This window comes from Planctomycetota bacterium (genome assembly GCA_035384565.1).
In the GTDB taxonomy this organism is placed as follows: Bacteria; Planctomycetota; PUPC01; order DSUN01; family DSUN01; genus DAOOIT01.
Map to the genome: position 1 here is coordinate 57,672 of DAOOIT010000004.1, position 57,671 is coordinate 115,342.

45 protein-coding genes and 1 tRNA gene (2 of these 46 cut by a window edge) are annotated in these 57,671 nt (G+C 69.7%); 13 read left to right on the top strand and 33 right to left on the bottom strand.

Features of this window, described 5'->3' with window-relative positions:
• The 6 genes from PLE19_02625 to PLE19_02650 all read right to left on the bottom strand — a co-directional run.
• A protein-coding gene (locus PLE19_02625; GenBank protein HPD13812.1) for an SMP-30/gluconolactonase/LRE family protein crosses the window boundary here: on the bottom strand, positions 1–547 show its 5' portion. It extends 524 nt beyond the left edge of the window; the window shows 547 of its 1,071 coding nt (coding positions 1–547); its start codon is at positions 545–547; its stop codon lies off the left edge, out of view.
• Positions 548–914: 367 nt separating this feature from the next.
• Entirely contained in the window at positions 915–2,258 is a 1,344-nt protein-coding gene (clpX, locus tag PLE19_02630) for an ATP-dependent Clp protease ATP-binding subunit ClpX (GenBank protein ID HPD13813.1), read from the bottom strand.
• 9 nt (positions 2,259–2,267) lie between these two features.
• Positions 2,268–2,870, bottom strand: a complete 603-nt coding sequence (locus PLE19_02635) for an ATP-dependent Clp protease proteolytic subunit (GenBank protein HPD13814.1) — start codon at positions 2,868–2,870, stop codon at positions 2,268–2,270.
• A gap of 63 nt (positions 2,871–2,933) precedes the next feature.
• Complete coding sequence (gene tig, locus PLE19_02640; GenBank protein HPD13815.1) at positions 2,934–4,394, bottom strand: trigger factor; 1,461 nt, start codon at positions 4,392–4,394, stop codon at positions 2,934–2,936.
• A gap of 56 nt (positions 4,395–4,450) precedes the next feature.
• Positions 4,451–4,525 (bottom strand) — tRNA-Gly (locus PLE19_02645).
• Between the two features lie 244 nt (positions 4,526–4,769).
• A complete protein-coding gene (locus PLE19_02650; protein ID HPD13816.1) occupies positions 4,770–6,443 on the bottom strand; it encodes an ATP-binding protein in 1,674 nt (557 codons plus the stop codon).
• 248 nt (positions 6,444–6,691) lie between these two features.
• On the opposite strand from PLE19_02650, the gene PLE19_02655 reads away from it, so the two are divergent.
• A complete protein-coding gene (locus PLE19_02655; protein ID HPD13817.1) occupies positions 6,692–7,489 on the top strand; it encodes an ion transporter in 798 nt (265 codons plus the stop codon).
• A gap of 1,544 nt (positions 7,490–9,033) precedes the next feature.
• Here PLE19_02655 and PLE19_02660 read toward each other — a convergent pair.
• The 19 genes from PLE19_02660 to PLE19_02750 all read right to left on the bottom strand — a co-directional run bounded on the left by PLE19_02660 (position 9,034) and on the right by PLE19_02750 (position 32,124).
• Positions 9,034–10,179, bottom strand: coding sequence for a hypothetical protein (locus tag PLE19_02660; protein HPD13818.1), 1,146 nt, complete (start codon positions 10,177–10,179; stop codon positions 9,034–9,036).
• 1 nt (position 10,180) lies between these two features.
• The gene (locus PLE19_02665; protein ID HPD13819.1) at positions 10,181–10,753 is read right to left on the bottom strand and encodes a sigma-70 family RNA polymerase sigma factor; all 573 of its coding nucleotides are present in this window, start codon (positions 10,751–10,753) and stop codon (positions 10,181–10,183) included.
• A 291-nt stretch (positions 10,754–11,044) separates the two neighbouring features.
• Positions 11,045–11,773, bottom strand: coding sequence for a creatininase family protein (locus PLE19_02670; protein HPD13820.1), 729 nt, complete (start codon positions 11,771–11,773; stop codon positions 11,045–11,047).
• Positions 11,774–11,822: 49 nt separating this feature from the next.
• On the bottom strand, positions 11,823–11,960 hold the full coding sequence (locus PLE19_02675) for a hypothetical protein (protein ID HPD13821.1): 138 nt from the start codon (positions 11,958–11,960) through the stop codon (positions 11,823–11,825).
• 42 nt (positions 11,961–12,002) lie between these two features.
• Positions 12,003–12,623 (bottom strand): hypothetical protein, encoded by a 621-nt coding sequence (locus PLE19_02680; GenBank protein ID HPD13822.1) that lies wholly within the window; start codon positions 12,621–12,623, stop codon positions 12,003–12,005.
• A 185-nt stretch (positions 12,624–12,808) separates the two neighbouring features.
• The gene (locus tag PLE19_02685) at positions 12,809–13,147 is read right to left on the bottom strand and encodes a hypothetical protein (GenBank protein HPD13823.1); all 339 of its coding nucleotides are present in this window, start codon (positions 13,145–13,147) and stop codon (positions 12,809–12,811) included.
• A 32-nt stretch (positions 13,148–13,179) separates the two neighbouring features.
• Positions 13,180–13,740 (bottom strand): hypothetical protein, encoded by a 561-nt coding sequence (locus tag PLE19_02690; protein HPD13824.1) that lies wholly within the window; start codon positions 13,738–13,740, stop codon positions 13,180–13,182.
• Positions 13,741–14,163: 423 nt separating this feature from the next.
• Complete coding sequence (locus PLE19_02695; GenBank protein ID HPD13825.1) at positions 14,164–15,870, bottom strand: acyl-CoA dehydrogenase family protein; 1,707 nt, start codon at positions 15,868–15,870, stop codon at positions 14,164–14,166.
• An 89-nt stretch (positions 15,871–15,959) separates the two neighbouring features.
• A complete protein-coding gene (locus tag PLE19_02700) occupies positions 15,960–16,979 on the bottom strand; it encodes an electron transfer flavoprotein subunit alpha/FixB family protein (protein ID HPD13826.1) in 1,020 nt (339 codons plus the stop codon).
• A gap of 38 nt (positions 16,980–17,017) precedes the next feature.
• The gene (locus tag PLE19_02705; protein HPD13827.1) at positions 17,018–17,944 is read right to left on the bottom strand and encodes an electron transfer flavoprotein subunit beta/FixA family protein; all 927 of its coding nucleotides are present in this window, start codon (positions 17,942–17,944) and stop codon (positions 17,018–17,020) included.
• 96 nt (positions 17,945–18,040) lie between these two features.
• Positions 18,041–19,282: a beta-ketoacyl-ACP synthase II gene (gene fabF, locus PLE19_02710; protein ID HPD13828.1), complete on the bottom strand. Its 1,242-nt coding sequence runs from the start codon at positions 19,280–19,282 to the stop codon at positions 18,041–18,043.
• Between the two features lie 79 nt (positions 19,283–19,361).
• Positions 19,362–19,607, bottom strand: a complete 246-nt coding sequence (gene acpP, locus PLE19_02715; GenBank protein HPD13829.1) for an acyl carrier protein — start codon at positions 19,605–19,607, stop codon at positions 19,362–19,364.
• 229 nt (positions 19,608–19,836) lie between these two features.
• On the bottom strand, positions 19,837–20,592 hold the full coding sequence (gene fabG / locus PLE19_02720; protein HPD13830.1) for a 3-oxoacyl-[acyl-carrier-protein] reductase: 756 nt from the start codon (positions 20,590–20,592) through the stop codon (positions 19,837–19,839).
• A 37-nt stretch (positions 20,593–20,629) separates the two neighbouring features.
• Positions 20,630–21,580, bottom strand: a complete 951-nt coding sequence (gene fabD / locus PLE19_02725) for an ACP S-malonyltransferase (protein ID HPD13831.1) — start codon at positions 21,578–21,580, stop codon at positions 20,630–20,632.
• Positions 21,581–21,598: 18 nt separating this feature from the next.
• Positions 21,599–22,594 carry a beta-ketoacyl-ACP synthase III gene (locus tag PLE19_02730; GenBank protein HPD13832.1) on the bottom strand — a complete coding sequence of 332 codons (996 nt, stop codon included), beginning with the start codon at positions 22,592–22,594 and terminating at the stop codon, positions 21,599–21,601.
• A gap of 21 nt (positions 22,595–22,615) precedes the next feature.
• A complete protein-coding gene (gene plsX / locus PLE19_02735; protein HPD13833.1) occupies positions 22,616–23,620 on the bottom strand; it encodes a phosphate acyltransferase PlsX in 1,005 nt (334 codons plus the stop codon).
• A gap of 3 nt (positions 23,621–23,623) precedes the next feature.
• Entirely contained in the window at positions 23,624–23,806 is a 183-nt protein-coding gene (gene rpmF, locus PLE19_02740) for a 50S ribosomal protein L32 (protein ID HPD13834.1), read from the bottom strand.
• A gap of 166 nt (positions 23,807–23,972) precedes the next feature.
• Positions 23,973–29,444, bottom strand: a complete 5,472-nt coding sequence (locus tag PLE19_02745; GenBank protein HPD13835.1) for an NPCBM/NEW2 domain-containing protein — start codon at positions 29,442–29,444, stop codon at positions 23,973–23,975.
• A gap of 49 nt (positions 29,445–29,493) precedes the next feature.
• Positions 29,494–32,124, bottom strand: coding sequence for a hypothetical protein (locus PLE19_02750; GenBank protein ID HPD13836.1), 2,631 nt, complete (start codon positions 32,122–32,124; stop codon positions 29,494–29,496).
• 361 nt (positions 32,125–32,485) lie between these two features.
• On the opposite strand from PLE19_02750, the gene PLE19_02755 reads away from it, so the two are divergent.
• From PLE19_02755 to PLE19_02775, 5 genes are all read left to right on the top strand, one after another.
• On the top strand, positions 32,486–32,752 hold the full coding sequence (locus PLE19_02755; GenBank protein HPD13837.1) for a hypothetical protein: 267 nt from the start codon (positions 32,486–32,488) through the stop codon (positions 32,750–32,752).
• A gap of 130 nt (positions 32,753–32,882) precedes the next feature.
• Positions 32,883–33,263 (top strand): hypothetical protein, encoded by a 381-nt coding sequence (locus tag PLE19_02760; GenBank protein ID HPD13838.1) that lies wholly within the window; start codon positions 32,883–32,885, stop codon positions 33,261–33,263.
• A 258-nt stretch (positions 33,264–33,521) separates the two neighbouring features.
• On the top strand, positions 33,522–35,405 hold the full coding sequence (locus PLE19_02765; GenBank protein HPD13839.1) for a Gfo/Idh/MocA family oxidoreductase: 1,884 nt from the start codon (positions 33,522–33,524) through the stop codon (positions 35,403–35,405).
• A gap of 222 nt (positions 35,406–35,627) precedes the next feature.
• Complete coding sequence (locus tag PLE19_02770; protein ID HPD13840.1) at positions 35,628–36,317, top strand: creatininase family protein; 690 nt, start codon at positions 35,628–35,630, stop codon at positions 36,315–36,317.
• An 87-nt stretch (positions 36,318–36,404) separates the two neighbouring features.
• Complete coding sequence (locus PLE19_02775) at positions 36,405–37,982, top strand: sulfatase (protein ID HPD13841.1); 1,578 nt, start codon at positions 36,405–36,407, stop codon at positions 37,980–37,982.
• Between the two features lie 367 nt (positions 37,983–38,349).
• Here the strand turns inward: PLE19_02775 and PLE19_02780 are convergent, their stop codons facing one another.
• From PLE19_02780 to PLE19_02790, 3 genes are all read right to left on the bottom strand, one after another.
• A complete protein-coding gene (locus tag PLE19_02780; protein HPD13842.1) occupies positions 38,350–38,832 on the bottom strand; it encodes an FHA domain-containing protein in 483 nt (160 codons plus the stop codon).
• Between the two features lie 19 nt (positions 38,833–38,851).
• On the bottom strand, positions 38,852–41,287 hold the full coding sequence (locus PLE19_02785) for a tetratricopeptide repeat protein (protein HPD13843.1): 2,436 nt from the start codon (positions 41,285–41,287) through the stop codon (positions 38,852–38,854).
• A gap of 405 nt (positions 41,288–41,692) precedes the next feature.
• Positions 41,693–44,242, bottom strand: coding sequence for a discoidin domain-containing protein (locus PLE19_02790; GenBank protein HPD13844.1), 2,550 nt, complete (start codon positions 44,240–44,242; stop codon positions 41,693–41,695).
• Positions 44,243–44,394: 152 nt separating this feature from the next.
• Here PLE19_02790 and lysS point away from each other — a divergent pair, with 152 nt between their 5' ends.
• The 7 genes from lysS to PLE19_02825 all read left to right on the top strand — a co-directional run bounded on the left by lysS (position 44,395) and on the right by PLE19_02825 (position 51,137).
• The gene (lysS, locus tag PLE19_02795; protein ID HPD13845.1) at positions 44,395–45,867 is read left to right on the top strand and encodes a lysine--tRNA ligase; all 1,473 of its coding nucleotides are present in this window, start codon (positions 44,395–44,397) and stop codon (positions 45,865–45,867) included.
• A 91-nt stretch (positions 45,868–45,958) separates the two neighbouring features.
• Positions 45,959–47,575 carry an L-aspartate oxidase gene (nadB, locus tag PLE19_02800; GenBank protein ID HPD13846.1) on the top strand — a complete coding sequence of 539 codons (1,617 nt, stop codon included), beginning with the start codon at positions 45,959–45,961 and terminating at the stop codon, positions 47,573–47,575.
• 31 nt (positions 47,576–47,606) lie between these two features.
• Positions 47,607–48,245 carry a cyclodeaminase/cyclohydrolase family protein gene (locus PLE19_02805; protein ID HPD13847.1) on the top strand — a complete coding sequence of 213 codons (639 nt, stop codon included), beginning with the start codon at positions 47,607–47,609 and terminating at the stop codon, positions 48,243–48,245.
• 34 nt (positions 48,246–48,279) lie between these two features.
• The gene (locus PLE19_02810; protein HPD13848.1) at positions 48,280–48,768 is read left to right on the top strand and encodes a hypothetical protein; all 489 of its coding nucleotides are present in this window, start codon (positions 48,280–48,282) and stop codon (positions 48,766–48,768) included.
• Between the two features lie 79 nt (positions 48,769–48,847).
• Positions 48,848–49,018, top strand: a complete 171-nt coding sequence (locus tag PLE19_02815) for a hypothetical protein (protein HPD13849.1) — start codon at positions 48,848–48,850, stop codon at positions 49,016–49,018.
• 18 nt (positions 49,019–49,036) lie between these two features.
• Positions 49,037–50,122 (top strand): aldose 1-epimerase family protein, encoded by a 1,086-nt coding sequence (locus PLE19_02820; GenBank protein HPD13850.1) that lies wholly within the window; start codon positions 49,037–49,039, stop codon positions 50,120–50,122.
• Positions 50,123–50,345: 223 nt separating this feature from the next.
• Complete coding sequence (locus tag PLE19_02825) at positions 50,346–51,137, top strand: DUF4058 family protein (GenBank protein ID HPD13851.1); 792 nt, start codon at positions 50,346–50,348, stop codon at positions 51,135–51,137.
• Positions 51,138–51,356: 219 nt separating this feature from the next.
• Here PLE19_02825 and PLE19_02830 read toward each other — a convergent pair whose 3' ends face one another.
• The 5 genes from PLE19_02830 to PLE19_02850 all read right to left on the bottom strand — a co-directional run.
• Positions 51,357–52,235 (bottom strand): sugar phosphate isomerase/epimerase family protein, encoded by an 879-nt coding sequence (locus PLE19_02830; protein ID HPD13852.1) that lies wholly within the window; start codon positions 52,233–52,235, stop codon positions 51,357–51,359.
• 166 nt (positions 52,236–52,401) lie between these two features.
• Positions 52,402–53,715 (bottom strand): PEP-CTERM sorting domain-containing protein, encoded by a 1,314-nt coding sequence (locus PLE19_02835; protein ID HPD13853.1) that lies wholly within the window; start codon positions 53,713–53,715, stop codon positions 52,402–52,404.
• A gap of 171 nt (positions 53,716–53,886) precedes the next feature.
• On the bottom strand, positions 53,887–55,281 hold the full coding sequence (locus PLE19_02840) for a hypothetical protein (protein ID HPD13854.1): 1,395 nt from the start codon (positions 55,279–55,281) through the stop codon (positions 53,887–53,889).
• 305 nt (positions 55,282–55,586) lie between these two features.
• Positions 55,587–56,579 (bottom strand): SDR family oxidoreductase, encoded by a 993-nt coding sequence (locus PLE19_02845; GenBank protein HPD13855.1) that lies wholly within the window; start codon positions 56,577–56,579, stop codon positions 55,587–55,589.
• Positions 56,580–56,595: 16 nt separating this feature from the next.
• A protein-coding gene (locus PLE19_02850; GenBank protein ID HPD13856.1) for a PQQ-binding-like beta-propeller repeat protein crosses the window boundary here: on the bottom strand, positions 56,596–57,671 show its 3' portion. 994 nt of this gene lie beyond the right edge of the window; 1,076 of the gene's 2,070 nt are visible here — the last part of the coding sequence; its start codon lies beyond the right edge, outside the window; the stop codon is at positions 56,596–56,598.

Below are 57,671 nucleotides of genomic sequence, written 5' to 3' on the forward strand. Positions count from 1 at the left end.
GGGTGAAGCGGAACACGCCGCTCTTGTGCGAGCCGTCGGGCATGTCGAAGAAGGTCTCGCTCACGTAGCAGTCGTTGCCCTTCCACACTACGGCATTGGAGAGGAGGAAGCCCTCGACCACCACGTCCACGCTCGTCGGCTGGCCGTCCTTCACGTTCACGCGCAGCAGGCGGCTGGCGTGCTTCTTGTCGAAGAAGTACTGGAGGTCGGCCACGTAGAGGTTGCCGTCGGGGCCGAAGGCGATGCCCATGGGGCCGCAGCGCTGGCTCGTGGGGGCCACGGGCAGCTTGTCGCACCAGACCGAGAGCTTGTTCTGCTTGTCAATCTTCACCAGGATGGCGGGGTACTTCTGGTCGTTGTAGTTCGGGCAGGCGAGGATGATGTTGCCCTCGCTGTCCAGCGCCATGCCGTCGGGCAAGTGCGCTTCCTCGGGCAGGGCGAGGAAGAGTGTGGGCCGGTGCTTCGACGCCCGCCCCGGCATGCAGCCCGTTGCGAGAAGCACGCCCGCGGCCATGGCCGCCCACGCCGCCCATCCACGCATTCTCATGGTCCTCTCCTCACTGAGTGTCGGATGCCGGCCCCCTGTGCCGGCCAACGGCCCCCTAGCATACCCGAGGCTGCCGCTCTTTGCAACCGCCGTGGCCGCCGAGAGACGGGGAGGGCGCTCTTCCTGGGAAAGAAGGGTGCCCTCCCCGCGCCCCACCCTCCCAAGAACCTTCAGACGGGTCCGCCGCGTTGGAGCCTTGCTCGCAGGCGGCGTGGGCGATCAACGAAAGGTGCTTCGACAAGCTCCGCATGACAGAATGGGAGCATTCCCCGCCTCCAGCGGCGCAGGCTGGTGAGAACTGCGGGTTGACCGCATGCGCTGCAATGGCTTGCGGCGTAGGGCCGGCCCGTGGCAGAAGGTGCGAGGCTCAGGCGCTCTCGCGCTCGGCGGGCTTGGGGCGGGGGGCCTGCTTCTCGGCGGCGTCGCGCGGGGCGCCGGGGGCGTCGGGGCGCGTGGCGCGGCTGCGGCTGAGGTGGTCGAGCTTCTCGCGAACCAGGTCGGCGGTGATGGTGAGCGTCTTGACCTCAGGCCGAGAGGGGAGCTCGAACATGAGGTCGAGCATGACGTCCTCGAAGACGGTGCGGAGGCCGCGGGCGCCGGTGCCGAGTTCGATGGCGCGGGTGGCAATCTCGGCGAGGGCGTCGGGCTCGAAGGTGAGCTGGCGGCCCTCGAGGTCGAAGAGCTTCTCGTACTGGCGGGCGATGGCGTTGCGGGGCTCGGTCATGACGCGCATGAGGTCGGCCTGGCTGAGGGGCATGAGGGTGGTGAGGACGGGGAGGCGGCCGACGAATTCGGGGATGAGGCCGTAGTGGACGATGTCCTTGGGCTCGACCTGGGCGAGGATTTCGCCCTTGGCCAGTTCGTCTTGCTCGGCGGTGCGGGCGACGGTGCGGGAGAAGCCGATGGTGCCGGCGCCGATGCGCTTGGAGATGTAGTCTTCGAGGTGGGTGAAGGTGCCGCCGCAGATGAAGAGGATATTGGTGGTGTCGATCGGGATGTAGTGCTGTTCGGGGTGCTTGCGGCCGCCGCCGGGGGGGACGTTGGCGATGGTGCCCTCGAGCATCTTGAGGAGGGCCTGCTGGACGCCTTCGCCGCTGACGTCGCGGGTGATGGAGACGTTGTCGGAGGTGCGGCGGATCTTGTCAATCTCGTCAATGTAGATGATGCCCTGCTGGGCGCGCTCGACGTTGAAGTCGGCGACCTGGAGGAGTCGGAGGAGGAGGTTCTCCACGTCCTCGCCCACGTAGCCGGCTTCGGTGAGGGTGGTGGCGTCGCCGATGGCGAGGGGCACGTCGAGGATGCGGGCGAGGGTGCGGGCGAGGAGGGTCTTGCCGGAGCCCGTGGGGCCGATGAGGAGGATGTTGGACTTCTCGATCTCGACGTCGTCGGGGTCGGCGGGCTTGCCCTGGGCGAGGCGCTTGTAGTGGTTGTAGACGGCGATGGAGAGGACCTTCTTGGCGTGCTCCTGGCCGATGACGTACTCGTCGAGCTGGCGCTTGATTTCGGCGGGGGGCAGGAGGTTGGGGAGGCGGCGCTCCTCGCCGCGGCGGCGCTGGCGCTCGAAGCGCACGAGGGCGCTGCAAATCTCCACGCAGTCCTCGCAGATGAAGATGCCGTGGGGGCCGGGCACCATGACGTCCACGAGGTCGGACGATTTCTCGCACAGGGAGCAGACCTGGGGGGGCTTGGAGCCGTTGCGTCTCTTGGCCATGGGCGGTCCTTAGCTCTTGGCCGCGTCGGTGGTGCGGGCGAGCACCTCGTCCACGAGCCCGTACTTGAGGGCCTCGTCGGAGGACATGAAGAAGTCGCGGTCGGTGTCGCGCTCGACGCGTTCGATGGGCTGGCCGGTGCGTGCGGCGAGGATCCTGTTGATGGTGGCCTTCATCTTGAGGATTTCCTCGGCGTGGATGCGGATGTCGGAGGCGGTGCCCTCCATGCCGCCCGAGGGCTGGTGGAGCATCACGCGGGCGTTGGGCAGGATGAAGCGCTTGCCCTTGGTGCCGCAGGCGAGCAGCACGGCGGCCATGGAAGCGGCCATGCCGATGCAGCAGGTCTCCACCTCGCAGGGCACGAAGTCCATCGTATCCAGAATGGCGAGGCCCGAGTGCACGTAGCCGCCGGGGGAGTTGATGTAGAGCCGGATGTCCTGGTTCTTCTTCTCGTTGGCGAGGAAGAGCATCTGCGCGATCACCAGGCTGGCCACGTAGTCGTCAATCGCGGTGCCGATGAAGATGATGCGGTCCTTCAGCAGGCGCGAGAAGATGTCGTAGGCCCGCTCGATGTGGCCTTCTTTCTCGACAACGATGGGCACGAGGGACGGCATTCGGGGGCTCCTGACGCGGACGGTGAGGCGGTGAGGCGCCGCGGCCCAGCCGGGAGAGCGGGCTCAGGCCTCGCCTTCGGCCTTCTTCGCCGCCTCGGGCGGCGTCGCGGCCGCGGCGGCCGGCGGGGCGGCCTGGTTGATGACGGCGTGCTGGACGAGGAAGTCGCGCACCTTTTCTTCGCGCATCTCGAGGCGCAGCGAGCTGAGACGGCCCTCGCGCTCGAGGTCGCTCGCCACGTCTTCGGGGCGGCGCCGGTAGTTCAGCGCAATCGCCTGGATGCGCTGCTGCACCTCCTCCTCGGTGACGAAGATCTTCTCGTTCTCGGCGATGCGCTGGTAGATGAAGTAGAGCTTGCACTGGCGCACGCTCGAGTCGCGCGTCTGCTTGTCCACCTCCGCCAGTTGCGCCTCCATCTCGTCCTCGGGCACGCCGCGGTACTGGAGGGCCAGCCGCTGGCGCTCCTTGGCGCTGGCCACCAGGCGTTCCACGAGGCCCTCCGGCACATCGAAGTCGGTCAGCTCCAGCAGCCGTTCGGCGAGGCGCGCCTGCACGGCGTCGTCGGCCTCCTGGTCGCGGTGGCGCCGGAGCTCGTCGCGCAACTCATCCCGCAGATCGTCCAGATCGTCGAACCGCAGCGACCGGGCCCACTCATCCGTCGCCTCGGGCAGCACCAGGCGCCGCAACTCGTCAATCGTGATCTCGAGGTCCACTTCCTTCCCGCGAAGCTCTTCCGCCTTGAACGTCTCGGGCAGGGTGACCTTGAGCGACCTGGTGTCGCCCACCTTGGCGCCCAGGAGGGCGGCGCGCAGGCCGGGGGCGGGCATGCCCGCGATCACCTCGCGGTCCAGGAACGCCGGGAGCTCGGTGTCGCGCCAGACCTCGGCGCCGCCTTGCAGCGCGACGGCGTGGCACATGGGCACGTCGCCCTCCAGCACCTCGCCCTGCTCGAGCTTGTCGAACCTGCCGTGGCGTGCACGGAAGCGCTCGAACGCGCGCTCCACGTCGGCGTCCGTCACCTCCACCAGCGGCCGGTCCACCGTGAGGCCCTTGTAGTTGTCCAGCGTGAAGTCGGGCACGACCTCCACCTTGACCTCGAAGGTCAGGGGCTTCGTCGCATCCACCGTGATGGCGGGGAGGTCCACGTTCGCGGGGAGAGCCAGGCGCAGCGAGTGGTCCTCGGTCGCCTGCTCCAGCGCCTCTTCCACCAGCGTCTGCTTCACCGAGTCGAGCACCTGGTCGCCGAAGCGGCGCTCGAGCACGTGGCGGGGGATATGGCCGGGGCGGAAGCCCTTGAGGAACACCGTCTTGCGCAGGTCGGCGAAGCTCTTCTCCACCTCCTCGTGCACGCGGGCCTGGGGCACCTCCACCCTCAGCAGGCGGGCGCACGGCCCGGCGTCTTCCACGGTCGCCGTCGCGCGGGGCGGCTTGGGCGCCTCCTGCGGCGTCTCAGCGGCGGTAGCCTTCTCTTGGGCGTCCGCGCCCGGCGTCTCCTGCGCCACCTTCCCAGCGTCCTCGTCTGCCATGCCAGCCGTTCGCCTCCGTAGGGGGGTCGGTCAGAGTTTCCTCGGGTAAATGAAAATGGAGCGGGCGATGGGACTTGAACCCACGACATCAACGTTGGCAACGTTGCGCTCTACCACTGAGCTACGCCCGCTCGCTCAGGGGGGCTTGGCGGCCCCCGTCGAATTGTCCTTACATTGTACTCCCGCCGCCCGCCGAGTCAAGTGCAAATGGGCCGCTTCGGGGTGGCTGAGGATTCCCGTCTCGCATCAAACTCCCAGGAACATCACAGAACACCCCTGGGCAGATGCTGTCGAGGGAACTACGCCAAGCCTTCGGAGCGCTAATGTACCGAGCTCCCGTGGCGTGGGTCGCCCCAAGTGCTGCCACTCGAATGCTCAAGCAAGAGGGCTCCCGCAGAGGAATGAGGCGGCTTCCTCCACATGCGTCACCTCGACAGGGTCTGAGCCGTCCAAGTCAGCAATTGTCCTTGCAACCTTGGCCATGCGGTCGGTCGCTCGAGTCGAGTAGATCCCTTGGCCGACCAACTCCTTGTACTTCTCCCGCGCTACATCGCAGAACGTGCACCATCTGAGAATCTCGCCGCCCGGAATGGCAGCATTACACGCGATGGGGGTGCCGGCGAAACGTGCCTGCTGTCGGTCGCGCGCCGCCTGGACGCGCTCTCTTAGGACGTGTGAGGCATCACTCCTCGACTCGGAGAACTTCTCGTCCATAGATAGGGGCCTGACCTCAACGTGTAGGTCGATTCTATCGAGCAAGGGGCCGCTGATACTCTTCCGATAGCTCTTGACCTTAGCAGGCTTGCACTCGCACCGCGAACGGATATTGCACTTGCCGCATCTCGGGCAGGCGGGTCCCTGTTCGGACGAGATTGCCAAGCAGTCCACGCATACGTACTGGCCGTAGAACCCACAGGGGCAAGGGTTCATCGCAGCGATCAAAGTGAAGCGAGAAGGAAACGTGAAGCTGGCATCTACTCGCGAAACCATCATCGCGCCTGTCTCGATTGGTTGTCGCAGGCTCTCAATCGTGCCTCGTGAGAACTCAGGCAGTTCATCCAGGAACAGAACCCCGTGATGCGCAAGCGTGATCTCACCCGGCACCGGCACTCCGGAGCCACCCCCAACCAGTGCCTCCCGCGAGGCCGTGTGATGAATGGCTCTGAAAGGCCGCCTTGCCACGACCATGCCGTCCTCAGCCAGCAGCCCCTTCGCGCTGTACAACCTGGTGAGTTCGATCTTCTGCTCCGTCGTCAGCGCGGGCAGGATTCCTGGAAGCGCAGCCGCCAGCAGCGACTTGCCTTCACCGGGGGGCCCCACCATGAGGACATTGTGCCCGCCCGCGGCAGCAATGACCAAAGCCCGCTTTGCCTGCTCTTGCCCCCTGATGTCGGCGAAGTCGGGCGGCTTGGCGATGATGTTCTCAAACACGGGAGGCACACTCATCGCGTTCGGTAGCTTGCCCCGTCCTCTCATGAACTCCAGAACTTGCCAGAGGTTCTCTGCCACCGCGATGCGGGTGCCATGATGCTCCGGAAGCCCCCTGACCGCGCAACACTCCTTCTCGTTGCCCTTGGGAACCACGATCGTGCTGCCCGCGGGGGCGCTGATGGCAATCGGCAGCGCACCCGGTATGCGGCAGATGTCGCCGTGGAGACTCAGTTCGCCAACGAAGAGATACGACTTCTCCACCTCAGGGGGAAGATCCTGCGCGTACCCGGCCGCCTGCAAGGCGATCATGGCAATCGGCAGATCGAGGCTTGTCCCCTGCTTTGGCAGATCAGCAGGGGCCAGATTGATCATGATCCTTCCGACAGGGGGACGCAGTTCATACTTGGCAAAGGCTCCGGCCAGGCGGCCCTGCACCTCGCGGATCGCCCCTTGCGCCATCCCAGTGATCCGGATATCCCACTCCCCCTGCGCATCGAAACCATCCTCGCCGAAGTACCGGGCCTGTAGCTCGATCCTTCGGCCTTCCACACCATACAGGATGGCACCGTACAGGTTGTGCTCACGCCGTTCCAGCGTACGAAGGGGAGGCGGTCGCATTCCGTTCTCCTCACTGCTACCCTATTTCACTCTGACAACCTGCCGGGTCGCCAGTGCATGAATGCATTCTAGTTGGAGGGATCACGACTGTCAATCCGCTCTGGCAGAGGCACACCGGCACTTGTCCCCGCGCCCTTAACGACGCGCTGCCCATGGCTGCCCTCGGACACTTGACATTCCCTTGCAGCCAGGATATCAAAGGCAGCTGACCAAGCATCAGCCGGTCCGTCAAGCATGGAGACTCAACCGTGAGGAAGAGAACGTGGGAAATCCTAGATGTCGCAAAGCCGGGCGACAAGGCCAGCCGCGCGTTCGATATCTTTATCCTGTGGCTCATTGCGGCCAACGTGGTGGCGTTAGTGCTGGAAACCGTGCGCCCGATCCATGCCGCTGCGCCCCTTCTCTTCGACGGATTCGAGGTCCTCTCGGTCGTGGCGTTCACGATTGAGTACGTGCTGCGCCTCTGGTCGTGCACCGTCTCAGAGCGGTTTGCGCGCCCGCTTAGGGGCCGGCTGCGCTTCGCGGTCACCCCGATGGCCCTAGTGGATCTCCTCGCGATCCTGCCGTTCTACCTTCCCTTCTTCGGGGTGGACCTGCGTTTCGTGCGTGCCGTGCGTCTCACGCGTCTCTTCCGCGTGATGAAGGTCGCCCGCTACTCCGAGGCGCTGCGGACGTTCAGCCGCGTGTTCAGAGCCAAGAAGGAGGAACTGCTCGTCGCCGCCTTCGTGATGGTGCTGTTGCTGCTCTTTGCGTCGTCGCTGATGTACTTCGCTGAGAACGAGGATCAGCCCGAACGTTTCTCCAGCATCCCCGCGGCCATGTGGTGGGGTGTGGCCACGCTCACGACGGTAGGCTACGGCGACGTATGCCCGGTCACCACAGCGGGCAAGCTGATCGCCGCAATCGTGTCCGTGGTCGGCATCGCCATGTTCGCCCTGCCCACGGGCATTCTCGGGGCAGGCTTCGTGGAAGAGGTCGCGAGGAAACGATGGCCGCGCGTCTGCCCGCACTGCGGGAAGGAGCTGTCGGGGCGCGAGCATGAGTGACGGCCAGTGGCGAAGGCGCCCCCGTCGAGTTGCCCTTTCCTTGCAACAACCTTGCCCGCCGAGTCAAGTGCACATGGGCGATCGAGGTGCAGGGCGCCGGGTCGCGGCGTCTTCCGCGGCCTGAGACCACGCTTGCGCGCACCTCGCAAACGTGATTGACAGCGCGCAGTGTTCGTGGTAGCATCGGGCGCAATCAATGCGTGATGCCGCGTGGCCCAGGGCCGGCACCGGTGCTGGATGAAAGGTCTGTGTCTCGCTGGCGCGCTCGTGCTGCTGGCCGCACAACTGGGCTCTGCTACCAAGGACGCCTCGTGCGACCCGCTGTGCTGCCCTCCCGAGGCTCTGTGGGCCAACCGGGCCGAGGATTGCCATGCTCATGCAGGCTCCGAGCAGCCTGATGCCCGCCTGTCGGTCGAGTGCCCGGGGCAATCCGCGCAGGGCAAGCCGCTCTGCTGCATTGGATGCGTGGAGCGACCGACCTCGGCGGGGAAGGTGACGCGCCGGAACGCTCCCACCCGGCAAGTCTGCCTCCATCATGGTGCGGTTCCGCCTGGCGGCGCCTCGGTGCTCTCGGCCCGGGCATCGCACCCGTCCGCCTGGAAGGGGCTCCCACCTGCGCACCCCTCGCTGGGTGCCCTGCGCACCGTCGTGCTTCTGCTCTGATTCGCTCTCCTTCACGCGATGATCGGTCCGTGACGCAATGCCGCCGCGCAGGATGTCGTTCCGCGCGCCGGCCGCGTCACAAACCATGCGGGAGGGACGCGAATGGAGACGATGTGATGCGAGTTCTATTCCAACCCTTCGTCGCCGTGGCGGAATGGGTCGTCGGGCTGCTGGTGCTTGCCTATGTGGCATGGGGCCTGTACGTTGACCGCGCGCGGGCCCCCGCCAGCGGCCATCCACTGACCCCGCGAGCCAGGGCACCTGAGGCGGCGCGGCACTCCAGCGGAATGGAGAGATGAGGCTCATCAGGGTCTGGCGAGCCTGTCGTGGGAGCGGCTGGGAACGCGGGACTGGTGCCGCGGCGCCGGCGATGCCACCACGTAACTCCATATGCCACAATGCCTTACGCTCTCCGGCCATCCCGCCCACATACTTGCTCATCGCGCCGGTGAGCAAGTATGGCCGGAACCGCGAGAATCGCCCATCCTCGCCCATCTACCCATACTTGCTCACTTCCCCCCTCACAGGGTTGAGCAAGTATGGACAGGCTGCGCCCGCCGGCCGCTCGGCAGAGCCCTCCCCGGAGCCGCCAGGTCCGCAAGGAGAGGGCGTGCCCCCCCTGCACCGGCCCATCGAGGCAAGATCGCCAGACCCTGAAGGGCCAGATGAGATGACGTGTGCACGGCGCGACCGCTCTCGGCCGCGCTGTGGGCGGGATACCCACATCCCGCGAATCCGTGCAGGTCGCGCGGGGCGGGGACGTCCCGCCCACAACGAGGCAGCCGCGCGGAGGGGGCGTCCCGCGCACAGGTGTGCGGCACGCGGGGCGTGGTCAGCGGCTTTCGCCGCGTGGGGGACAGGGCGGGTGGGAGTGGCGGGGCCTACGGCCTCGGGGCGGCAGGCTGGACTATGAGGCGCAGGTTGCTGCGTCCCTCGGCCTGCCAGCGGTCAAGCAGTTGCATCCGGCGCTCGAGCTCGGCGTGCATCGCGCCCGTCTGGCCGAGGGCATCCTGCACGTCGCCGGCATAGCGCACGAGTTGTCCCGGCTCGGCCATGGTGCCGCCGCGCAGGCCGGCGGCGATGGCCTGCCAGTGCAACTGGAGGTCGGCGTGGCGGGCCATGAGGCCCCGCCGCTCGCTCTCGAGGCTCTGCCGCACGCGCTCGATGGGCACGGGGACCGAGAAGCTGCGGCGCGGGTCGGAGCTGAGGGTGAGCACCTGGCCGCGGTCGAGCGGCACGGGGCCCGCGGTGCGGCCGGGCACGACCACGCGCGCGGCGCCGTCGTGCGCGGCGAGGGTGACCACGCCCTCGAAGGGGGCGGCGCCCGGGGCGGCGCTCTTCGCCGTGGCCTGGGGGGTGACGGCCAGGCTGATGAGGCCGGGCCCGGCGGCCACGTTGGCCAACGGCGAGGCGACCATGGGCGTGTTCTCGCCGTCGGAGCCTCGGCACGACATCTCGCCCCGCAGGAGCTGAAGCGCGGTGCCCGTCCGCGGGTCGGTCACCCGCGCCACCGAACCGGGCGCAAGGGCCACGCGGAGGCGGCCGCCGGCCAGGGCCAACGTGGCGGCGCTGTTGGCGGGCGTGGCCAGCAAGTCGCCCACGGCGAGCGAGGAGTTCGGCCGAAGGGTGCGGGCGTCGGGGCCGAGCACGGCCACGGTGCCGCCCTCGACCCACGCGGTGCGCGAGCGCTGGATGAAGCCGTAGCCTGCGGCCACGAAGAGCGCGGCGGCCGCGGCCAGGGCCGCGTAGCGGAAGAGCCGGCTCCGCAGGGGTTCAGGCCCCGTCTCCGCGGCCTCACGCGGCGCGGCGGCTCGCACGCGGCTCATCGCCCGCGCGGTGAAGCTCTCGGCGGCGCGATGGGGCGCGAGGGCCGCCTCGAGGGCGGCGATGCCTGCCCGGGCCGCCGCGGCCCGCGCGCGACAAGTCGGGCAGGCGGCCGCGTGGGCATTCGCCTCGGCCGTCGCCGCGGCGTCCAGTTCGCCTGCGGCGAGAAGCTCTGCCAGGTCGTCGAACTGCGTGCAATCCATCTCAAGGCTTCCGCGAGGTGTCGGCGAGCCGCTCCAGGCGGTCTCGCAGCAGCTTATAAGCCCTTGTCAGACGGCTGGTTACGGTGCCGATAGCCAGCCCGAGGCGATCCGCTATCTCCTGACAGCTCAGGCCGTCCATGTGCTTCAGCACCAGGGTCACGCGGTAGGCCTCGGGCAAGCGGTCGAGGCTTTCGAGCAACAGGCGGGTGGCCTCCTGGTGCTCAGCCGCGGCGTCGGGCGACGGCGGCGGCGCACGGTTCAGCACCGCCGAGGCCTCGGGCTCGAGGGCACTGTCGTCGTCCAGCGAGCCGAGGTGGCGCCGCGACCGGTGCCAGTCTACGCACACGTGACTTGCGATGCCAAGGAGCCAGGACGAAAAAGCCGCCGGTTCCCGCAGGGTGGCCAGCATGCGAAACGCCCGCAGGAACGTATCTTGAGCCAGGTCATCCACTTCCGCGTGAGCCACCCGTGCCGCGATGAAGCTGTTGACCAGATTCTTGTAGCGGTCCACCAGCACGCCGAACCGCTCGGTATCGCCGTCGAGCACCTCGGCCACAAGTTCGGCGTCGGTCACCCGGCTTGGCTCGCCACGATCCACGGCGTCGTTTACCTAGTCGGTGCAGGGGGGCCGATTGCTGCATGGCCTGCCGGCCCGGGGCGCCCGGCACGCCGATGCCCTGAATGATACTGTGTGAATCACCCCAATGCAAGCCCCTATCCGTGTGTGCGGAATGAGGGCTGCCGCGGCACGGGGCCGCCGACACATGGTTCCGAGTGTCAATCACTTGGGGTCAGGCATGCCGCGGGAAGTGCTCGAGCGGAGCCCTTCGACGTTTGGCGAGCCCAATCACTTCGGCACGGGCCGTCAGATCATCCACCAGTGTCCGGGGGCGATTGCGGGGAGGCCGAAGGCGCGGTGGTCGTCGGCCAGCGAGGCCAGCAGCTCCTGCGCCTTCTTGCCGATGGCCTCCGCGGCCAGCTCGATGTTCCGCTCGCCGACCTGGGGGGTGGCGTGCTTGCGGGGGTCGAGCCCGCCGATCCCAGAGGGGGGCTTCATGTCCAGATTCAGCGGGCCGTCGCCCAGCTCCTTCATGTCCACCAGGTGGGGATAGAAGAACATCATGTTGGAGGTCTCCCACTTGGCGGCGTGGTCGGTGTCGGATTGGGCGCAGCGGCTGAGCGTCATCTCCCACAGGCCGATGCCGGCCACCGTGCCGTCGGCCACGACCGGCTTGAGGGCCTCGTTGATCATGTCGATCTGCTCGCGGATGTTGTGGCCGCTGACGCCGATAATGACGCGGAAGCCGGTGCGCTTGAGGCGCTCGAAGAGGTCGGTGAGGACGGGCACGAGGTGCCGGCGGTCGAAGCCCGCGTGGAAGTAGACGGGGGGATACACCACGCCGCCGAACTTCTCGGCGCACTTGACCAGGATACCGTGGGCCTTCATCGCGTCGTTGCCCAGGGGCAGGTGGCGTCCGTGCCACTCGATGAGGCCGAAGGGCACGTAGACGACGGGGAACCTCCTCGCGGCCTCCTCGAGCTGGCCGGGGCGCATGAACTGCATCTGCACGGCGGGCGAGAGCTGGGCATTCATGTCGTCTCCTTCACAACGCGCCTGGGCGCCCACGCCGCCCGCCCGCCGCTCACGCCTGGGCGAGGAGCGTCTGGTAGGCGTCGAGCACGAGGCGGTTGCCGCTGGTGGCTGCGTCGTGGGCGGCACGCACGCGCCGGCCCACGGCCGGGACGAAGAGGTCGGCCAGCAAGGCCTTGCTTTCGCTCACCTCGCCGAACTGCATCAGGCGGAAGGCACTGTGAACGTCTTCCTACCGTGCCTGGCACTGATCCGCGAGTTCCTTGATCTTCGCGATGGTCCGTTCCTGCCAGTCACTGATGCTATGCAGAAGTCCCTCGGCGCGGCGAACGAGTCTGTGCAGACTGGCTGTTGCGGATGCGAGCTTGTCCTCGGGTTCCACGAGCCTACTTGAGGCCCGCAACATGCCAAGAACCTCGGGCTCGAAGCTCTCGCCAAGCTGCTGGGCGTTCCTCAGGATCAGGGCTAGCCCCTGGAACCTTGCGATGGAGGCCCCGATGGAGGACTTCAGATGTGTCAATGTCCCCAGACGCGTGCCGACCTTCTGGTCGGCCAGTCTCAGTGCCTCATTGGCTGTCATGCCGAGCCTGCGGAACTCGTCAAGCAAGTGCTCTAGTATGCTCTTCAGGGTTTCCACCACTTCCCAGAGATGACGACACGCGTCCACGCCGATCAGCAGACCCGCGATCTCCGTAGTCTCCGAGCAGTTGCAGATGCCCTTCAAGCATATAGTGTGCTCGAACCCCAGGAGGTCCCTAAGCGCCCGCACATGCTCCACATCAGGGGGCCTCGCCCGAGGGTATGTGCAACGGGCACACGGCGACGGTGGTCCGGCGTCTCTCTCCTCTGGCACTTCAGACGCTCCTCGTGTTCGTTACACGGAAGTGATCCACCGCGCGGTTCAACAGTTGCATACCGCGGAGCTTGCCATCCTGCGTTTCCAAGCCGGCAATCCTCTTCGCGCGCCTCGCCACCGCGCTAACCCACTGCCCCTTGACGATGGCAGCCATCACACGCAACGACTGCGCCTCGGCTAGCTCACCCTGCCTTCCTTTTCTCTAAAATCCTCACTCTCGCCAGGATTCTCTTCAGGCACCTCTGCCGGCTCCCGTCGTACCGCTGGCGCACATTCCTATAGTAGAGATCGCTCGCGCTACCCTTCTCCAGAGCAGCAATCGCGTCCGTGAAGACACGCTCGACCTCATCGACCAGGCCGAAGAGGCTCTGCGCGCACTCCACATACAGGTTCATCGCCTCCAGCCAAAGGAAACGAGAAGCGATGCAAAGCGCAGCCCTCAGACGTGTGTTCTTGGGATCCTTGTAGACACGCGCAACGGCGGCGCGCATCTTGCGCAGGTCACCTCGAATGGCCGACATGATGCTGTTCCTCCTTCTTCTGCGGGGTCCTGCTAGCTCAACTTCTGCGAGACAATTTGCTGTGCATCATTGTGCCACAGCTTGATCTGACGCACAAGCAAGGTCGCATTCCGACGCAAGATGTAGGCCCCAGTCATGGCTGCCTGAAGCCTTGACTTTGGGCTTCCCTTCCGGTTACGCAGGGGAACGATGATGAGGGGACAGAAACCATGCGCAATGCGCCTGGCCTGCTGGAGCGCCAGCCGTAGGTGCCGGAACCTCTCGCCCATCTTCCCGATGGAAGGCAAGGCAAAGCTCGACACTTGGACGTGAGCCTTGGTGCGGCGCGCCAACTCCTCGAAGATTCGTGGGATGTTGGACCTATCAGGCTCCTCTTCCCTTCTGCATTCATCGAGGAAGTGCGTGAGCATCTTCGTAATCTTCCCCGCAGTTTCCCTGAGGTGCATTGCTGTGTCGAGCATGAGACACAGCCCTGCCGCCTCAACCGTACGCCGCCTGTGGCGAGGCGCCAACACACCGGTAAGATGTCTCACCGCTGCGTGGCAGTCCTCTCTCAGGAGAGCATTCCTCGACTTGCTGGTGCTACTGCGCAACTACCTCTCCTAAGGGCGCTTGGTCAAGCATGCATCCCCGAGATGCTCTCGCGCGGCACCGTCGGCTTCGCTCACACGAGTCCCAACAAGCGCAACGCAAGATGCACCGGCCATGGGGTCTACTTCTCCTTGGTCGACTTTGCAGGAGCATTGCTGTGACCCGCAGTCCAGTAGCTTCCCGAACCCGTCGTTGGACGGCCTCATTGGCAGAGATAGCCAAATGAAAGGAACGGTGACAAGTCGACGAGGAGCCGAAGGCGGGGAAGAGACACGGGGAATCACGTTCAACCTTCGAGGGATAGAACCACCGACCATCATCTGAGCCCTGCCCACAGTGGTTTCCCTCGGCTGCGACCCATGCGCCCTAATTGTAAGGCTCGCGAGGCATGAGTCAAGTGAATTCTTACCCACAATTGGTTCCGCTCAGTGCACTTCTGCGGCAAGCAGAACTCTGTACTCGTCGAGCACGAGGCGGTTGCCGCTGGTGGCGGCGTCGTGGGCGGCGCGCACGCGGCGGCCCATGGCCGGGACGAAGAGGTCGGCCAGCAGCGCCTTGCTCTCGCTCACCTCGCCGAACTGCATGAGGCGGAAGGCGTTGTAGACGTCAATCGCCATGTCGGCCAGGTGGCGGGCCACGAGGTCGGTGTAGTCGCGCTCGGCGCGCTGCTTGACATAGTCCATCGCCTTGTTGAAGAGGCCGAGGGCCTCGGTGACGGCGGGCAGGTGCTTGGCCGTGGCGCCCGTGTAGGGCCGCGCGGCGAAGTCGGCAAAGAGCGAATCGAGGTCCCCGCCCAGCAGGCCGGCCAGAATGGCCACGACCTGAAGCTGGCTGGTGCCCTCGTAGATGTTGGTGATGCGGGCGTCGCGCAGGTAGCGCTCGATGGGGTAGTCGCGCATGAAGCCGCTGCCGCCCAGGACGGCGAGGGCGGAGTTCGACAGCTCGACGGCGGCCTCGGAGGCGTAGTACTTGGCCATGGGGGTGAGCGACGAGGCGTAGCCGTGCCACTTCTTGTAGAGCGCCTTGTCGGCGGGGCGGTTCTCGTACTCCTTCTCGAAGTCCACGGCCACGCCGCAGTCAATGGTCAGCGTGCGGGCGAGTTCGAGCTTGAGCCTCATTCCCACCAGGAGATCGGCGAGGGCGGGGAAGTGGACGATGGCCTTTCCGAACTGCTCGCGCGAGTGGGCGTAGGCGAGGGCCTCGCGGTAGGCGGCCTCGCAGATGCCCACGCTTTGGGCGGCGATGGCCAGGCGGGCGCCGTTCATGAGGTCCATCGTGTACTTGATGAGGCCGAAGCGGCGGCGGCCGACGAGGTACGCGGGGCAGTGGGTGAACTGGAGCTCGCAGGTGGGCGAGCCGTGGATGCCGAGCTTGTCCTCGATGCGGCGGACGCGGAGGCCGGGGCCCTTCTCGGCGAGGAAGAGCGAGAGGCCGCGGCCGTCGCGCGTGCCCTCCTCGGAGCGGGCGAGGACGAGCAGGATGTCGCCGCAGCCGTTGGTGATGAAGCGCTTGACGCCGTTGAGGCGCCAGAGGTTGGGGTCGGCAGGGTCGGGGCTGGCCTTGAGGCGGACGGCCTGGAGGTCGGACCCCGCGTCGGGCTCGGTGAGGACCATGGCCCCGGTGGCCTCGCCGGTGGCGAAGCGGGGCAGGTACTTGTCTTTCAGCTCCTCCGAGGCGAAGCGGAGGATGGTCTCGGCGATGTCGCCCAGGCCGAAGAGGGTCATGAGCGCGGCGTCGCCGCGCGAGACCATTTCGATGGCGGCGGCGTAGGTGGTGTGGGGCAGGTAGAGGCCGCCGTACTTGCGGGGCAGGGTGAAGCCCATCAGGTCGGCGCCGGAGAGGCGGTCGAGGGCCTCGCGCGTGCCCTGGGCGTAGGTGACCACGCCGTCGTGCCACTTCGCGCCCTCGCGGTCCACCTCCTCGGCGCGGGGCGCGATGAAGTCGCCGGCGATGTCGCCCACGATGCGCAGCGTCTCGTGGTAGTTCTCGACCGCGTCGGCGGCGTCGCGCGGGGCGTAGGGGTACTGGCCCGCCTCGGCGAAGTCGTGCTCGCGCAGCCGGGCGATCTCGGCCAGGGGCGCCTGGTCGAGGTTGAAGCGGAGGTCAGGGTTATCGTCGTAGAAGTTGGGCATGGTTCCTGCTCTCTGGGCTAAGGCGGATAGGACAGATGGGACGGATCGGACAGATGGGACGGACGGAACCTCGGCGGGTCCCATCGGTCCTATTTCGACTTGTAGGCCTCGATCATCTTGGGAATCACGTCGAACAGGTCTCCGACGATGCCGTAGTGGGCGAAGGCGAAGATGGGCGCGTCGGGGTCGGTGTTGATGGCGATGATCTGGCCGGACTCGGCCATGCCGGCGCGGTGCTGGACGGAGCCGGAGATTCCGGCGGCGATGTAGAGCTTGGGCCGCACGGTGGTGCCGGTCTGGCCCACCTGGTGGTCGCGGGCGATGAAGCCGGCGTCCACCGCGGCGCGGCTCGCGCCCACCTCGCCGCCGAGGGTGTGGGCCAGCTCGCGCACGAGCTCGAAGCCCTCGGGCGAGCCGACGCCGGCCCCCCCTGCGACGATGACCTTGGCGCCCTTGAGGTTCACCTTGCGCTCGGCCTTGACGCGCTCGATGATGCGGACGGCATCGGCCTCGCCGTCGAGCTTCACAGGCACCGGCACGATGGCGCCGTGGCGGGCGGGGTCGGGCCTGGGCAGGCGCATGACGCCCTCGCGCACGGTGGCCATCTGGGGCCGGTGCTCGGGGGTGACGATGGTGGCGATGATGTTGCCGCCGAAGGCCGGGCGGATCTGATAGAGGAGCTTCTTGTACTCGGTCTTGCGCACGGGGTCCGTGTGGTCGCCGATCTGGAGGTTGGTGCAGTCGGCGGTGAGGCCGGTGCGCAGGCGCGCGGCCACGCGGGGCGCGAGGTCGCGGCCCGTGGGGCTGGCGCCGAAGATGACCACCTCGGGCTTCGCCGCGGCGATGACGTCGCTGACGATGCGCGCGTAGGGCAGCGTGGTGTAGACGGCCAGGCGCGGGTCGTCGGCCACGTGCACCACGTCGCACCCGCAGGCGATGAGGTGCCGCGGCTGGTCGGTCAGTCGGGAGCCGAGCAGAATGGCGCCGAGGTGCTGGTCCAGGGCGTCGGCCAGCTCGCGGCCCTTGCTCAGCAGCTCGAGGCTCACCTCGGCGAGCTTCCCGCCGTCCTGCTCCGCGAAAACCAGAACGCCACCGGTACGATCAGGCATGACGAACAACCCTCAGGTTGGTGGAGAATGGCCCTCGGTCAATCGAAGATGTGCTCTTCGGCCAGCTCGTGGATGAGCGCGGCGATGGCCTCCTTGGTGGGCTCGACGCGCTTGTGGTCGGTGGCCACGAGCACGATGCTCTCGATGTTCTTGACCTTGGTGGGGGAGCCGGCGGCGCCGCAGCGGGCCACGTCGGCCGCCACGTCGGCCGGCGCCCACACGGGGATGAGGAGGCCCTGGCGCTCGAGGTCGGCGATGACGGGGTTGGCGCGCTCGGCCAACCGCGCGGGGTCGGGCTTGCCCTTCTCGGGGTCGAGCTGGCGGGCGATGGCCTCGCGCACCTCGAGGGGGGAGCGGGCGCGCTTGAACTGGGCGACGCGCTTGGCGCGGCGCGGCCGCGGCTCGTTGGCCTCGCCCACCACGGTGAGAAGGGCGGGCAGGCGGCACTCGACCACCTCGTAGCCGCCCTCGATGAGGCGGCGCACGCGGATGCTCTCGGGCGTGAGGGCGAGGATTTCGCTGGCATAGGTCACCTGCGGCACGTCGAGGGCGCCGGCGAGCTGCGGCCCCACCTGGGCCGTGTCGCCGTCAATGGCCTGCCGGCCGCAGAACAGCAGGTCGAAGTGCCCGATGCGGCGAATGGCGCAGCCGAGGGCGTAGGCGGTGGCCAGGGTGTCGGCCACGGCGAAGGCGCGGTCGGAGAGCAGCGCCACCTCGTCGGCCCCGCGCATCAGGGCCTCGCGGAGGGCCGCGGCGGCGCTGGGCGGGCCCATCGTGACCACGGTGACGCGCCCGCCGTGCGCGTCGCGCACCGCCAGGGCCATCTCGAGGGCGTTGAGGTCCTCGGGATTGAAGATCGCCGGCAGGGCCGAGCGGTTCACCGTGCCGTCGTCGTTCATCGCCTTGGCGGTGATATTCTTGGTGTCGGGGACCTGCTTGATCAGGACAACCATCTTGAAGGGCATCGGGCGTCCTCAGTGATAGGAGAAGGATGGGTGGATGAGTGGATGGGTGGATGGGGTCGGGCGTTCATCCAATCATCCAGTCGTCCATTCATCCAACTAGCGAAGCTTGCCGATGAGAATGGAGGCGTTGTGGCCGCCGAAGCCGAAGCTGTTGCACATGGCCACCCGCACCGGCAGCTCGCGGGCCGTGTTCGGCACGTAGTCCAGGTCGCACTCGGGGTCGGGGTTCTCGTAGTTGATGGTGGGCGGCACCACGTCGTGAGCCACGCTGAGGGCGGTCTGGACGAGTTCGACTCCGCCCGAGGCGCCCAGGAGGTGGCCGATCATGGACTTGGTGGAGTTGATGGCGAGCTTGTAGGCGTGGTCGCCGAAGGTGCGCTTGATGGCGCGGGTCTCCATGGCGTCGTTGAGGGGGGTGGAGGTGCCGTGGGCGTTGATGTAGGAGACGTCGGTTGGCCGGAGCCCGGCATCGCGGAGCGCGGTGCTCATGGAGCGGGCGGCGCCATCGCCTTCGGGCTCGGGGGCGGTGATGTGGTGGGCGTCGCAGGTGGCGCCGAAGCCGAGTACCTCGGCGTAGATGCGGGCGCCGCGGGCCCGGGCGTGCTCGAGCTCCTCGAAGACCAGGATGCCGCCGCCTTCGCCCATCACGAAGCCGTCGCGCTCGCGGTCGAAGGGGCGGCTGGCGCGGGCCGGCTCGTCGTTGCGCTTCGAGAGGGCCTTGCAGGCGATGAAGCCGGCCAGGCCCAGGGGGGTGATCGTGGCCTCGGCGCCGCCGGTGAGGACGACGTCGGCCATGCCATAGGCGATGTGGAAGTAGGCGTCGCCGATGGCGTGCGAGGAGGAGGCGCAGGCGGTGAGCACGGTGCAGTTGGGCCCGCGCAGGCCGAACTGGATGCCGATGAGGCCGCCGGCCGAGTTGGCCATCATCTTGGGGATGAGGAAGGGCGAGACGCGGTCGGGGCCGCGCTGGAGCAGGATGGCCTTCTGCTCCTCCATCTCCTGGAGGCCGCCGATGCCGCTGCCGATGATGCAGCCCAGGCGGTCGCGGTCCTCGCGCGCGAGCTCGAGGCCCGAGTCGCGCACCGCCTCGTCGGCCGCGACGAGGGCGAACTGCGCGTAGCGGTCAATGCGTCGGGCGTCGCGCGGCGTGATGACCGGCTGGGGGTCGAAGTCCGGCAGCCAGCCGGCGATGCGCACCTCGAAGCCCGTGGTGTCGAACCGCGTGACGAGCGAGACTCCGCTGCGCCCCTCGCACGCGGCCTTCCAGAAGGCCTCGCGCCCGCGGCCGATGGGGGTCACGCAGCCGAGGCCGGTGATGACGACTCGGCGTTTGGCCATCGGTGTTCGTCCTGCTCCTCGGGTGGCGGCGGCGGGGCCGGCCCGCCGGCCGGGCCGGCCCCACGGAATCTCCGGCACGTCAGGCCGCCGTGCCTTGGTGGTCCACGATGTATTGGACAGCGTCGCCCACGGTCTGAATCTTCTCGGCCTCCTCGTCGGGAATCTGCATGCCGAACTTGTCCTCGAACTCCATGACCAGCTCGACCGTGTCGAGCGAGTCGGCGCCCAGGTCGTTGACGAACGAGGTGGCCGGGTTGACCTGCTCGGGCTTGACGCTGAGTTTCTCACAGATGATCTGGCGGACTTGTTCTTCGACTGCCTTCACGTCGGCCACAGGGCTTCTCCTAAGGTTGGGCGGCCTCCCGCCCGAGGGGCGCCGGACGATCCGGCGCCGGGCTATCCTTCCAGGGGCCATCCGTGCGAATGGCCTTGCTCGCACACGGGAGCGGTTCTCTCGCACGCGACCACCGGCCGGCAACCGACGGTGCCAGGGGCTCTCCTTTCTCCACGGGCCTCGGAGCGGGTTCCTCTGCCTCCCGTTCAGGGTGGTTGGCCTAGATGGCCAGCCCGCCGTCCACGCGCAGGCACACGCCGGTGATGTAGCTGGCCTCGTCGCTGCACAGGAAGCGCACCGCGGCAGCCACGTCCTCAGGCGTGCCCATGCGGGGCTGCGGAATGTTCTTCAGGATGGCCTCGCGCACCTCGTCGGAGAGCTTGGCCGTCATCTCGGTGGCGATGTAGCCGGGCGCGATCGCGTTGACGCGCACGCCGCGCTTGCCGACCTCCTTGGCCAGGGTCTTGGTGAAGGCGATCACGCCGGCTTTCGAGGCCGCATAGTTGGCCTGGCCCGCGTTGCCCATCAGCCCGATGACCGAGGCGATCGAGACGATGCAGCCGCTCCTCTGGCGCAGCGCCATCTGCGGCAGCACGGCGTGGGTGGCCACGTAGGTGCCCGTGAGGTTCGTGCGGATCACGGCGTCCCACTGCTCGAGGCCCATGCGCACGAGCAGGTTGTCGCGGGTGATGCCCGCGTTGTTCACCAGGATGTGCACGCCGCCGAAGGCTTCGACCGTGGCGGCCACGATCTGGTCCATGCGGGCCGCGTCGGCCACGTCGGCCTGGAAGGCGAGCGCGCGCACGCCCAGCTCGCGGAGCTGGGCGGCGGCTGCCTCGGCCGCGGCGCCGTTGTAGTCGGGCACCACCAGGTCGGCGCCCTCCTGGGCCAGGCGCCGGGCGATGGCCAGGCCGATGCCGGCCCCGCCGCCCGTGACGATGGCGGCCTTGCCCGCGAAGGGTTTCTGTGCGCTCACGCGATTCTCCTCCGTCGTGCGGGGCGCCGCCGGGCCGTCAGCCGCCCAGCAGCTCCCGCGCCTTTTCCAGATCGGCTGGCACCTGAATGGTACAGGTCCGCACCGAGTTGTCAATCTTCGCGAGCAGGCCGGTAAGGACCCCGCCCGGCCCCGGCTCGATGAAGGTGGTTACCCCCATGGCAAGCAGGAAGCGCATCGAGTCCTCCCAGAGCACCGGGCTGGTGAGCTGCTGGACGAGCAGGCCCCGGACCTCGGCGGCTGAGACCACGAACTTGGCGGTGACGTTGGCCAGCACGGGCGCGTGGGGCTGCGAAATGGCCACCTCGGCCAGCGCGCGGCTGAGCCGGTCGCTCGCCGGCGCCATGAGGCGCGAGTGGAAGGCCCCGCTCACCTTGAGGCGGATGGCCCGCTCGGCCCCGAAGTTCCGGGCGTTCTTCGCCAGCCACTCCATGGCCGGCAGGCTGCCCGAGATGACGACCTGCCCGGGGCAGTTGAGGTTGGCGATCTCGGCCACGCCGAACTCGTTGGCGCCCTCGAGCGCGTCGTTGAGCCGCTCGCGGTCGATCCCCAGCACGGCCACCATGCCGCCCGGGTTCTCGCGCCCGGCCTCTTCCATGAACTGGCCGCGCTGGTGGACGAGGCGCACGGCGCCCTCGAAGGTGAGCGCGCCGGCGTAGACGAGGGCGGTGTACTCGCCCAGGCTCAGGCCGGCGCTGGGCGCGTGCGCGGGCAGGGCGCAGCGCGGCCGGGCCGCCTCGAGGGCGGCCACGCTCGCCGTGAGAATCGCCGGCTGGCACATCGAGGTGCGGTTGAGTTCCTCGGCCGGCCCCTCGAAGCAGAGGCGGGCCAGGTCGAAGCCCAGCGCGGCGTTCGCGCGCTCGAAGATGCTGCGGGCCTCCGGGAACGCCTCGGCCAGCTCGCGGCCCATGCCCACACGCTGCGCCCCCTGGCCCGGAAACAACAGTGCGGTGCGGCTCTCAGCGGCCAATCGTTGCCCTTTCGCAAGCTACCATCGCAGGACGGCCCCAGACCAGCTCAGCCCGGCCCCAAAGGTCACCAGCACCACCAGGTCGCCGCGCCGCAGGCGGCCCTGCTCGTGCGCTTCGTGCAGGGCGATGGGCACGGTGGCGGCCCCGGTGTTGCCATAGCGTTCGATGTTCACGAAGAACCGCTCCATCGGAATCCCCAGCCGCTCGCTCGAGGCCTGGATGATCCGCAGGTTCATCTGGTGCGGCACCAGCAGCGCCACGTCGCCGGCGGCTGCGCCGCAGGCCTGGATGCACTGCTGGACGACCTCGACGACCTTGCGCACGGCGAGCTGGAAGACCTCGCGGCCGCGCAGCTTGATGTAGTGGAGGCGCTGGTCCACCGACTCGTGGCTGGCCGGGTTACGCGAGCCGCCGCCGGGCAGGGTCATCGAGCCGCTGTTGGCCCCGTCCGCGCCCATTGTGGTGTAGAGCACCTCGCCGCGCGCGCCGGGCTGGGCGGCCGACACCACGGTGGCCCCCGCCCCGTCGCCGAAGAGGATGCAGCTCGTGCGGTCCTGGTAGTCGGTGAACTTCGAGAGCACTTCGCTGGCCACGACGAGCACGTGGCGCGCCTGCCCCGCCGTCACCAGGGCCCGCGCGACGCTCAGGGCGTACACGTAGCCCGAGCAGGCGGCCAGGAGGTCGAAGGCCGCGCACGGCCCCGCGCCCAGCGCGCCCTGGAGGAAGCAGGCCGTCGAGGGGAACAGCATGTCAGGCGTCATCGAGGCCACGATGATCGCGCTCAGGTCGCCGGGCGCCAAGCCGGCCTCGGCCAGGGCCTGGCGCGACGCGGGGAGGGCCAGGTCCGACGCGGCCAGGCCGGGCGCCGCGATGCGCCGCTCGCGAATCCCCGTGCGCGTGGCGATCCACTCGTCGGTCGTCTCCACGATCTCCTCGAAGTCGTGGTTGGTCATCACCTTCTCGGGCAGGTGCATGCCACAGCCGGTGATGGCCGCTCGGGGACATTCGCCCATGCGCGGGGTTCCTCGTTGTTGCTAGCTGGCGCGCCGCACCCGCAGGTCGGCGACGATGTGCTGGTTGACCTTGTGCGCGGCGGCCTCGGCGGCGACGCGGATGGCCACGGCGATGGCGCGGCGGTCCGAGCCGCCGTGGCAGATCATCACCGTGCCGTCCACGCCCAGCAGGGGGGCGCCGCCGAACTCCGCATAGTCCACCTTCGCCGCGAGCTCGATCATGGCGTACTTGCACAGCATGGCCCCGATGCGCCGCCGCAGCGTGCGCTGGATGCCCTCTTTCATCATGCTCATGATCGTCTCGGCCAGGCCCTCGCTCACCTTGAGCAGCACGTTGCCCACGAAGCCCTCGCACACCACCACGTCGGCCCCGCCCGAGAAAATGTCGCGGCCCTCCATGTTGCCGATGAAGTGGAGGCTCGAGGCCTCGAGCAGGGTCTGCGCCTGCTTGACCAGGCGGTTGCCCTTGATCGACTCCTCGCCGATGTTCAGCAGGGCCACGCGGGGCCGCTTCTTGCCGAACACATGCGTCGCGTAGGCCGAGGCCATCACCCCGTAGTGGTACAGGTGTTCCGGAGAACAGTTCACGTTGGCCCCGCAATCAATCACCAGCGTGCGGTCGCCGTTGCGGGTGGGCAGGGCCACGGCGATGCCGGGGCGCCGGACGCCCTCGAGCAGCCCCAGCTTCAGCGAGGCCAGGGCCACCACGGCGCCGGTGTTCCCGGCCGACACCACGGCGTCCACCTCGCCGTTGTCGGCCATTTCGATGCAGCGGGCGATCGAGGAGTCGGGCTTCCGGCGGATGGCCTCCACCGGCGCCTCGTCCATCCCCACTGCTTGTGGAGCGTGCCGTACGCTGACCCCGTGGGGCAGGCCCCGGTGCCGGGCCGCCACGGCGGCGATCCGGGCCTCGTCGCCCACGAGCACGATCTCGTGGCCCTTCAGCTCGGGGGCGGCCTGGATGGCGCCCTCGACCTCCACGTCGGGAGCGGAATCGCCCCCCATCGCGTCCAGAGCGATCCGCATGCCTTAGGCTTCCTTGGCTTTCACGACTTCACGGCCCGCATAGAAGCCGCAGTTGTGGCACACACGGTGCGGCAGCTTGGGCGTGTGGCAGTTGCGGCAGGGCACCAACTGGGGCGCGCGAACGGCATCGTGTGCGCGACGCGTGCGGCCCCGGGTGCGGGAATGCCGGCGTTTGGGGTTGGGCATCTAGGGTAGACCTCCGTGTGTAAACCAGCCCTCCGGTGTTCCATGGGACAAGCCAGGATTTTACGGAAAACGCCTGCGCGAGTCAACTCAAGATTGTCAGAGGTCAGTGATGCCTATGTGTCGTATACCGTTGGATAGTACCGCGGACAGGGCGGATGTCCCTCGGTCAGGGGAGGCGGACCCGCAGCCGCCCGCCCTGGACCTCCAGGTTGCCCTGGAGCTGCCGGGGCGCCACATTCCAGCCGCCGAGCGTGAGGGAAAGAGTCGTCGGCTGGCCTGCGCCCGCCGCGTGAGCAGGGCCCAGGCTCTCGATGCGAATCACGCGGCTCTCGCCCGGCAGCAGGGCCAGGAAGTTGTCGGAGTACGTGAGGTCGGCCGCGCCGTGCCCCGCCGCCTGGAGGCTCACAAGGAACGCAAGGGCGGGCGACACGTTGCGGACCTCCGCCGCCGCGGCGTCGCCGTCCTGCCTCAGGCGGGCGTCGAGCGTGGCGGGCTCCAGGCGGTCGAGGGCCTGGAACGGGGTCGGCCCGGCGGAGGCGATCAGGCGGACGAGCTCGCCGTGAGGCCGGCGCGCGAGGTAGCCGAGCAGCCCCGCGGTGAAGCGTGCGATATCGCTCCAGGCGGCCAGCTCGCTGTCCAGCCGCGCCCCGAGTACCAGCACCCGTCCCTGGCCGTGGCGCCCCTCGATGACCAGCGGGCGCCGGCCCTCGAGTTCCACGAGCACGTCGGCCTCGGGCAGTGGCTCGAGCGCCTCGCGCGGCGACACGGCCGGGCAGAGAGCGAACGCCAGGCGGGCGACCGCGGGATGGTCGGGCATCGCGGCCATGGGTACGCTCGCGGGACCTGCCGCCCCGGCGGCGCAGCGGACGGGCAGCGCCGACGCCAAGGCGGAGTCGAACAGCGCGCGGTCCGTTCCCTCGACGAGCAGGCCGCAGCCCTTCGACACGGCGGCGGCCACGGCCCTCAGGTCGTCGTCCGTGAACTCGGCGAACACCGTGGCGGTGTTCACCACGATGGCGTCGTAGCCGCTGAAATCGAGACGCGGCCTCTCGGCGGGGTCGGGCCCGGGCGCCGTCGAGGGCTCGCTGGCGGGCGCGTGCTGCGGCCGCTGGGCCGCGATGCCCGTGGCGGCGAGGAAAGCCTCGTCGGCCAGCAGCCCGGGCGGCCGCGCCCCGAACCAGGCCACGCGCAGCCCCCGCCCAGCGGCTTCGCCCTTCGGCGGCGTGACGCCGATCCAATAGAGGTTCGAGGCGAGTGTCTGGCCGCTCGCATCGGTGAGGCCCAGGTGCAGGAAGCACACGTCGCCGGCCAGAGCCCAGCCCGCGCTCCAGTCGAAGACGAGCGGGCGCGCGACGACGGCCTGCTCGGCGTCGAAGCGGCACTCGCGCAGGAACAGGCGGCGCATCGAGCGGTCGAACACGGTGGCCACGGCTCGGACGTTGCGCAGCGGCGAGGGGCGGCTCTCGACACAGACCTCGACGTGCAGGCTGGCGCCCGCGGCTACGCACGGCGGCTGGTCGGACCCGAAATCGGCGAAGATACTCACGTCGGCGAGCGCGCGCCGCAGGAAAAAGCCGGCCGGCTTCGGCGTCCCCGCGGCATCCACGAGTGCGGGGGAGGCGGCGGGCGCCGGCTCGTCGAGCTGCCAGAAGACCTCGGCCGCGGGCGCAAGGCGATGGCGCTCGGCGGCGGCGCGCACAGCAGCGGCCTGGGCGGCCTGGGCCTTGAGGATGTGCTGGCGGGCCGATTGCGAGGGGCCGTAGGGCGCGGCGCCGCGGGCCGACGCGATGGCCCACGTCTCGCCGCTCGGCCAGCCGGGGTCCCCTCGCTCGTCCAGGCAGAGGGCCGAGGGCGAGGCGAGGCCCGGCACGTGGCGCAGGCTGGCGCCCAGCCAGTGGGTGCGGCCAGCGGCGTCGGGGCGGGTCGTCCAGAGCGCGGCGGGGCCCGTCCTCGGGCTGTCGCCGACGAGGCGGCGCGTGGGGTCGAGCCGCTGGCAGAGGGCCGCGGTGTCGGCCGTCAGGCGCGGGTCGGGCGTCCCGCCCGGTGCGCCGCCCACGCACCACGCGACGAGCGACGGATGCGACCGAATGCGGCGCACGGCGGCAGCGGCGTTGGCCAGGTACTCGTCGGCGCTGACGCCGTGGCCGTCGCCGGCGAGGGGAAGCTCCTGGAGGACCAGGAACCCCTCGCGGTCGCACAGGCTGTAGAACAGGTCGGTCTCGGCCAGGCCGCCGCCCGCGACGCGCAGGGTGTTGAAGCCGCACTCGCGGGCGCGGGCGAGCAGGCGCTCGTAGCGGGCCGCGTCGAGCCGCAATACCGCGTCGGCCGGCAACCACATCGCGCCGAGAATGTCCACCCCCTGGCCGTTCACGCGCAGGCGGGCGATGCCATCATAGGGGGCAAGTTCAATCGAGCGGATGCCGAACGTGAGCGCTGTCTCGTCTGATACGGCGCCGCCGTCGAGCCTCACGCTCGCGGTGAGATGATAGAGCGATTGTTCACCCAGGCCGCGCGGCCACCAGAGCTTCGGCCTCGGCAGCACGACCTCGACCTCGACGCGACACGCCTTGTTCCCCTCCACCGTCGCCTTCTGCTCAAACGCGACCGTGGGCGGGGTGTCCCCGTCCCGTGGCTCGCGGCGTGGGGACACGCCGCCCACGAGCACGACTTCCAGCTTCTCACTCACGAGGCTCACGATCTCGGTGCTCACGCGCAGGCGCGCCGCGGCGTCGGTCAACTCAACGGTCTCGATGGCGAGGTCGCGCAGCAGGCACGGCCCGGCGCTGCGGAGGCGCGCGGGCTGCCACAGGCCAAGCGGCGGCGTGCCGTGGTCGGCCAGCGCCTGCGCGGTGACGAGCCGGCGGGCTGGCGCAGAGCGGAACGGCTCGCCGCCCTTGACGAAGTCGGCGGGCGAGCCGACGACTCGCACGGCCACTGTGTTGCGTTCGCCCAGCTTCGCGCCGAGCGTGGCGTCGAAGCGGCCTGGGACGAACGGCCCGGTGGAGCGGCCGACCCAGCGGCCGTTGAGCCAGGCGTCGGCCTGATAGGCGGCGCCGTCGAGTTCCAGCCAGATGGAGCGCCCCGCCCAGTTGCGCGGGATATCGAGTTCGCGCCAGTACCACCACTCGGTGTCGGCCACGTCGCGCAGCATCGCCTCATCCCGTGGCCCCACGCCTAGAGCCGAGTAGACGGAGCCTGGGACCGGCGCCGCGATGGCCTCGGCCTGCGCCGCGGGGCTTACGCGGTGGGCTTCGCGGCCGATGCCCGCGCCCACGGGGAAGCCAGCCAGGCGCCACACGCCATCGAGCGGCAGGTTCTCGACGAGCTGCTCGGCCCTGTCGGCCTTCGGGCGCACGGCCATGCGGTTGTGCAGCGGCTCGCCCACGCGCGCGATGGCCCAGTCGGCGGGGCCGCTGAGCCAACGCGGGCCACTGCGGCGGTGCATTTTGAGCTCCAGGTGCCGGACGCCAGGGATGGGCACGTAGAGGTGCCGCGGTTCGCTGTTCCACTTCATGCGCCCGGTCTGGAAGAGCATGCGGCCGTCGCCCACGACCATGAACTCGAACGACTCGGCCTCGTCGCGGGCCTTCGAGACGGCGGCCTCGCCCTCGAGGTCTGAGCCGACCACGGCTTCGAAGATCGAGAACCGGCCGTCGAGGTTGAAGCCGATCTCGCAGTTGGGGTGGATGCCCAGGCCGCGCTCGAACGTGCGGCCGCCCAGCGTGAGCGGGAAGGCGTTGAAGCTGCGGTCGCGCGCCACGCAGCCCTTCTCGGGCCGCGTGTAGGCGGGCTCGAGGTCGCTGAGGAACAGCTCGCCCACGCCCTCGGGCGGCGTGCGGTACTCGGGCGTGCGGCGCGGCGGGCGGGCGCGGCGCAGCTTCTCATCGCCGGTCACGTACCAGTCGGTGTTCAGCCGCCAGTCGTTGTCGAAGTAGCCGATGGCCAGGGCCGTCTCGGGGCTGTAGGTGAGGTTGTCGAAGACCTCGAAGTCGGCCCAGTGGAAGCCGTCGAGGATGCCCCAGTCGAACCAGTTGCCGAAGCGGCCGATGATCTCGAAGACCCCGCGCCACGTGGTGCCGGTGAAGAGGACGGCGTAGCGCTGGGGGTTCAGAGGATTGGGGTAAACGAGCTTGAGGCCCAGGTCGTCGCCCTCGTAGCGCTTGTCGCCGAAGACGATGCTCTTGCCCTCGACGCGGATGGGCAGCTTGGGCATCACGCGGGGGATGAGGCTGTTGGTGGCCGGGTCGCCGACGAGGATGAGGCTGCACCGCGCGATGTCGTCGTCGGTCACCTCGCGGTCGGGCTTGATGCGGCACTTGCCGCGCGCCCAGCGGTTCCAGAAGTCGGCGAGCAGGCGGGCCTCGTCGGCGGCCACGCGCTTGGCCCGCTCATCGTCGCCGCTGGAGCCGAAGACGATGAGGAAGCTGGTCATGAAGGCGTGCTCGACGGGGCCTTCGAGCGCGGCCGTCTTGTGCAGGCCCTCGAGCTCCTTCGAGGGTGCCCACTTGCCGCCCTGCTTGCGCAGGCGCAGCCAGCCGCCGTCGGGGACCTTGCCACGGTACTGCTCGGCGCCGTCCACGCGCACGCGGATCGGCTGGGCGGGGTCGAAGAGCGGGGCGCCGAGGTGGAGCGAGAACTCCTCGAGGTTGTCGGTGTTCACGCTCACGGAGGACTTGTCGAGCGCCTCGGCTTCGATGCGGGCGAAGGCGAAGGCCCGTTCGAAGCGGTGGAGGCGCACCCAGTAGGCGCCGGGGTGGCGTCGCCAGGCGGTCTTGAAGATGACGCGCTTGGGCCAAGGGTTGCGCTTCTGCTCGCGGAGCCACTTGAGCATCTCCGAGACCTTGTCACCTGGCACGCCGTGGCCGGCGCCGGGGATTTCGACGTAGTTGCACGGTGCCCCCGCCTTGAGGAGTTCGGCGGCCATCGAGCGGCTGTGGTCGCAGGGCACCACGTTGTCCTTGTCGCCGTGGAGGGGCATCGAGGGCAGGTTGAGCAGGTTTTCGGCGAAGAAGGCGGGGCTTTCGGTTGCCTCGACCCAGGCCTTCTTGGGGCTCATCCAGGTGGGTTCGCGTTCGCCCCAGCCCCACAGGCGTTCCCACACACGGTGGTCGGCGTTGCCGCACACGGGGCCGAGGGCGGCGAAGCGGTCGGGGAAGTGCACGCCCACCTGCCACGAGCCCGAGCCGCCCATCGAGAAGCCGTACAAGACAACGCGGTCGGGGTCTATGCTCAAGCGCGCCTGGACATCCTCGACCACGCGCACCACATCCAGTTCGCCCCAGAGCTTGTAATCGGTGTTTCCGCGGCCGTCGGGCGCAGCGACCACGAAGTCCTCAAGCTCCTTGGGTGGCCCGCCGATGCGGTAGTTGCCGCCGAGGCCGTGGAGCTGGACCGCCAGCGGCCACTTGCGGTCGGGCGAGTAGTCCTTGGGCAGCCAGAGCGAGTAGGGCTGGTCCGTGTCGTCGAGGTCGCAGCGGTAGTACCAGGTGGCGACCTTGCCGCGCTCGAGGGGCTGTCCTGCAAGACAGGGGCAGGCGGCGAGGAGGAGCGTCAGGATGATCTGGAAGCCGTGATTCGTAACCCGAAATCCATCACTGGAAGAGAGCCAAGAGGCGAGACGCCTTCGCGGGCGGCCCACCGACCAGCTCTCTCCTGCTCTTCGCCAGTCACGCATCACGAATCACGCATTACGGGTTTCGGGTTCGGGTCAAAGTCGCCGCAAAGACGTGCATGTTCCGCTCCCTGGGGAGCGTGATGGCCATGAGCTTGCGCCGGGGGTCGAGGGGGACGCGCCAGGCGACGAGGCCGCACTCGCGGGCCTCCTCTTTGCCATCGGCCGTGTGGATGGCCGGGAGGCGAAGCACGTCAATCTCGCCCGCCGCGGGCTTCGAGAGCCAGTCGGCCAGGCGCAACTCGCCCTGGGCCTGGCCGTCCTCATAGTCAATGGTCAAGAGGGCCGTGCGGGCGCCGTCGTGACAGGCGCCGAGGAACCAGACGGCATCGAACGCCTCGTAGGGCTTGGCGAGCTGGAGCCGCTGGCCGTCGCACAGGACGTTGTTGCGCAGGCGGTCGTCTTTGTCGGGGAAGCGGAAGGTGACGGCCGGGTGGCCAGGGACCTCGATGAGTGCGTCCTTCTTGGGCAACAGGTCGGCGATGAGGCTGCTGCCCTCGCGGCGGCTGGGGAAGTCGAAGTTGCCCTCGGTGGGGTTGGCTCGCCACGAGAGGCCGTCGTTGTTGAAGTGGCCGGCGAGGGCGTCGAGGTGAACGCACTCGACATCGCGCACTGTGGACGGCGTGGCCTCGCGCCGCGTGTCGGGGGACGGGGGTGCCCCGCCGACAAGGGGTCCATCGAGTGGCTGCACCTTCAGCTCAGCCTTGCCGTCCTTCTTCTCCAGCGAGAGTCTGGCCCGATGGCGGGCGAGGACGCGGCCGGCGGCGCTCTGAAGCTCGGCGACGAACTCGATGTCGCCGGGTTTGTCGGTGCGCCATTCGACCTCGCCGCGGCCGGGCGGGGCGCCGCCGTCCACGGCCCGGGGTTGTTCCGGGCTCAGGGGCACGATGCCCGAGGCACCTTGGATTGTGGGCGGCGTGTCCCCCCGCCGAGGGTCTTCGCGGGACGGGGACGGCCCACCCACAATCGCCGCCCGCCACGCAATGCGATGGCCAGCCAGCGAGTAGCACGGGAGGCGCTGGGCGACGGGCGAGGCGAGCTGGACTTCGAAGCGGCTCTTGAGGACAAAGGTCTCCCCGTCCATCCGCGCCTCGTGGCGCGGCTCCTTGAGGGCGAAGGGGCCGAGACGCCTCTCGGCCAGGGCGAACTGGGCCTCGTCGGCGTCCAACTCGAACGCGAGCGCCGCGACGGTCGAGCGGCGCTCGGCTTCGCGGCCGCGATGGGCGAGCGAGGCGTCGAGCCGCCCGAGGTCGCCGGCCTCGGTCACGCGGTCGAACAGAAGGAGAACCCTGCCGGCGGCGTTCCGCACGAGGTCGTCGAGCCGGCGGCCGTAGCCATCGTCGTCCTCGCGGCCAGCCTTGGTGACGAAGCTGGCGAGGAGGAAGTCAAAGCCTGCCGCATCGGCGGCCAGGTCGGGCGCGGGACAGCCGATGGGCAGCCGCGGCGTCAGTTCGCGCAGGCGGTCGCGAGTGGCGGGAGCCGTCTTGAAGTCGCCCCGCACCGCCCAGCCCCACACGCAGGGGTGGCGTAGGGCCTCGGAGGCCAGGGCGGCCAGCGTCTCCTGCGCGCCCGGCGCCTCGGGCGCGAGGGCCGGTGCATCGAGGAACGCGACAATGCCCTCCCCGTCGCAGAAGTCCAACAGTTCATCCAGGGCCGGACCTCCCGCGGGCTTGGGACCTGCGGGAGGTCGGGGCGTATCCAGCCTTTGCGCCAGCGCGCTTGCCTGGCCGGGCTGGGTGCACAGGGGTGTGGCGCCGCGGACGCTGCGCGCGATAGCCGCGAGGCGGAAACCCTCACGGTTCAGGAGCCAGCGGCCGGCGGCGGCCTCGACGGAACGCAGGCCGACGCGGCGGACGACCTGACGGACGGGCTGGCCGTCGCGCGTCTGGAGCGTGGCCGTCAGGCGGTAGAGGAAGGGATCATCGGGTCGCCACAGGCGGCTGGGCTGCGGCTCGAACGCGTGGGCCACACTGACCGACTGGCCGGGGTCGAGCCGCACGTCGCTGCCGCGCCGCCACACGGGGCGGGGGTTGGCGGCTGGGTCATCGGGCTCGAAGGCGAGTTCGACCCTGCCCTCGAAGCGTTCGCGGCTGTGATTCGCCGCCTCGAGGGTCACATCCACCACCCCTCCCGAGGTGAGGCATGACACGTAAGCATCCATCCTGCCCACTGTTACAGCACTGGAAGCCTCGAGCCAGCAGGCCTCGAGGCCGGGGCGCTCGGGCTCGCCGGGCGCGGCAATAGCCACCAGCGCCGTGTTGCGGGCGCCGGGGCGTACGGCTCTGGCCGCGTCGAGCCGCACGTCGAGCGCGCTGGGGGCTCGTGCGCCCAGCGGCTGCCCATTGAGCCACACCCACACCGTGCCACCCGACGGGCGGAGCACCAGGCTCACCCGGTAGCCTGCCCAGGCCGCGGGCACCGCGAAGCTCGCCTGGTAGAGGCCGCACGGCTCGGCCTCCTGCCTGTGCGGCAGCGCGACGCTCCGCCACTCGGAGGGCACGTGGTCAATCGAGGGTGGAGCCTCCGCCGGCGCGTACTCCCAGCCAGAGCGCACCGCGAGAACGTGGGTGGCGTCGGGAGGGACGTCGGCCGCCGCACACACGGTTGCCGCAAGCCATGCCAACAGTCGAAGCGCTCGCGTGGGCATCCCGCCTCCGTCGCGCGTGCGTCGCCTCAGGGTCGCCGGCCAGTCACGCGCGTGATTCTAGCAGACCCGCACGCCCCGATCAAGGAGGCAGGGCTGGGGGAGTGGGCTGGGAGTGCAGGGAGACCGTCGCTGCCCCAGACGCGCCGGAGGCCGCCTCGTGCATAATAGAGGTGTACAGCTCTAGTGACGGAGACCTCTGGCCAGAGAAAGCCTTTCGGCAACAGGAGCCAGTCTCCATGGCCGCACGCGCAGGGGAAGTCGGTGCTTGATCGTGCCCAGCCTGCGCGATACAATACGCTGGACGCAGGGGAACAGGGCTGGGGGGACACAGGGAGCGGGACAGGGCAAGAGGAGCAGGCACGTGGTTCGTTACCGCATGGTGATATACTATGAGGACAAGGCCACGAACACGCGGGTGGCCCAGAACATCATCGCCATCGCGCACGACGACCGCTCGGCGATCGAGCTGGTGAAGAGCCAGATCAGCCCTGAGGCGGTCGGCGGTCGGCTGGCGGCCATCCACGTGGCCGAGAAGGCCCCTGTCTCGACGGGTATTGTCTACCGCGGCGACCCCTACATCCCCTTCCGCTGGCCGACCAGCGAGGCTACGTCGAGGTCGAACGAGTAGGCGTCGCCGTGCGGCCGTCGCGTTCCGGTTACAGGGAGGCATGGCTTCTGTGCCCCTCACCCCTTGCGGGTGAGCGGAAGTGGGCGTACTGTTCAGGTGGGCCGAGGCGCCGATGCTCGCTGGAGATGCCATGCTGCGCTACAAGATGACGGCCTTCTACGAGGATAAGACCAACGCCACCCGCGTCGCCCAGTCCGTGGTCGTGATCGGCCCGGACGTGCAGGCCGCGGTCAATGCGGTCAAGGAGACCCTCGCCCCTCGCGCCCAGGGCGGCCACATTGTGGCGGTCGAGGTGAAGGAACAGCACAAGATCGAAACCGGCGTGGTGTTTGTGGGCGAGCCGTACATTCCGCTGCACTGGCCGCTCACGAACCGCAAGCGGCGCGCCGCCGTGCACGATGCGCCCCACGCCGCCGCCGAACCGCCGGCAGAGCCTGTCGAGGAACTCCCCACCGAGGAGTTTGCCACCGCATCCCCCCCGCCCGACGAAGAGTCGTACGACAGCATCTGATGCCGGCCCTCTCCCTGGACGCCCGCCACGGGCGGAAGCCCGCACGGCGAACACCGCCGGCCGCGGGAACCTCCCGCGGGTTGCGAACCGCGGGAGGTCGAGGATGCGGAAACCCGCGCCACGAACGCCTCCGCCGTCTGAGACGCGTGCCCGAGGCCCCCGCGTCATTCGGCTGAAGTGTTGCCAGCCGGGCTTGACATGCCCTGGCCTTCGGCTACAGTGGTGCCGTGGGAGGCGAGCCCCGTGCCAGGAGACCACATGTTCCCGTCCATCTTCACCGACGAGCTGGGTCTGGACTTCGCCGATACGCTGCCGATTCTCAAGGCGTGGGGCCTCGGGCACTGCGACCTGCGCGGCCGCGTGTTCCGCAAGGCCTTCGAGGACCTGACGCCCGACGAGCTGGCCGAGGTGAAGAAGCTCCTCGACCGCCATGGGATGAAGATCGGCTGCCTCCAGTCGTCGCTGGCCAAGGTGCACCTGCCCGAGGGCGAGCGCCTGAGGGCCGAGGCGGCGAAGCTCGAGGGCATCGTCCGCGCCGCCGACGTGCTCGGCTGCCGACTCGTGCGCTCCTTCTTCTACTGGCAGCCGCCGCGCGAGTTGGAGGGCCAGCTCGCCGTCCGGCCCGACGAGCTTCAGAAGGCCCTCGACCGCTTCGCCCCCCTGGCCGACCGTGCGCGCCAGGCCGGCCTCGTGCTCGGCTTCGAGAACTGCGGCACCACGCCCGACGAGTGCTTCGCCGTGCTCGATGCCCTCGGGGTGCCGGCCTGGGGCTTCGCCTGGGATGTGCACTCGAGCTGGCACTGCGACGAGCGCCGCCGCGACCAGGGCGCCTTTCTCATCCGCATGGCCCAGCGCGCCCGCCTCATCCACGTCAAGGCCCACGGAGCCGTGGCCGGCCTCGGCGAGCCGATCCCCTACGACAAAGTGCTTCAGACCGCCGACAACGCCGGCCTCCGCGGCCCCGTGAGCGCGGAGACCCACAACCCCGACCGCGGCGTGTCGCACGAGGAGATGTCGCGCCGCGTGGTCGAGGCCATTCAGAGGGCCTGGCCCACCGCCGCGCCCGGCGGCCTCTTCGACACGGGCCGGCGCACCGCCGCCGTCGTCCGCCCGTGGGCCAGCGACCCGGTGCGCTTCGTGGTCGTCGGCCTCGGCATGGGCCACAGCCGCTCGAAGATGATCCAGGAGACGCCCGGCGCCGCGCTTCTCGGCGTGTGCGACAAGGTCGAGGAGCGCGCCCGGCGCACCGCCGCCGAATGCCAGGTGCCCTATGAGACCGACGTGCGCCGCTGGCTCGACAACAGGGACGTCGAGGCCGTCTTCGTCCTCACAGAGACGGGCAATCACGCCGCCGTGGCCCTTCAGGCCCTGGAGGCGGGCAAGCACGTGCTCGTCACCAAGCCCATGGAGGCCAGCCTCGCCGCCTGCGACGCGATGATCCGCCTGGCCGAGAAGAAGGGCCTCGCGCTGGCCGTGGACTTCAGCCGCCGCGTGGAGCCCGGCCCGCTCTCGCTCCGGGCGGCGGTGGCCAGCGGCTGCCTCGGCCGCCTGCTCGGAGCCGACGCCTCGCTCAAGATCCTCCGCACGATGGACTACTTCCGCTCCAACGGCGGCTGGCGCGGCACCCGCCGCTGGGACGGCGGCGGCGTGCTCTCGAACCAGAACATCCACCACCTCGACGAGCTGGCCTTCATCCTCGGCGTGCCGCAGAAGGTCCGCTGCAACATCTGGACCCAGGACCACGACATCGAGGCCGAGGACCTGGGCGTGGCCACCTGGCTCTATGCCAACGGCCTCGTGCTCACGCTCTACGCCACATCGTCCTATCCGCACTCCACCTGGTACTTCCGCTTCGAGCTGCACGGCACGCAGGGGGCCGTCATTCAGGCGGCGGGCGGCCCCTTCGACCGCCCGATGGAGCGCTGGTTCCTCGACAACGCCTGGGGCGACAAGCCCCCCGCCCGCGCCGAGAGCGAATGGCTGAACAACGTGGACAACTTCGCCGCCCACCTGCGCGCGGGCGCGAAGCTCACCAGCGACGGCCGCGAAGGCCGCCGCTCCCAGGCCATCCTCGACGCCATGTACCGCTCGGCCCTCGAAGCCGACGGCGGCTGGGTCGAGGTGAGGCCAGAGCTGGACTGAGGAGGACGAGCGGGGAGGAAACCCCTCTTGAAAGAGGCGTTTCCTCCCCAGCCCCTTCCTTCCCGAGAACTTCTCCCCTGGTCGGCAGCGGGCCGCCCGCTGCCGACCAGGGCAAGAGTCCTTGAGGAGGGGTGCGGGGAGGAACTGCCTTGCAAGAAGTTCCTCCCCGCCCTCTGTGCCTGCGATCCTGACTCGTAACCACGTGGGACGGAGGAGACGACCATGCAGGAGAAGGTGCAGTACGAGCGGCTGCTTCCCCACGAGTTCGAGGCGCGCATCACCGCCTGCCCCGTGGTCTACGTGCCCGTCGGGTCGCTGGAGTGGCACGGCGAGCACATGGCCCTGGGCAACGATTCGCTGAAGATGCACGCCCTGTGCTGCGAGGCGGCGCGCGTGGGCGGCGGCATCGTCTATCCGCCCATCTACTACAACATCCCCGGCGTGTGCAGCGCCGACCCCGCCCGCTACCGGCACGACTGCACGTTCATCGGCGAGCCGGCCGTGCAGCGCACGCTCCTTCACGCCACGCTCCACGCCCTGGAGCGCACGGGCTTCCAGGTGGCCATCCTCACCACGGGCCACACGCCCGGCGAACAGATTCAGATGATGCGCGACGTGGCCGCCGCCTACGACGGCGCGATGAAGGTCCACGGCACCTGCGACATGGACTTCGGCAAGGAGATCAATTTCACCAGCGACCACGCGGCGATGTGGGAGACCTCGCTCCTGTGGCACTTTGAGCCCGGCCTGGTGGACCTCACGCAGCTCAGCCGCGACCTCGCCGTGAAGCCGTTCAACGTGTACGGCAAGGACCCGCGTGTCGAGGCATCGCCCGGCCTGGGCGCCCGGGCCGCCGCCGTCATCGCCCGCGACATGGCCGCCCTCGCCGCACGATTGCTCCAGGGAGCCTGAAAGGACGTGGGAGTTCGTAGTGCGGGCTTCAGCCCGCTCTGCTCGGATACGGCCTGAAGGCCGCACTGCGAACGGGAAGGGAGCGCGATGAGCAGCACCACCAACCGCCGCGAGTTCCTCGAGGAATCGGCCGCCGCGGCCGCGGGGGTCGCCCTGGCTGGCGCCGCCCTCGCCCCCGCCGTGCTCGAAGCGGCCCAGCCCGAGCCCACGAAGGCCCCCCGCCGGCCCAATATCATCCTGTTCCTCGTGGACGACATGGGCTGGCAGGATACGAGCGTGCCCTTCCACACGGCTCGCACGCCGCTCAACGACCGGTACCGCACGCCCGCCATGGAGCGCCTCGCCGCCACGGGCGTCAAGTTCACCCAGGCCTACGCCTGCTGCGTCTGCTCGCCCACCCGCGTGAGCCTGATGTGCGGCCTCAACGCCGCCCGCCACCGCGTGACGAACTGGACGCTCCACCACAAGAAAGGCCCGGACGCCCCGCACCCGACCCTCGACTTCCCCGCCTGGAACACCGGCGGCCTGTGCATGACGCCGGGCGTCGAGCGCACCGTCCACGCCGTCACCTTCCCCGCGCTCCTGCGCGAGGCGGGCTACCGCACGATCCACGTGGGCAAGGCTCACCTGGGCGCCGTGGGCACGCCCGGCGCGGACCCGCGCCACCTGGGCTTCGACGTCAACATCGCCGGCCACGCCGCCGGCGGGCCCGGCTCCTACCTCGGCACCCAGAACTTCTCCGCCGCCTGGCGCGGCGGCGACCGCGTGTGGGACGTGCCCGGCCTCGAGGCCTACCACGGCCAGGACATCTTCCTCACCGAGGCGTTGACGCGGGAGGCCCTCAAGCAGCTCGACCAGGCCGCCAATGCCGGCGCCCCGTTCTTCCTTTACATGTCGCACTATGCCGTGCACGTGCCGTTCGCGCCCGACGCGCGCTTCATCCAGCGCTACCGCGACGCCGGGCTCGACGAAACCGAGGCCATGTACGCCGCCCTCGTCGAGGGCATGGACAAGAGCCTGGGCGACCTCCTGGCCTGGCTCGACCGCACGGGCCTCGCGGCCGGCACCGCCGTGCTCTTCATGTCGGACAACGGCGGCCTCTCGGCCCACGGCCGCGGCGGGCCGCCCCACACCCACAACGCCCCGCTCTCCAGCGGCAAAGGCTCGGCCCACGAGGGCGGCATCCGCGAGCCCATGATCGTCCGCTGGCCGGGCGTCACCCTGCCCGGCACCGTCTGCGACCGCCGCGTGATCATCGAGGACTTCTTCCCCACGATTCTCGACATGGCCGGCGTCACCGGCTGGCAGGACAAGGTGGGGATAGACGGCGCCAGCTTCGCCCCATTGCTTCGCCAGGGCGGCACCCGCGAAGACCGCCCCTTCTTCTGGCACTACCCCAACCACTGGGGGCCGACCGGTCCGGGCATCGGGCCCCACAGCGCCGTGCGCAAGGGCGACTGGAAGCTCATCTACTACCACGCCGACCGGCGGTTCGAGCTGTTCAACGTCGCCGCCGACATCGGCGAGACCACCAACCTGGCCGACGACCAGCCCGAGCGCCTGGCTGCCATGGCTGCCGAGCTCACCGCCTACCTCGCTTCCGTCTCCGCCCAGATGCCCACCGACAAGCGCACCGGCAAACCCGTCCCCCTGCCCACCCTCTGACCCCAATGGCGTGAAGATGGGCACCGCCGCCTGAAGGCGGGACGCCGAACGTCCGGGAGAGGCGTCCCCATGCGGAGCGTAGGGACGAGAAGAGGGACGGGAAGAGGCGGGGCCCCATACTGTATCAACTGTGTGGGGGAGAGTGAGCAAGTATGGACAAATGGGCGAGAACGGGCGATTCGAGAGGCTCCGGCCATACCGGTTCAGGCCGGAAGATGAGCAAGTATGGACGGATGGGCGAGAATAGGCGATTCAAAGGGCTCCGGTCGCGCCGGGCCGGTCCGCGGGATGAGCCGGTATGAGGGGAGCCGCCGCGGGCATGAGCGTGAGGGGGAAACCAAAGGATCCCCTGCGTGCGGAAGAGGGCTCATTTCTTGCCGAGGAGAGCCTTGAGCTTGCCAAGAAGGCCCTCGGGCTTGGCCTTGGCCGCCTCGGCCTGGGCCTCGGGGGTCTCTTTGACCTCCACGTAGCCGAAGGTGAAGTCGGCAACGGCCTTGATGCCCTCGACGCGCGGGTCGTCGGTGAAATCCTTGAGTTGCTGGGGGGTCATCTTGTCGAGTTCGGCGGGGTGGACGTTGTGGAATCGGAGGACGCAGATGCGGTCGCCCTCGTGGAGGGGGTGGCGGCCCTTGATGCGGCGGAAGTTGACGTAGGTGCCGCGGGCCGACACGTCCTCGACGTAGTACGACTGGGTGCCCGGGGCGCAGGCGATGCGGGCGTGGTGGCGTGAGACCACGTTGTTGTCCACGTGGATGTTCGCGTCGGGGGCGCGGCCGAGAATGTTCTCGCGCCGCAGGACGATGTAGCGGGTGCGGTCAATGTTGTCGTGGACCTGTGCGACTTTGGGCATCCGTGGCGCCTCCTTTGTGTCACGGCCTGCTGGGCGAAGCGGGCTTGCGCGCCGCACGTTCGATCGCCAGGAGCTCGAGGCGGTGGCGCCAGGCGGGAAGCTCGGCCTGGCTGCCGCGTCGGTTGCTGAGGGCCTCGTTGAGGGAGCCTTCGACGCACTCGACGGCCCGCCGCTTCAGGTCGAGGGTCACGGCGAGCCGCCCGGTGGCGGTCGCCCGGTCGAGGTCGGCCACGGGATCGGCGGCCGGGCGCACATGGCGGATCTCCAGGCTCAGGCGCGCCTTGCCGTTGCGGACGCTCTCGAAAGCTACGCGGTCCACGCCCGGGCGGGTGGGGTCCACCGGCGGCGCGGGGCGCCAGGCCTGCCCGGGCCGCCGCAGGAGGGGCAGGGCCGGGCCGTGGAGGAACTGGACGAGCCAGGCCAACTGGGCGAGCTCGGGGGGCATGCCCTCGGGCGGCCTGTCCACCGCGGCGAGGCCGAAGTAGCCGGTGCTCAGGACGCGGAGGCGGGCGCCGACGAAGCTGGCGCCGCCCTCGACGGGGCGGCCGGAGATGGCGGCGATGCCCACGGTGCCCTCGACGACATGGCCAGGGCGGACGGCGGAGACCACGTAATCGAAGTCCACGCAGGCGAAGGCGCGGCCCGGCTGGCCGCCGTCGGTGGAGTAGCGGTAGCGGAGCACGTCGCCCGGCTCCAGCTTGGGCAGGAGCAGGTGGCCGGGGCCCGTGCCCGGGCCGGGGCTGTCGGGCAGGTCGTAGCTGGCAGGGTCGAGGGCCAACTGGCGGGCGAGCGCGTCGCAGGCGCCGGCATAGTCGCCGTTCCTCGCGCAGGCGGCGGCCAGGGCGCCGTGGTAGGCGGCGGTCTCGGGGCACCGCTCGATGGCGGCCCGGTAGCACGCAACGGCTCTCGGGTAGTTGCGCTCGGCGAGCGCGAGGTCGCCGAGCTGGGCCTGGAGGTCCGCCTCGGCGAGAGGGTGGCCCTGGGCCGAGGCGGCCTCGGCGAGGACGGCCCGGGCGTCGGCCGTGCGACCTGCGTCGCGGAGCGCGGCGGCGAGCTCGAGGCGCGCCGTGAGGCACGTGGGGAACCGCTCGATGCAGGCGCGCAGGCGCCGCTCGCGCTCGTCGAGGCCGGCATCGGGGGCGGCGTGCGCGGCGCAGCGTGCCGCGATAGCCTCGAGGGGCAGTTGGCCCGCGGCGAGGGCCTCGGCATCGGCCAGCAGCCAGAGGGTTTCGTGGGCGAGCCGACGGGAGGCGGCCCTCAAGAGGGCCAGCGCAGCGGCGGGCCGGCCGGCGAGCAGTTCGGCCTCGGCGGCTCGTCGGCGGAGGGCCGCGTCGGTGGGGCGGCTGGCCAGGGCCCCCGCGTAGATCTCCGCGGCCGGCGCGAACCGCCCCGCCGCGAAGAGGGAATCGGCCAGGGCGGATCGGATGACGAAGGACTCCGGCGCCAGCCCGTCGGCCTGCTGGAGGGGCGCCACGCGCGCCGCGGGGGGCAGGCGGCTCGCCTCCAGGAAGTGGCGGAAGGCCTCCGCGCCGAGGCGTCCGGCGGCCATCTCGGCCGCCGCCGCGCTCCAGGCCGTGGTGCCCAGGCGTCGGGCGGTGCGATGCCAGCCGCAGGCGAGGCAGCAGGCGGCCAGCCGGTCGCGCGCCTCGGGAGTGCGGGGGCCCTCGGGGTCGAGGGCAAGGACGCGCTCCAGCGAGGGAACGGCCTCGCGCCAGGCGGCGCGCGCCCACTGAAAGTCGGCCAGATGCCACCACAGGCGCGCGCTCGCGGGGCATCGGCGCACGGCCTCGGCCAGCGTCCGCTCCGCCTCGGCCGGCTCGTCGCGGCTCAGCAGGCACGCGAGCTCGAACCAGGCCGGCTCGAGGGCGCGGTCGAGCCGGAGCGCGCGGCGGCAGGCCTCGGCCGCGTCCCCCGGGCGGCCTGCGGCGGCCAGGGTGCGGGCCAGTTCCAGGTGGACCTCGGCCCGCTCGGGCTCCACGCTCGCCGCCATCTCCAGCGCGCGGCGCGAGGCGGCGAGATCGCGTGCGGCATCGGTGCGGTACAGGCGGCCCAGCTCGAGTTGCGCCGCGACGAGATCGGGGTCGAGCTCCACCGCCTTGCGGTAGCGCCGCAGCCGCGCCGCCGGGTCGTCCTCGGCATAGCCGGCGAGGAACTGGAGTTGCGCGTCCTCCGGCTCGGCGTTGACCTTGCGCTCGTACTCCTTCTGGACCACGGCCCGGGCCGTGGGAGACCGCAGGCGGATGTAAAGCAGGTGGGCCTGGAGGCAGTGGGGATTGGTCTCGAGCAGGTCCCGGAGCTTGTCAATCGCGTCCTCGGGCCTGTCACGGTCGGCGAGGGCCTGGGCGCGAGCGAGCGCCCGCTCGACGCGGCGGGGCGACAGGCTCGCCGCCTGCACCGCCGCGGCCGCGAGAAGACTCCCCAGCGCCGCACGTGCCGCCCATGCTCGACTGCTCACGATGGTGTGGCCATCCTTACCTGTCGGGGGCCGACGGAGTATTGCATAACAGGGTGGCTTGGGCAAGAGCCTCCCGGTACGAGAAATCCGGCCGCCAGGCGCACCCGCGAGCGCCGTGCACCAAACGGGGGATGCTTGCTTTGGGAGTCCCGCCTTCAGGCGGCGTTGCCGCTCTGCAAGGCACAACGCCGAATCCCCGAAAGGTGCCTACAGCCTGTCTCAGAGTAAGGGTCGCTCGAGAAGCCAGTAGCGTATATAAAACGGGTGCGAGCGTACTCACAATAGGGGCATAGTCATCTGCGGCAGCGCGGGCTGGGGATCCGTGACCTCTTTGGCGTCGGCACCCCATGCGCGGGTGCTCTGCTGGCGATGGGCCGGGGGAGAGGTCGCCCCCTCTTCTCGCTGTCACTCGTCCAGGGCGGCGAGCAAGTCCAGAACCTCAAGCCGCACTCGGTCAACGAGGGTGCGGTCCTTGGGCTCGTCCCAACGGAAGTCGGCCGCGCCGTCGGCCTTCAGGACGCGGTCAGGGGCCTCGGCCAGCAGTCTCCTGGCCTCGGGGAGGCGGGGGTGGTCGGGGCGGGCGCGCTCCAGTTCGTGGATGCGGGCGCGAAGGAGGGCGAGGTACTCGAAGTCCTGGACCCCCTCGCGGATGGCTTCGAGGTACTTAGCGGAGGTGACTGAGGTGTCATCGAGGTAGAGGGGGCAGTAGGGGCCATTGCCCTTGGCGATGTATTCGTTCCAGCAGGAGGCGCCGCCGTTGTCGCCGAAGGCCCAGAAGCCGGCCCAACCGCCGCCGATGGCGAAGACGTGCCACTGCTGGAGGAGGTAGTAGGAATAGGGGTCGAAGGTGCGGGCAGGGCCGGAGCAGGAGTAGAAGCCGAGTTGGCGGCCCGCCTGACGCTGGTCGAGGAAGAGGCGGCGATAGGCGTCGTCCTTCTCGAGCCAGGCCGCGCGGTTGGGCACCAGCACGTCCACGGCGCCCAGCATCTCGCGGCAGGTCTCGAGTTCCTGGGGCACGGCGTCCACCCACACGAGCACCTGGGGCTCGGCGGCCTTGATCGCCTTGGTCCAGGCCACGGTGGCGTCGTATTGGTCCTTGCGGTTGGGCTCGTCCACGAGCAGGAGGCCGAGTTGGCTGGGCTGGAGGCCCAGGCCGCGCAGGTGGCCGGCCCAGAAGCGGATCCAGGCGCCGACCTTTCGGTTGAAGAGCGGGGTGCCGGCCTCGGAACCCGCGAAGGCGCTGCGCACACTGCCGTAGTCGCCGACGGCGACGAAGACCATGTACTGGCGGGCGCCCGGCCACAGCTTGAGCCAGGCGTCGAAGTTCCGGGTGTCGGGCGGCTCTGCGAGTTCGCCGTCGGCGTCGTACCGGCCGTCGGGCAGCGCGCGGCGCGTGGCCCAGGGGGCATTCACGTGGTGCTCGCGGAGGAGTTTCACCAGGGCCTCGCGGTTCTGCGGCGTGACGCCGTACATCCGCTCCTCGTTCGTGTACTCCCAGCCGCCGAGGCGCAGGGTCGTCTGGTCGGGGAAGCGCAGCGGGGCGACGCGCAGCGTGAGCGGCACCAACGGATGAGTGTCCACGCGCACACGGGCCCGGTACGTGCCGGGGCGAACGTCCGTTGGATGGAAGGAGAACCAGACCTGCCGCGTCATGCCGGAGGGCACGGCGACGACCCAGGCGTCGCCGTCGCGGCGGGCGAGGGGGAGCGCGGCGGCCACCGAGGTGAAGTGGCGGGTGCCGACGTGCTGGACCTCGTGGACGCTGACGTAGGGGGGATTCGTGCCTCCGGGAAGGCCGTCCACCCACAGGCGCACCGGGCGGTCGGCGTCGGAGGCGTTGGTGAGGTTGAGCACGTCGGCGCGCCATTCGTGGCTCATCAGGGCGACGGCCAGCTCGGGGGCCGGCGCGTCTTTCGCCGGCTCGGTGGAGGGGTCGAGTGGGTCCCAGCGATGGGACTTCCAGACGCGAAGGTCGGGCTTGCCCTGGGCGCGCCAGGCGGCGGCCTGGAGGCGGAAGAGGTCGCGCTCCAGATCGGTCATCGGCAGGACGGCGCGGAAGCCCTCGGGCGAGACGAGGGGCATCGCGGCGATGCGCTGCTCGAGCTCCTGCGCCGTCTTGCCCAGCGGCGCCTTGTCCGCGGCCGGGGTGTCGGGCGACTCGATGGCCTCGCGTGCGGCGGCCAGGTCGCGGCGGAGCTGGGCCTTGAGCAGGCGGGTGAGCTGGAGGGTGTCCATGAACTGCGGCACGTTGAGAATGGGCTCGCTGCGGCGCGGCTCCACGGCGGGCGTAGGGTCGCCCTCGAACACCTCGATCTCATCTACGAAGAGATAGGGGCCGGCGGGCACGCAGGCGAACTGGACGTAGCGGCCGCTCGTCGCCAGCTTGCTCGTGCGGAAGACGTGGACGGCGTGTTTGCCCATCGGCGGGGGCGGGCCGGTCTCCGAGAGTTCCACGAGATCGCCAGCCAGGTACCATTCTTTTCCGTCGCGGCTTGTGAAGACGCACAGCGCGGCGGGCCACTGGACGCCGGCGACGCCGGCCGCCGTGCGGAACGCCGCGCCGCCGAGGGCGTACGTCTGGCCGAGGTCAACCGTGATGAACGCCGGCGCCCCGCCCTGCCAGCCGACCGTGGACTTCTGGGTCCAGAAGTAGCCCTCGGTCTTCACGCCGTCGGTGAGTTGCGTCGGGTCGTCGGGGTCGGTGCAGTGGGCGTAGTTGGGCCGCGGGCGGAGCGTGCAGGGCCGGCCGCGGGCGAGGTTGCGCTCCTCGCCGAATCCGCACGCGGCGAGCAGGGTTCCCAGGCAGCACACCAGGATTGCCGGCCGCGGCGCCGGCAACAGGCGGTGCGGTTCCCGCGGGCGGGGTGTCGGTGCCCCGCGAGGCGCGGGGGCCCCGCCCATGACGGCAGGGAATCGCAGCGCGCGATCCAGGCGGGTGGTCGCCGGTCCCATCATCGGGCGCCTCCTCGCTGGGCTCCCCGCGAGCAGTATAGCAGGGCCGGGCGCGGCTGTCACGCGGGCATCCGCGCTTGACGGGTCCGCGCGGGTCGCTAGAATAATGGGTCTGGGAGAGAGGAGCCGTTCGCCGTATCTGATTGGGGGCTTCGATGGCAGAGGACCAACGCGCCCAACGGCTGGCCAAGCTGGAGGGCCTTCAGGCCAGGGGCATCGAGCCCTACGGCCGCCGCTACCCCAAAGACCAGTCCCTGGCCGAGTGCCGGGCGCTCTTCGAGGCGCAGGGCGAGGGCGCGCCCGTGCGCACGGCGGGCCGCATCGTGGCCCAGCGCGACTTCGGCAAGGCCGCCTTCCTGAACCTCAAGGACCGCAGCGGCACCCTCCAGGCCTACGTCCGCCGCGACGCCGTCGGGCCCAAGGCGTTCGAGGTCTACCGCCTGCTGGACGTGGGCGACATCGTCGGGGTGGAGGGCACGCTGGGCAAGACGCGCACGGGCGAGACCACGCTCTTCGTCCAGCGCCTCACGCCCCTGTCGAAGGCCCTGCGCCCGCTGCCCGAGAAGTGGCACGGGCTGAAGGACGTGGAGACGCGCTACCGCCAGCGCTACCTGGACCTGATCGCGAACGACGCGGCGCGGGCGACCTTCGTCGCGCGGTCGCGGGTCGTGGGGGCGCTCCGCCGGCATCTCGACGAGCTGGGCTACCTCGAGGTGGAGACGCCCATGATGCAGGCCCACGCCGGCGGCGCCGCGGCCAAGCCGTTCGTCACCCACCACAACGCCCTGGGCGTGGACCTCTACCTGCGCATCTCGCCCGAGCTGTTCCTCAAGCGCCTGCTCGTGGGCGACCTCGAGCGCGTCTACGAGATCAACCGCAACTTCCGCAACGAGGGGCTCTCGACCAAGCACAACCCCGAGTTCACCATGCTCGAGGCCTACCAGGCCTACGGCGACTACCACGCGATGATGGAGCTGGTCGAGGGCCTCGTGGGCGCCGCCGCCGCGGCGCTGGGCCTGGGCGAGAGCGTGCCGCACGGCCCCGAGGGGCGGCCGCTGCGCATCGCCCCGCCCTGGCCCCGCATCGCCTATCACGACGCCGTGCGCCAGTACGCCGGCATAGACCCCGCCGACATGCCCGCCGTGCGCGCCAAGGCCCGCGAGCTCGGCGTGGACGAGAAGCCCCTGCCCGACCACGCCGCGCTCAACGAGGTCTTCGAGCGCACCGTGGAGCCGGCGCTGTGGGACCTCACGTTCGTCTACGACTACCCGGCGGCCCTCTGCCCGCTGTCGAAGGCGCGGCGCGACCACCCGGCCATCGCCGAGCGCTTCGAGGTCTTCGCCGCCGGCATCGAGGTGGCCAACGCCTACAGCGAGCTCAACGACCCGATCGAGCAGGCCGCCAAGTTCCGCGCCCAGCTCGGCCAGGACCACACGGGCATGAAGCAGATCGACGAGGACTACGTGGCGGCCCTCGAACACGCCATGCCGCCCGCCGGCGGCCTCGGCGTGGGCATTGACCGCCTGGTGATGCTGCTCACCAACTCGCCCTCGATTCGAGACGTGATCCTCTTCCCGATGTTGCGGCCGGAGGCGAAGGGGGAGGGAGGAGAAATGCGCAATCCGTAATCCGTAGTCCGTAACCAGAGAAGGCCAGAGGAGTGTCCCTCTTCCGCTTCCTCCTGTTGCGGATCACGGAGTGCGGATCACGGACTCGCCCATGAAGAAACACATCGAACCCCGCCGCTATCTGCTCCACTTCAGCAGCCACGAGCTGCCGCAGCGGTTCGCGGACGTGCTGGTGATCGGCAGCGGCGTGGCGGGCCTGAGCGCGGCCATCGCCGCGGCCCGGCACGCCGACGTGCTGCTGGTGAGCAAGGACGAGCTGCGCGAGAGCAACACCCAGTACGCCCAGGGCGGCGTGGCCGCCGTGTGGGCCGAGGCCGACAGCTTCGCCGCCCACGTGGCCGACACGCTCACCGTGGGTCAGGGCCTCTGCGACGCCGCCGTGGTCGAGAGCATCGTGCGCGACGGCCCCGCGCGGCTCCGCGACCTCATCGCCGCCGGCGCCCGATTCGACCGGGACGGAGCGGCCTACAACCTCACGCGCGAGGGCGGGCACTCGCACGCCCGCATCCTGCACGCGCAGGGCGACGCCACGGGCGCCGAGATCGAGCGCACGCTGCTCCTCCAGGCGGCGGCCTCTCCCCGCCTCCGCAGCCTCGACCACACCTACGTGGTGGACCTGCTCACCGACGCCGGCGAGTGCGTGGGCGCGCTGCTTTCGAGCCAGACCCAGGGCCTCACCATCGTGTGGGCCAAGCACACCATTCTCGCCAGCGGCGGCCTCGGCCAGCTCTACCGCGAGACCACCAACCCCGAGGTCGCCACCGGCGACGGCATCGCCATGGCCTACCGCGCCGGCGCCGTGCTCCAGGACATGGAGTTCGTGCAGTTCCACCCCACGACCCTCTACATCGCGGGCGCCTCGCGCTGCCTCGTCTCCGAGACGCTGCGCGGCGAGGGCGCGCGCCTGCTCAACAGCCGCGGCGAGCGCTTCATGCCCCGCTACCACCCCGACGCCGAGCTGGCCCCGCGCGACGTCGTGTCGCGCGCCATCCTGGCCGAGATGCGCGCCACGGGCGCCACCCACGTGCGGCTCGACCTGCGCCACTTCGACGCCGCCCGCGCCCGCGAGCGCTTTCCCAGCATCGCCCGGGTGTGCGAGCAGTTCGACCTCAACCTCGCCGAGGACCTGATCCCCGTGCGCCCCAGCGCCCACTACATGATCGGCGGCGTGCGCGTGGGCGCCGACGCGCGCACCTCGCTGCCGCGCCTGTGGGCCTGCGGCGAGTGCGCCTCGTCCGGCCTCCACGGCGCCAACCGCCTCGGCAGCAACTCGCTGCTCGAGGGCCTCGTGCTCGGCCACCGCGCCGGCGACGACGCGGGCCGCCGCGCCGCCGCCCAGGCCGGCGACCTGGCGCCCCGCGCCATCCGCGCCGAGGCCCGCTCCCCGCACGAAGACCGCCTCGACCTCCGCGACGTGGCCAACTCCCTCAAGAGCCTCATGTGGCGCCACGCCGGCATCGAGCGCTGCGAAGACCTGCTCCGCGAGGCCGAGGAGAGCATTGACTTCTGGTGCCGCTACGTGATGGACAAGGAGTTCCACTTCCGCAGCGGCTGGGAGGTCCAGAACATGCTCACCCTCGCCAAGATCATCACCGTGGCCGCGCGCGCCCGCACCGAGTCGCGCGGCGTCCACTACCGCAGCGACTACCCGCAGACCGACGACGCGCAGTGGAAGAAGCACACCACGTTCCAGCGCCCCCCCGAGTGAGCCGGGGCGCCCCCGTTGAGGAGAGCGCATCGTGTACCGCACCGGGCCGCTTGAGAAGTACGTGGCCGACGCCGCGGCCGGCCTCCCCGCCCCCGGCGGCGGCAGCGTGAGCGCCCTGGCCGGCGCCCTCGGCGCCGCCATGGCCGCCATGGCCGCCCACTTCACCGTCGGCAGGAAGAAGTTCGCCGCCGTCGAGCCCGAGGTCCGGCCCATCCTCCAGCAATGCGAGGCCGGATGCCGCCGCCTCGTCGAGCTGATGGACCGCGACGTGGAGGCCTACGGCACCGTGAGCGCCGCCTACGGCCTGCCCCGCGACACCGACGAGCAGAAGGCCGCGCGCACCGCCGCCATCCAGAACGCCCTCCAGGTGGCCATGGCCGAGCCGCTCGCCACCTTCCGCCAGTGCCGCGACCTCCTCCGCCTGCTCGACCGCCTCGTCGAGACGGCCAACCCGAACCTCATCAGCGACGTGGGCGTGGCCGCCATCCTCCTCGAGGCCGCCCTGCGCGGCGCCAAGATCAACGTCGAGATCAACCTCGCCGCGCTCAAGGACCAGGGCCTCGTGGCCCAGACCCGGCAGGAGATTGACCAGGGCGCCGCCGAGGCCGCGAGCGCCGCCGCCAGCGTGCTCCAGCGCGTCTACCAGAAAATGGGCTGGCCGCCGGCCTGACCGCGCCCGCGGAGCAGAAGGGAACCGCACGACCGTGGAATGGAACGTCGCCAAGCCCCAGCGCGTGTGCCCCTGCGGCCGCGAGCTGGCCGAGAACGAAACCTACTACGCCGCCCTCTACGAGCAGGGCGACGACTTCGTGCGCAAGGACTACTGCCTGCCCTGCTGGGAGAAGGCCCAGGCCGAGGGTGGCATCTTCTCCTTCTGGAAGACCACCGTGCCCGTCAAGGAGCAGAAGCGGCGCCTTTTCGCCGACGACGAGGTGCTGCTCGACTTCTTCTTCCGCCTCGAGCACGCCCAGGAGGAGCAGAAGCGCCAGTTCTTCTACCTGCTCGGCCTGATCCTCATGCGCAAGAAGCTCCTCAAGTTCGACGACCTCGAGCGCGCCGACGGCCAGGAGTTCCTCCTCCTCCGCTACGCGCGCGAGGACCGCGTCGTGCGCGTGCCCAATCCCAGGCTCACCGAAGAACAAATCGAGGCCCTCAAAGGCCAGCTCTCCGAAATCCTTGACTTTCAGGTCTGACCCCGCTACCCTGGTGCCCATTGGCTCTTCCATCGCGCAGATTCGCGCGATTCGCGGTCCAACACTCTGGAGGCCCCCAATGAAGATCGAAGACCTTGCCCACCGCGTCGCCGGCGAAGCCCTCACCCTCCTCGAGAAGAAGTACCACTACCGCATCGCCGAGGACCACAAGAAGGACATCCAGAACACCATCCGCAAGAACCTCAACCAGTACCTCAAGGACGCCCCGCCCGCACCCCCGGCCGACTGACGCCGCGGGAGCCGCGCCATGGCCAAGCTCTTCGGCCGCTCCTACACCCGCGACCAGCTCCTTCGCCGCGTGGGCGACGTCTCGCAGCTCGGCGGCACGCGCCTCGTCGAGCTGCTCGACGGCAATCAGCGCGGCGTGCGCGCCGTGGACTTCGCGACCGGCACCGGCTTCGCCTTCACCGTGCTCCTCGACCGCGGGATGGACATCTACAACGCCGCCCACTGCGGCCGCTCGCTCGCCTGGCACGCCACGCCCGGCGCCGTGCACCCCGCCTTCCACGAGCCCGAGGGCCTCGGCTTCCTGCGGACCTTCGAGGGCGGCCTCCTGTGCACCTGCGGCCTCACCTACGCCGGCGCCCCCTGCACCGACGAGGGCGAACCCCTCGGCCTCCACGGCCGCATCTCCCACGTGCCCGCCCGCCACGTGTGCCTCGACGCGGCCTGGGACGGCGACGAGTACGACTTCTGGGTGAAGGGCTCGGTGCGCGAGACCCGCGTCTTCGGCCCCAACCTCGTCCTCACCCGCACCGTGCGCGCCCGCCTCGGCGAGAGCCGCCTCTTCCTTGAAGACCGCATCGTCAACGAAGGCTTTGAGCCCCAGCCCCTCATGGTCCTCTACCACATCAACGGCGGTTTCCCCGTGGTAGACAAGGGCGCCGAGCTGATCGCCCCCAGCCGCGCGGCCGCGCCCGCCACCGACTACGCCGCGAAGATTGGTGCCCGCTGGGCGAGCTTCGACGCCCCCACGCCCGGCGTGCCCGAGGCCTGCTACCGCCACCGCCTCGCCGCCGAGCGCGACGGCACCACCTTCGTCGCCCTCGTCAACCCCACGCTCGACGGCGGCTTCGGCTACTACGTGCAGTTCAACCGCAAGCAGCTCCCGCACTTCACCGAGTGGAAGATGATGGGCGAGGGCATGTACGTCGTCGGCACCGAGCCGTGCGTCATGCCCTTGTATCCACGGTCCGAGCTGCGCAAGAAGGGCAAGCTCCCCTTCATCCAGCCGGGCGAGGAGCGGCTGATCCAGCTCGAGCTTGGCGTCGTCGCCGGCCCCGCTGCCCTCCGCGCCCTCCGCCGCCGCTGCCGCGCGCTCACCAAGGCATGACCTTCTGGCCCGTCGCCAATGAGAGCCGACACACTCTCTCGTCCCTATGCTCCGCGCCCATTCGACGCCGTGGAGTGGCGGCTGACGCGCCCACTCGCGGAGCGTAGGGACGAGAAGAACACCCATCTGTCCTGCGCACGGGGATTGGTGGATGTGCGACTGCGACCGCGGTGTGGACTCTGGCCGGCTGTTCGGCTAGAATACGCGAAAAGAGGACGCGGAGATGCCTTCGCCGCTGCCAGGGATGGACCCGTACATCGAGCACCCGGAGGTGTGGAGCGATTTCCACGGGGATCTGGCCGCCGAGATCCGGGCGGTGCTCAATGAAGGCATTCAGCCCCGGTACGTCGCGCGGCTGGTGCCCCGTGTGACTTACGAGATCGTGGAGATCGAGGAAACCCGCGGCATCCGCCCCGACGTTAGCGTGTGGCAGGCGCATCCGGAGCCGGAGCAGTCGGGCGGCGGAGGTGTGGCGGTGATCTCGGCCGCGCCGGCCGAGAGCCTGATCACGATGGAACTGCCCCTGCGCCTGTTCACCGTCGAAGTGCGCGAGGTCGGCACGCTGCGGCTGGTGACAGCGATTGGGATTCTCTCCCCCGCCAACAAGCAGCCCGGCCACGACGCGTGCGAGGAATACCTGCGCAAGCGGCGCAGCCTGCTTCGCTCCGAAGCCCATCTGATCGAGATTGACCTTCTGCGAGAAGGCCAGCGCCCGCCGCTCGACCGCCCGGTGCCGCCGGCGCCGTACTATGTGACACTGAGCCGCTCGAACCGGCGCCCCCGCGTGGAGGTGTGGCCCATTCAGCTCCGCGACAAGCTGCCCGTGATTCCCGTGCCGCTTCTCTACCCGGACCCCGACGCTCCGCTGGACCTCGGCAGGGTAGTGGCGGCGGTGTACGAGCGCGGCGCATATGCCCGGCTGATTGACTATCGCCAGCCGCCGCCCCCGCCGCCGCTGTCGGACGCAGATGCCGCGTGGCTGGATGCGCGCCTGGTGGCCGAGAAGGCGCGGTGATTGCCGCCATGGCTCCGCCAGGACCCTCTGCCGTTCCTACGCTCCGCATGAGGGCGGAATAGCGAACCCTCCCGCGTCCATTCGACTCCGGGGAGCGGCGGCCGGCGTGTCCCCGCGCGGAGCGCAGGGACGCGTGACCCCCTTGGCCAAGCTCCAATGGAAACGGGCACCCGCTGATCAGCGGATGCCCGTTCGCGATAGCGTCCTGGCGAGTGCGGGTCAGACGGTGGCTTCCTTCCACTGCTGTTCGAGGAAGCGGAAGCTCTTGGGGATTTCCTCTTCGGGCTTGCCCTTGACGCCGCACTCGAGCGAGCAGTAGTCCTGGTAGCCGATCTTCTTGAGGCCGCGGAAGCCGGCCACGAAGCTCCGGTCGTCCTGCCCCGGCAGGTTGCGTGCGCGGCTGGCCAGGTGCACGTGGTGCAGCCACTTGCCGGCGGTCACGAAGGCGGCCTCGTCGTCCTTCTCTTCCTTGCACATGTGGTAGAAGTCGCCCATCATGCAGATGCCGGGGTGATTGAGCTTGCTGCAAATGGCCGCCGCCTGCTCGAGGCGCCGCAGGTAGAAGGTCTCGCCGACGTTCAGGGGCTCGAGCAGCACGCGGCACTTCTGCTCGACCGCGTAGTCGCCGATGGCGGGCAGGATGTCGGCGAGCACCTTGTCGAGTTCCTCGGGCTTCAGCGTGCTCTGCCCGTTGAAGCAGGGCACGAAGATGACGCCGGTGGACTCGACCTCGCCGCCGAACTTGAGGGCGGCCTTGATCTGCTCGATGCCCTTGTCGCGCTTCTCTTTGTCGGGCGACACGAGGGCGCCGCCGGCCGAGCCCCAGCAGCAGGCGCTCACCTTGACGGTGGTGCCCTTGATGGCCTCCTGGATTTCCTTGACGTTGCCGCCGCCGCCCAGCTCGAGGCCCACGCCGCCCCAGTCCTGAAGCTGGAGCACCTTGTCGCGCAGGGTCTTGCCGGGGATTCGGCCCGCCTGGCTGCCGAGCTTGAGCACGGCTGTCTCCTTCTTCGCCTCCTCGGCGGCCAGCACCTGCCCCGCAGCGGTCGCGAGGGCGGCCGTGCCCGCCGAACGCCTCAAGAACTCTCGCCGGTCCATCCTGGTCTCCTTGTTGGCTCCCCCCACTGGCTCTTCATTGAAATGGAATTGCGGCGGGAAGTCAACTGCCGGACGACACGCTGCGTGGCCGGCGAACGAAGCGGGGCACGGCAAGCTGGTTGCCGTGCCCCGCTGGTGTTCCCCGGGAGGAGGGGCCGGGTTCTCCTCACAGGGATTCACGACTCGCGCGTCGGCGCCGCCTGAGCGCTAGAAGGGCCAGCCCGACGAGCACGGCGGTGCCCGGCTCGGGCACCACGTTCACCGGGCCGATCGTGATGCCTGGCGGGGGGCCTGGCCCGCCGCCGAAGGGGTCGGTCGGGTCCATGAAGCTGAAGCCGAGGCCCTCGCCGGGGATCAGCGACGGGTCGTCCTCGGGGAATGTCACGGGGTCGAAGAAGCCGGGGTGCGGGTAGAGGTACTCGTACTGGTCGCTGTGCTGGGTGATGGGCACGGTGTTGAAGTTGAAGAGGTTGGGGTCGCTGGTCATCATGGTCTGGGCGAGCTGGCCGTAGGGGTCGTAGGGGTTGGGGGTGGTTACCGGCGGGCCTGCCCATGGCGGCACGCGGTAGCTGGGCGGCGTGGGCGTGCTGCCGAGGCCGCCCGAGCTCTCGACGGTGTTGCGGCGGCCGGTCTCCACGGGCCGGCTCCGCGGCGGCTCGGGGTCGGGCGGCTTGACCTTCTTGGCGGGGGCGACGATGCGGCCCTTGTTGACGGTCTTCTCCTCGGCCCACCAGCCGAAGAAGGCCTGAGCCTTGATCTTGGACTCGTAGCGGCCGGTCCTCTGGTTGTAGGTGAGTTCGAACGAGGCGGAGGCGAGGGAGCCGAAGAGGTCGCTGACGAGCGGAATGTCCACCGACACGCCTGCGGAGGCGGTCATCACGCCGGTGCCGAGGTTCTTGTTGCCCGAGATGCTCACGTTCACCACGCCCCACAGCGTGGCCCCGCCGCTGCCGCCGATCGTCACGTTGCTGGGGTTGCTGGGGTCCACCTCGATGGTGAAGTTGAAGTCGGGGTCCTCGAAGAGGAAGCCGCCCGAGCCGGTGGCGTAGGAAGTGGTCTCGCTCGGGTCGTTCTTGTACCAGGTGCTTTCCCAGCGGATGGTGTAGGTGGGGTCGTCGAGGGCGCTGGCCCGCGTATCCTTCATGTAGCCGCTGTAGTTGATGATGTAGTCGTCGCCGCCCAGCGAGGCGTAGGCCTTGCCGCGCCAGGCCTGCCATTCGGTGCGCGAGGCCAGCGGCACGCCGGGCAGCGCGGAATCAGGCGGGCCGATCCAGACCGAGCGATAGGTGAACGTGGCATCGGGGTGGTTGTTGCCCCCCGCATAGTTGAGCAGGCCGATCATGGTGGCATCGGTGTCTATGACGAAGTTCTCGACCACCATGCCGATTTCCTGCGGGTTGAACGGCAGTGCGGGCGCCGGCGCGCCGCAGGCAGCCAACAGGGCGACCGCAAGAGCCAGGCGAGCGGACCAGTTCTTCATGTCAACGGTCCTTTCAGAGCGCGTCCCCTGTTCGATGCCCGCGGTTCCACCGCCGCAGCGGAGCGCTGTGCCGCGCGGCCCGCTGGCGGATGCGCAGCGGGGCACGGCGGCGGGAAGCCGCCGTGCCCCCTGCACCCCCTGGGAGGAGGGGCCGGGTTCTCCTCTCAGGGTTCACGTTCTGCGCCCCCGGCGCCGCGCGAGGGCCAGCAGGCCAAGGGCCACGAGCGAGAGCGCTCCGGGCTCGGGGATCGCCGCCGTGGCGAGCCGGAACTCAATGTCGAACTCGGGGCTGCTGTACGACACATCGGTTTGCGGGAAGAAGTAGTTGTCGCGGGCCGCCTCCGGCACCAGGGCGCCGAAGGGCGGAAAGTGGTCCCACGGCGCCAGGCCGTCCTGCGTCAGCGCGATTGCGTCGCCGAACACGTCGCCCCAGTTCAGCACGAACGAGTTGCCCGGGTTGCCGACCTCGCGGAACGTGAGCTCGGTCCAGATGTCGAAGAAGGAGGCGAAATGGCCCGAGTTCGTCCGAGTCAGGGTCATGGTGCCGTTCGATACCCTCAGCGGGTCCAGTTCCACGAACACATCGAAGAAGGAGTCCACGCCGCCCGTGGTGACCGTGATGGGGTTGAGGGACACCAGGCTCAATTGGACGAGTTCGATGGGCACGGGGTCGGTGCTGCCGGCGAAGGGCAGGTTGCCGTCGGCGAGGCGCCGAACGATCGTGTCGGTGTTGCCCAGGGGGCCCACGGGATTCGGTGGGTAGCCGATCAGCAGGATACTGCCCGTGAACGGCTCGGAGCCGGGGTCGAAGAAGCCGGCGGGGATCGGGTTCTCCTGGCCAAAGCGCAGCTCGGCCCGCACCGTGCTGAGGTGGTCGTTGCCCGCTGTGACGACCTGGCCCGGGCTCAGGCGGGCCGTGGAGACCGTGGTGCCCGAGTGGCCGTCCAGGACCCCGCCCGGCGCACCCACGAAGTCAATGCGGTACGTGATGTCGAAGAAGCTGTCCACCGCCCAGTTGCCGCCCGACAGTTGGCGGAGCGTGGTGTGGCCGGGGCTGGGCATGCCAAAGCCCGTGCCAGCCGTGATGCGCAGCAGGTCGAAGTCCGGGTCGCCCGGCGGCAGTTGGCCCTGAAGGACGAACAGGTCGGTCGGGAACGATTGCACGGGAACGGTGGGGTTGCGCGGCCCGACGTGCACCTGGGTCTGGACCGCGGGCAAACTGAGGGAACGGTGGATGCCCGCGTAGGCCCCAGTGCCCGTGAGGTCGAGGGTGGCCATGTACTGGAACGTGTCGGCCACGCCGCCGAGGGTGCCGCCGGGCACCGAGACGAAGCCGGATGGATTGTAGAGACGCAACGTGCCCTGGAAGGTCGAGCCCGGCGGCAAGCCGTTAATGATGAACTGCGTGCCGAGCGGTGTGCCCCAGCCGGCTCCCGGCGCATTGGCCAACAGCACCTCGTCGTCAACCTCGGGCAGAATGATGTCGGCCTGCGCGCAGGGCGCTCCGGCGAAGAGGCCCACGAGGGCTGCGCTGAGGAGCAGCGCCCGGCATCGGTTGTGGTCCATCCCCCGTCTCCTTCAGCCGTTGCCCGTCACCTTGGTCCTGGCGGGAGCAACCGGCGTGCCGGGCGACGGGCGGGAGAGGGGTGTGTTTTGAAGTGTGTGATGCGGATGGTGTTATGGAGTTTTCCGAGTGACTTAGTGGGGATTGGGATTTGGAACATGTTGCCAACTCGCAACGGAAGTTTGGCCACTGCCATATAAGTTATGACTCTGGCATTACTTACGTGTGCTGCTTCTTGGCAACATGGCGTGGCGCAGGCGCAACGCGCCGGCCATTACCCTGCCCCTGGGGTCCGCCGGCCTGACGCCTATGGGAGGCCGAGGCCCTCCTGGTTCGATGCAATGCGGTCGAAGAGGGTGTGGAGCCTCTCGTCGGGCTGGTAGACGGCGGCGCGGCGGCGATAGCACTCGGCCGAGCGGCGCATCGCCTCGTCGAGGCTCACGCGGCACTCGAACCGCCCGACCACGCCCATGACCTTCGAGTTGTCGAAGAGCACCGACCAGGTCTTGTCGCCCAGGAGCGGCCCGGCCCATTCGGGGTTGTAGCGCACCAGCGTGTCGGTGGGCACGTGAACGAGGCGCGGCTCGGCCCCCAGCGCGCGGCCCATGGCCTGGAAGATGGCATCCCACGGGTACGATTTCATGTGGCGTGTGATGTGGAACGCCTCGCCGAGCGCCTTGGGGTTGCCGAGCAGGCCGACGAAGGGCACGGCGAAGTCTTCCGAATGGGTGAGGGTCCAGAGGGCCGTGCCGTCGCCGTGGACGAGGAGGGGCCTGCCGTGGAGGATGCGCCAGGCCCAGTCGTCGCCGCGCCCGATGCCGCCCGGGAAGCGGGTGCGCAGGGTGTGGCTCGGGCGCACGATCGTCACGGGCAGCCGGCCGTCGGCGTGCTGGCGCAGCAGGAACGCTTCCATGTCGGCCTTGGTCTGGCTGTAGGGCCAGAAGGGGTTCGCCAGAGGCACATCCTCGGTGATGACCACGCGGGTGGGCGGCTTCTGGTAGGCGGAGGCGGTGGAGATGAAGACGTATTGCCCGCAGCGGCCGGCGAACACCTCGGCGTCGCGCCGCGCGGTGGCGAGGTCGTAGGCGAGGAACTGGCAGACGGCGTCGAACCGCTCGGTGCCGAGGGCCTCGTAGGCCGCTGGGTCCTTCAGGTCGCCCGGGATGTGGCGCACGCCGGGCGGCAGGGGCTCCTCGGTCCGGCCGCGGTTGAACACGGCCACCTTGTGGCCGGCCTCGACGCTGCGCCAGACGCAGGCCGTGGAGATCTCGCCTGTGCCGCCGATATAGAGCACGCGCATTGCGTTCCCTCTCAAGTCACCTCGGCCCGATGGCGTAGAGGCTGCCCTCGCCGCGAAGGTACAGGCGGTCGCCATCGAAGACGGGGTTGGCGACGAAGCGCTCGGACCGCTCGGCCCAGTGGCCGACGGCGACGACGTTCTCGATCTTGTTCTTGGCGATCTGCCTGTAGACCCGGCCCGGCTCGAGCACGAGCGCGCCGCCGGCATTGCCGAACACGTAGAGGTGCTTGCCCGCCAGAGCAGGGCTCACACCCACGCCGCGCGCCGCCCCCTCGTTCACCCACTGGAACGGGTCGAGGTCGAGCAGCTTCTGGTACACGATCGCGCCCTGCGCCACGTCCACCACGGTCAGCACGCCGGTGTTGTTGACGAGATAGGCGAGGCCCTCGTGGATGACGGGCGAGGAGAGGTGCCAGGGCATGTAGTACTTGGGGAAGGGCGAGCGCACGCTCAACGAGCGTGTGGCGAGCTTCAGCGGCTCGGCCAGGGCGTCGGGCAGCGTCTGGATGAAGAGCTGCATGCTGCCGCCGGTGGTGAGGAAGAGCTCGCGGCCCTCGACGACGGGCGAGGCGATGCCCTGGTTGCCCGCCTCGACGTTCTTATAGACCAGCCTGCCGTCGCTCGTCCGCACGAGGCCGCCGTTGCCCAGGACGATGACGCTCTCGGCGCCGATGCGGGTGGCGAACGGGGTGCCGTGGAAGAAGCCCTGGGGGTTCGCTCCCGTGTGCGGCATCAGGGGCGTTCGCCAGGCGAGCTTGCCGGTGTCGGCCTCGAAGGCCAGCAGATCGCGCATGAAGACGATCAGCTTGCCGTCGGCGAGGATGGGCGAGGAGGAGAAGCCGTGCTCGACGGCGGGCAGGATGTCGGCGCGGATCCAGCGGCGGCGGCCGTCGAGGTCGTAGCTGGCGGTCACGCCCATGCCGAACCAGCAGTAGATGGAGCGGCCATCGGTTGCGGGCGTGTAGCCCGAGAAGCCCACGTCGGGCGGGTCATAGCGCTTGTAGCGGTCGGGGGCGAGGCGGCGCATCTCCTTGTGAATCTCGAGCTCGACGGCGAGCTTCTCCTCGAGCTGCTTCGGCGTGGCCGTGCCGG

What these genes read in the sequence shown, in the direction of transcription:
- clpX (HPD13813.1), bottom strand. Translation starts at nt 2,258, where the DNA reads ATGGCCAAGAGACGCAACGGCTCCAAGCCCCCCCAGGTCTGCTCCCTG.
- PLE19_02635 (HPD13814.1), bottom strand. Translation starts at nt 2,870, where the DNA reads ATGCCGTCCCTCGTGCCCATCGTTGTCGAGAAAGAAGGCCACATCGAG.
- tig (HPD13815.1), bottom strand. Translation starts at nt 4,394, where the DNA reads ATGGCAGACGAGGACGCTGGGAAGGTGGCGCAGGAGACGCCGGGCGCG.
- PLE19_02650 (HPD13816.1), bottom strand. Translation starts at nt 6,443, where the DNA reads ATGCGACCGCCTCCCCTTCGTACGCTGGAACGGCGTGAGCACAACCTG.
- PLE19_02660 (HPD13818.1), bottom strand. Translation starts at nt 10,179, where the DNA reads ATGGATTGCACGCAGTTCGACGACCTGGCAGAGCTTCTCGCCGCAGGC.
- PLE19_02670 (HPD13820.1), bottom strand. Translation starts at nt 11,773, where the DNA reads ATGAATGCCCAGCTCTCGCCCGCCGTGCAGATGCAGTTCATGCGCCCC.
- PLE19_02685 (HPD13823.1), bottom strand. Translation starts at nt 13,147, where the DNA reads ATGTCGGCCATTCGAGGTGACCTGCGCAAGATGCGCGCCGCCGTTGCG.
- PLE19_02695 (HPD13825.1), bottom strand. Translation starts at nt 15,870, where the DNA reads ATGCCCAACTTCTACGACGATAACCCTGACCTCCGCTTCAACCTCGAC.
- PLE19_02700 (HPD13826.1), bottom strand. Translation starts at nt 16,979, where the DNA reads ATGCCTGATCGTACCGGTGGCGTTCTGGTTTTCGCGGAGCAGGACGGC.
- PLE19_02705 (HPD13827.1), bottom strand. Translation starts at nt 17,944, where the DNA reads ATGCCCTTCAAGATGGTTGTCCTGATCAAGCAGGTCCCCGACACCAAG.
- fabF (HPD13828.1), bottom strand. Translation starts at nt 19,282, where the DNA reads ATGGCCAAACGCCGAGTCGTCATCACCGGCCTCGGCTGCGTGACCCCC.
- PLE19_02730 (HPD13832.1), bottom strand. Translation starts at nt 22,594, where the DNA reads ATGGGCGAATGTCCCCGAGCGGCCATCACCGGCTGTGGCATGCACCTG.
- plsX (HPD13833.1), bottom strand. Translation starts at nt 23,620, where the DNA reads ATGCGGATCGCTCTGGACGCGATGGGGGGCGATTCCGCTCCCGACGTG.
- rpmF (HPD13834.1), bottom strand. Translation starts at nt 23,806, where the DNA reads ATGCCCAACCCCAAACGCCGGCATTCCCGCACCCGGGGCCGCACGCGT.
- PLE19_02750 (HPD13836.1), bottom strand. Translation starts at nt 32,124, where the DNA reads ATGCCCACGCGAGCGCTTCGACTGTTGGCATGGCTTGCGGCAACCGTG.
- PLE19_02760 (HPD13838.1), top strand. Translation starts at nt 32,883, where the DNA reads ATGCTGCGCTACAAGATGACGGCCTTCTACGAGGATAAGACCAACGCC.
- PLE19_02765 (HPD13839.1), top strand. Translation starts at nt 33,522, where the DNA reads ATGTTCCCGTCCATCTTCACCGACGAGCTGGGTCTGGACTTCGCCGAT.
- PLE19_02770 (HPD13840.1), top strand. Translation starts at nt 35,628, where the DNA reads ATGCAGGAGAAGGTGCAGTACGAGCGGCTGCTTCCCCACGAGTTCGAG.
- PLE19_02775 (HPD13841.1), top strand. Translation starts at nt 36,405, where the DNA reads ATGAGCAGCACCACCAACCGCCGCGAGTTCCTCGAGGAATCGGCCGCC.
- PLE19_02780 (HPD13842.1), bottom strand. Translation starts at nt 38,832, where the DNA reads ATGCCCAAAGTCGCACAGGTCCACGACAACATTGACCGCACCCGCTAC.
- PLE19_02790 (HPD13844.1), bottom strand. Translation starts at nt 44,242, where the DNA reads ATGATGGGACCGGCGACCACCCGCCTGGATCGCGCGCTGCGATTCCCT.
- lysS (HPD13845.1), top strand. Translation starts at nt 44,395, where the DNA reads ATGGCAGAGGACCAACGCGCCCAACGGCTGGCCAAGCTGGAGGGCCTT.
- nadB (HPD13846.1), top strand. Translation starts at nt 45,959, where the DNA reads ATGAAGAAACACATCGAACCCCGCCGCTATCTGCTCCACTTCAGCAGC.
- PLE19_02815 (HPD13849.1), top strand. Translation starts at nt 48,848, where the DNA reads ATGAAGATCGAAGACCTTGCCCACCGCGTCGCCGGCGAAGCCCTCACC.
- PLE19_02820 (HPD13850.1), top strand. Translation starts at nt 49,037, where the DNA reads ATGGCCAAGCTCTTCGGCCGCTCCTACACCCGCGACCAGCTCCTTCGC.
- PLE19_02825 (HPD13851.1), top strand. Translation starts at nt 50,346, where the DNA reads ATGCCTTCGCCGCTGCCAGGGATGGACCCGTACATCGAGCACCCGGAG.
- PLE19_02830 (HPD13852.1), bottom strand. Translation starts at nt 52,235, where the DNA reads ATGGACCGGCGAGAGTTCTTGAGGCGTTCGGCGGGCACGGCCGCCCTC.
- PLE19_02835 (HPD13853.1), bottom strand. Translation starts at nt 53,715, where the DNA reads ATGAAGAACTGGTCCGCTCGCCTGGCTCTTGCGGTCGCCCTGTTGGCT.
- PLE19_02840 (HPD13854.1), bottom strand. Translation starts at nt 55,281, where the DNA reads ATGGACCACAACCGATGCCGGGCGCTGCTCCTCAGCGCAGCCCTCGTG.
- PLE19_02845 (HPD13855.1), bottom strand. Translation starts at nt 56,579, where the DNA reads ATGCGCGTGCTCTATATCGGCGGCACAGGCGAGATCTCCACGGCCTGC.